This is a genomic window from Pseudomonas sp. 3A(2025), assembly GCF_054589175.1.
In genome coordinates this window covers 200,862-256,705 of sequence record NZ_BAAILM010000034.1, presented here as the reverse complement: position 1 = coordinate 256,705, position 55,844 = coordinate 200,862, and the positions used below count along the sequence as shown (strand labels likewise).

The window sequence follows — 55,844 nt, the reverse complement described above, 5'->3', positions numbered from 1 at the left end:
GCATCGACGACAGCGGCGAGGGCGGCCTTGAAGAACGCATGCAGGCGCTGGGTGGCGACTGGAACGCTTTCACCAGTAACGCCGACACCACCTTTGTGATCGAAGCCCCGGCACACAACCAGCGCAAGGTGCTCGACCTGCTCATGGAGGTGCTGACCCGCACCGAGCTCAGCCAGGAACGCCTCGACACTGTCAGGCGTATCGTCGCCCGCGAAGACGGCGGACATACCTCGCCACTGCAACGCCTGCTGGACAAGCCCGAGGACAGCCACAACGCCAGCAACCAGCTGGCCGCCGAACTGGGCCTGAAATGCGCCGCACGCTCTGAGGTCAACGACATTCCCCTGGAGGCGCTGCAAGATGCGCTGGCGACCTTCTATGCCGCCAACAACATGACCCTGATCGTGGTCGGCGACCTCGACAAACTGCTGCCCGGCTATGTGCAGCGGGTCTATGGCAAGCTGGCCGCCACCGAGCCGGTCGAACGGCAAGCGCTGGCCAGTGCCGGGCATAAAGCCGAACAGCGCCGCACCCTGGCGCGCGGCATGCTGGGCGAGAACGCGCGCTTGTACCTGATGTTTCGCGAGCCCGTACTGGAAAATCAGCACGACGAAACCTGGGAGCTGGTCAAGGCCAACCTGGAGTGGGCGCTGTACAGCGAACTGCGCTTGAAGCTGGGTTTGTCTTACGGGCCATCGGTGGACCGCGAGGTGTTCGGCGACAGCGGCCTGATGAGCCTGGTCGTCGATGTCGACCGCAGCGACCTGGCGCAAGCCGAACAGGCAATGCAGGCGCTGCTGGAGCGTCTGAAGCGTGACGGCTTTCAGGCCGACAGCTTCAACCGCCTGAAACAGGTGGCCATCGACCGTCAGGCCTGGGCCGTACAGGGCAACAGCGCGCTGGCCGACTATTACTGGGGCGCGCTCAACGACTATGAAGACGGCCGCTTCAACGACCCGGTCAAGCGCATCAGGGCCGTCAGCCTGGAAAGCACCAACCAGGCGCTGCGCCAGTTGCTGGAGCAACCGGGCTACGTGCGCATTCAGCAGGCGCGCTTCAGTTATGACGGCTTGTACTGGCTGGCGGTCGCCGCACTGTGGGTGGTGGTGCTGTTGATGGCCGGATGGTGGTGGTATCAACGCCGCAAGCATACGCATGAGGTTACGCCGCCGCAGCGCCGGAATTGATTTATCCTTGCGCGTTTTTCTGCCCCTTGTGAAGTGAAGCCAAATGCCCAACTGGAATGCCGCCGTCACCCGCATCATTGACCTGATGCGCCGCTATCCAGGCATCATCGCGCTGGGCGGCTTTATCTCGGGGATCGCCAGCTTCATTCTGGTCGACCGCCAGGCGGGGCTGGCCAACTGGATCGCGGTGGTCATGCTGCTCAGCTGGCTGTGGCTGATGGTCGAAAACAGCGTGGTCGGCCTGTTTCGAGCGAAGTTCGGCAAGGAAATCCCCAAAGGGGTGCTGCGCTACGGCACGCAGATGATCCATCAGGAAAGCCTGTTTTTCGTATTGCCGTTTTTCTTCATCACCACCACCTGGAACAGCGGCCAAGCGGTCTTCACCGCATTATTGGGCGCCGCCGGGCTGGTCTCGATCATCGACCCGTTGTACTACCGCTGGCTGGCGCCACGGCGCTGGCTGTTCATGGCCCTGCACACCCTGACCCTGTTTGCCGCGCTGCTCACCGCGCTGCCGATCATCCTGCACCTGACCACCACCGAGAGCTACAAACTGGCGCTGGGCATCGCCATGCTGCTGTCGCTGCCCAGCCTGGCCTCGAGCTTTCCGATGACCACCTGGCGGCATGCGCTTGGTCTGGTGGTGGTGACCCTGGCGGTGGGCAGTGCCGGCTGGATGCTGCGCTCGTGGGTGCCGCCGGCCACCTTGTGGCTGACCGAAGTGGCGGTGAGCACCACCTTCGACAACAAGACCCGCACCCCCGGCGACAGCATCCGCCAGATCAGCGCCAGCCAGTTGCGCCGTGAAGGCCTTTACGCCTACACCTCGATCAACGCCCCGCGCGGGCTTGAAGAGCGCATTTACCATGTGTGGCGACGTGACGGTGAAGAAGTGGACCGCATCGCCCTGGACATTCATGGCGGGCGCAAGGAGGGCTATCGCGCCTGGACCCACAAGCGCAATTTCCCGCCACAGGTGGCCGGCCGCTGGCAGGTGCGGGTACTGACCGAAGACGGACAGATGATCGGCGTGCTGCGCTTCGAGGTCACCGACAGCGATCAGCCGGCAGTTACCCAGCCGGACGGACGCATTCTGGGGCTCAAGCCGGGTGGCGATACCTCTTCAGGCGATGAACCGGAGCCGGAGAAGCAACCTGAGGCAGAGCAAGAACCCGAACCTGCGCCGGAAGCTGAAACACCGGCGCCGGCAGAACCGGCGGCGCCCACTCAGGCGCCCTGAGGCTTAGCTGGCGGTGGCGCCGAAGAACCAGTAGCAGACATAAATGGCGGCGATCACGCCAGAGAACTCGGCCAGTAGTGCACAGCCCACCGCATGCCGGGCGCGCTGGATGCCCACCGCGCCGAAGTACACCGCCAGCACATAGAAGGTGGTTTCGGTGCTGCCCTGAATGGTCGCCGCCGCCAGCGCGGCAAAGCTGTCGACGCCCTGGGTCTGCATGGTCTCGATCAACAGCGCCCGTGCGGCGCTGCCGGAGAACGGCTTGACCATCGCGGTGGGCAGCGCATCGACGAAGCGGGTGTCCCAGCCCAGCCACTCGACCACATGACGAATGCCTTCAAGGCCAAAGTCCAGCGCCCCCGAGGCGCGCAGCACGCCGACCGCACAGAGCATCGCCACCAGATACGGCAGCAGGTTCCTGGCGACATCGAAGCCCTCTTTGGCGCCTTCGACGAACGACTCGTAGACCTTGACCTTGCGCAGCGCGCCGACCAGCAGAAACAGCATGATCAGGCCAAACAGCGTGAGGTTGCCCAGGATCGACGACAGGCCGGCCAGCGCCGCCGCCGACAAGGTACCGAGAAACGCCATGAAGCCGCCCAATAGCAGCGCACCGGGAATCAGATAAGCCAGCACCACCGGGTCCCACAGGCGCAGGCGCTGCATGATCGCCACCGACAGCAGGCCCACCACCGTCGACACGCTGGTGGCCAGCAGGATGGGCAGGAACACCAGGGTCGGGTCGGCGGCGCCTTGCTGGGCGCGGTACATGAAGATGGTGACGGGCAGCAGGGTCAGCGAGGAGGCGTTGAGCACCAGAAACAGGATCTGCGCGTTGCTGGCGGTGGTCTTGCTCGGGTTGAGCTCTTGCAGGGCCTTCATGGCCTTGAGGCCGATGGGCGTGGCGGCGTTGTCCAGCCCCAGGCCGTTGGCGGCGAAGTTGAGGGTGATCAGCCCCAGGGCGGGGTGCCCCGGTGGGACTTCCGGCATCAGGCGCTTGAACAGCGGCCCCAGCGCCTTGCCCAGCCAGTCGACGATACCGGCCTGCTCGGCAATGCGCAGAAAGCCCAGCCACAGGGTCAGGGTGCCGAACAGCAGCACCATGACCTCGACCGACAGCTTGGCCATGGCAAAGATGCTCTCGACCATGGCGGCAAAAATGCCCGCGTTACCGCCGACCAGCCACTGCGCCATGGCCGCGATCATCGCGACAACGAAAAAACCAAGCCACAGGCCATTGAGCATCGCACACCCCCGCAAAGTAGGCGGGGATGATAACGGTCAGCGGTTGCAGAAGGAAATTACCGGGTCGCCATTGGGCGTGTAGGAATGTTCCAAAAGCCTGGTCTAGTTGGCCGGAGCGATCTCCAATTGTTTGAGCCTGATCCCCAGCAATCGACCGTCAACGCTCAAACCCAGCGCTTGGGGTGAAGTCGGGGCCGAGATCAGCAGCGACAGCTTACGGGCTTGTCCGGAGGTGGCAATGCGCAAGGTTTGCAGCGTTCCGTCGGCCATCAGCGGGTAGTGCTTGCCCTCCACTTCGACATTGAACGGCTTGTTTTCGTTGGGACCAAAGCCTGTCGCCGACAAGCTCAACTGAAAGACTGCCGGCAACGGCTCAGCGAATTTGATTTCTACGCGATCACCCAACGACCAGGTGCCGACCGGCTCGGGATGCGAAAGGCCAGTGATTCTCGTGGAAGGACCAAGACTGAGCGCCTTGCTAAAATCCAGTTGCAACAGGTAGAGCCCGGATATTTTTCGGGCCAGCGAAAAACCATTCAAATACATCACGTCGAATTCGCCTTCGGCAAAATCGATATCACCGATGCCCAGAATCCACGTGATGTTTTCAGGAGTCTGTGAGGCTTGGTAACGCAAGCCTGGCACATAGGATCGGTCGCGGGTCGCTTGCAGGTTATCCAGATAGAGCAGCGGCCGCCAGGTATCACCTTCGCTCTCACCCACCACAGCCAGCCTCGACAGGTCGGCGTCGGACAGGTAGCTCTTGGCGAACAAGCCTGCCCTGTCAAACGCGTCAGGGACAAGGCGTTCGCGCACCAGAGCATTGTTGTAGACAGCACTGACGCCCACCGACAACGGCAGGTAAAAACAGATAAATAACAGGCTGCCAATACGCGCCGACGTGTACCAGAGCAAGACAACCAGTGCCGACAGACCAGCCAGCCCCATGAATACGATGCGGTTCATCATGTAGCCGCGCAGTTCAGGACTGTCGATATGACTGGGGGTGTATGGCTGCATGCGGGTCAGCGCCGCATAGCAAAGAACGCCCAGCACCAGGACGGTTATCACCAGGCGCCAGTTCTTGAGATGAACCCCATGCTCGCGATTGATTTGGGCGCCGGCGGCGATAAACAGCAACGGCAGCATGAAGTCGTAATAACGCATGTGTAGCCGCGAAGCGGTTTCGTACACTCCGACGCCAACGACCGAGGCAGAGAACAGACTGACAACCGCAATCAGGTTCAGCAGCAGTGCCAGCGTAAAAAACGCAATGCGTTCTTCATCCTGCAGGCGCGTTCCGACCACGGCCTTGATAGAGCCGAACAGAATGACGGCCAGCGCTACGCCAAACATCAGGGTATTGGCCAGTACATGACCTTCGACAATGCCCGGCAAGACCTTGAAGATATCCAGCAAGCGTTGCAACGTACCGGTGCTCGATTGCAAGGTCTCGTTGTAAAAGCCGCCAAAGAGGGTCAGGCCGGCCTTGCCCGCCAGCACAAAGCTGACGAAAAACTTGGTCGCCAACATCGCGAAAACGAATAAGGCAGCACTTTTCAGCCCGCTGGCCAGCCATCGCCCGGTGTCTTTGTACGCGAAGAACAGGATGCACAGGCAGAACCCCGGAATCACCAGCAGCGCATGCGGCTTGACCAGCGCCGAGCAGCCCATCAGTACACCGAATACCAGCCACTGGCTGGCTAGTGCGCTGGCTTTCAGACGCAGAAAGTACCAGACACTGATCCAGAACGTCAGGAAGAACAGCGGCTCGGGCATGTAGTACGTGGTATAGCTGTTGATCGGCCCCAGCAAGCTGATGGTTACGATCAGCAGAGCGATGCCAGGACCGCAGAAGCGCCTTGCCACGGCATGAATGAACGGCGCCGCCGCGACAAAAAACAGAACATTGAAAAACTTCGAGCAGAACAGACTGGCACTGCCGCACAAGCTGGTTGCCTGATAAATGGCGATGTACAGGTAGCCCGGAATGGAGGCGTCCTGAAATGTCATCAGCCTGGTCATCATGCTATAGGTGTATTCATCGCGCATGACCAAGGGGTACAAGCCTGCGGCGCGTAGCATCAGCAAAATCAGGGCGAGCAACATGATGCCCATGAGCACGATCGGCGCACTGAGCTGGAGTCTGTCAGGGAGGGGTGTATCTGTGCGAGTGGAGCCTGGAGGGTTGGACGACATACTGGTGTTTCCCATGAAGCCTGGGTTTCAGGCTATGAATGGGCGTTTCGACAACACTAGAGATACCCCTTGGCAAGGGGTAAAAAATCGACCACCTGGTAACTTCAGTCATTCGACCAGTTCATGCACATCCATACTGTTGCGTCTGCGCGTTTGATGACAACGGGCCTTTCGGCCCGCTGTGCAGGGTAGATCATATTAAAGCGACTGCACTCACTCAGCCGCTGGCACCTTTGCCGCCGCAGGCTCTTTGCTGCGCCAGTGTGGCAACGAATTCCAGTAACGCTCGCCCTTGGCGTCGTCGTACATGCCTTCCCAACGCGCAATCACCAGCACGGCCAGGGCGTTGCCGATCACGTTCAGCGCGGTACGGGCCATGTCCATGATGCGGTCGACACCGGCGATGAACGCCAGGCCTTCCAGCGGAATACCGACGCTGCCCAAGGTCGCCAGCAGCACCACGAACGACACACCCGGCACACCGGCGATGCCTTTGGAGGTGACCATCAGGGTCAGGACCAGCATCAGTTGCTGACCGACCGACAGGTCGATGCCGTACAACTGCGCAATGAAGATCGCTGCGATGCTCTGGTACAGGGTCGAGCCGTCGAGGTTGAACGAATAACCGGTCGGCACCACGAAGCTGCAAATCGCCTTAGGCGCGCCGTAGGCTTCCATCTTGCTGATGATGCGCGGCAGGGCGGTTTCGGAACTGGCGGTGGAGTAGGCCAGGATCAGTTCATCCTTGAAGATGCGCATGATCTTCAGGATCGAGAAGCCGAACAGGCGGGCGATCAGGCCCAGCACCGCAAAGGCAAAGAAGGCGATGGCGACATAAACCAGGATCACCAGCTTGGCCAGCGGCAGCAACGAGGCGAAGCCGAAGTTGGCGACGGTCACGGCGATCAGGGCAAACACGCCGATCGGCGCGTAGGCCATGATCATGTGGGTGACCTTGAACATGGTTTCCGAGACGCCCTGGAACATCTTCACCAGCGGGTCGCGCACTTCGGCCTGCAAGCTGGCCAGGCCCATGCCGAACATCACCGAGAAGAAGATGATCGGCAGCATGTCGCCACGGGCGATGGACGCAAAGATATTGGACGGAATCAGGTTCAGGATCGTGGCAATGAAGGCATGATCATGCTGCACCTCAGCGGCGGTCGCCTTGTACTTGGAGATGTCGACAGTGCCCAGTGTGCTCATGTCGATGCCGGCGCCGGGCTGGAAGAAATTGGCCAGCAACAGGCCGACGACAATCGCGACGGTGGTAACGATCTCGAAGTAAAGGATGGTCTTGAGGCCAATGCTGCCCAGCTTCTTGGCGTCGCCCACCCCGGCAATACCGACGATCAACGAGGCCACCACGATCGGCACCACGATCATCTTGATCAGACGAATGAAAATGTCGCCGGCCGGTTGCAGGACGTTACCGATCCACCAGGCCTTCTCGGCACTGAAGTGGTTAAGCAGGGCGCCCAAAGCGATACCCAGGACCAGACCGATCAGAATCTGCCAGGCCAGACTCAGTTTTGCCTTCTTCATGTCGTTACCTTTATGCGAAGTGCCTGGGCAGCCTGGGAACCATGGCCTCGCCCTGCCGTATTCCGCAGCAGGTTCAAGTCATGGAAATAAAGCCCCGGACAGCCCACAGGAAGTCACCGCGAACGAGCATCCAAGCTCTATGGCAGGCGAAAAAAGGCGCAACTATTCCGCTGGCAGAAAGACACGTCTAATGCCATATCGGCCTAAGTCATGCCGAATCGGCATACAAAAACCGACGAACAGCGCTATTCAGGGGTAGAAAATGATGCCGTGATTTGTCGCAAACGTGGCTAAAACGTCGTTTTCAGGCTGGCAATAGGGAGGATGGCACAGCGATATGATTTGAGAGGGTTTAGCGAAGGGTTCTGTAACATTTACTGGATATACGGTCGTTGTTGCTGGAGTTTGCTGGCCTTGAAAATTAAAAAGCGCCACACAAGTCGCGGATTTCAGAGAATCGTCGTCGACTGGAATGGCGCTTCACCTGACCCGGCCCTCAGCGGAGGTACTCCCTGTACCCCTAGGTCACACCGATCATGCTGCAATCAGTACGTCCCGGCCCCCTGGTCATGCGCGTACCCTCCTCGGGCCGCGCAGCGTTGATAAAGAAACGATTCAACAGGTACCGTTCTTTACCTGTGCGTATCAAAACCAGTTCGGATCCTTGCGCAGCTGCTCTTTGAGCAGTGCCTGCATGCCCTCATCGGGCTTGCCGAGGAATCGATACGTGGCGTGCGCAGCGGGCGATTTATCGGCAGGCAAACCGGCCGGGACCTCGACCAACAGCGCGTAGACATCGTCTTTGTCCTGCATGCCTGCCGCCACGATCAGGCGTTTGCTGCGGCAGGTATCAGCGGTTTCACACAACGGCCCGACCAGATAATTGTCGCCATCTTCAACGACAGCATTCATCTGCTCGGACGTGCCCGAGAGGTTCATCACCCACTCTGGCAAACGCTCCTCCTTTTTCACCACCTGTTTCCAGGCATCGCGATATTCGGGGGAGCTGTTCAGCAATTCATTAGCCCGTGTCTGTCCATCATTGGCGGCCAGGGCCGCGGCACTGCCGCCCAGTAGCAGGGCGGCTGCCAATGCGTGGATGGCGGTGCGCACCTTAGCCTCGACCGCGACGACCGAAGAAGAACGACACAACGAACATCACCAGGAATACGACGAACAGAATCTTCGCGATACCGGTTGCTGTGCCTGCGATACCACCGAAGCCCAGTACAGCCGCAACGATGGCGATGATCAGAAACGTGATAGCCCAACTCAACATGGTGATACTCCTTACTGCTGCGTTAAATTCGATCAGGTCAGAATACCCAGCGCTGCTGTGTGGGCTGTGCTGGAACGTCCTGTGAAACCAGTCGGTCGACCGGCATCGGTTTATTTGCTGTGGCAGGTGCGGAAACCGGCGTCCGGAACTGATTCGAAGGCATGGAAGAATGCGAAATGAACGACTGTTGAATCGCCGCTGCTTCTCTGGCCTGATCCCAACGGTGCAACTGTTGGGTTGCAAGCAGGGTAAGCAGCACGATCAGGCTGACGAAAAGACCTTGCTGAACCCGCAGGGGCGAGAGTTGCAATTGGGCAATACGCAGACTGTTCATTGACACATTCCCTCCAACTTTCTTGTCGACCGGAGCCTTCCGACCTTTGTCGATAGAGGTATTGCAGGCTGCATGCCAATTTTTGAATGGAAATAAATCCAATAAAATCAGTTAGTTATAAAAATTTTTAGAAAACTGCTACAAGCAAGCTGCACGATCGGGCCTGTTGCATCGTGCGTTCTGCACGAACGAGAGAAAAGGCAACAACACGATTTCTGTAGGAGAACACCCGACGCCTTGGCGCCGCGCTGTCGCGCAGCAAACATGGGGCCTGTAGGAGGGAGCTCTGCCGGAATGCCGGACCATCGCGATCGGCTGCGTTAGCAGTCGTAAATGTTCAGCGTTTCGACGATTTCCGTGAGCGCTTTGCGCTCAATCGGCAGCAGAGACGGATCGCCGCCCGCTCCCTCCTACAAGTGGTGTTTTTTAATTCAATAAAATCAATGAGTTATTTTATGTTTGATGAGAGCTCGCGAAGAGGCCAGCAATCTCACCCTATTCGGTGACTGATAGTCAGCATTCGCGAGCTCAAGGGGGCGGCCATCCGCCTCACTCCGAGGTTTGCGCAAGGTCAGGTGGTGCGTGCTGTCACTTTCAGGGCATCGGCGTTCACGCCTTTGACGCCGCGGATATTGCGGGCGATCTCTACCGCCAGTTCCTTCTCGGCGAAGCTGGCGACCATGCCATTGAGGGTCACCACGCCCTCGCGGGTATCGACCTTGATATTCATCCCGTCGAGGTTGCGGCTATAGATAAGGCTGGACTTGACCTTGCTGGTTACCCACACGTCGCTCATCTGTTCGGTGGTGCTGAGCGTCTGCGGCTGGGTCTTGGCCGCAATCGAGTCGGCGGCGCTGAGGCTGAGCAGGTTGTTGACGCTGGCGACCCCATCGGTATTGCTGGCCAGATTCCCCGCCAGCTCCTTGGCTTCCGGGCTCTGGGCACGGCCTTTAAGGGTGACGACACCATCGGCGCTGGCCACATCGACTTCCAGCGCCTGGGAGGCATTGCTCCACAGCAGCTTGGACTTGATCGTCGCCACCAGGGTGGCGTCCTCGAAGCGTTGGGCCAGGCCTGAACGGCTGCCGGGCTCGCTGGTCACGTCAGGGTCTATCTGCAACTGATTGTCGACCTTGTCGATGCCCTGCACGTCCAGAGCAATACGCTCGGCCAGCTCGCGCTCTACTTCGTTTTCGACTTTGCCGGTCAACAGCGCCTTGCCTTGCTCGACCTTTACCTGGATATCGAACGGGCTGAGATGCTTGTTGAGGGCCATGGCGGTCCAGATCGAGCCTTCCTGCCGGGCTTCGAGCAATGGACCGGACGCTGGCGTGGTCGCTTGTGCCATCAGCGAATGCGATCCCAGCAACACCGTGGTGGCGGTGGCCAGAGCGAGTTTCTTGAGTAGATGCATTGACGTTCTCCTTGGCAGGTCTGTCAGAGCGGGTTTTGCGACAAACGGAGGTGCAAATCCGCCGGTTAGCCATTGCCTGAGCAGATAGCTACCATGCTTGCCGCAGAATCAATCAGAATTGACCATGCAACTTGCCCGATGTTTCCGAGACTAACCTCAGACTATTCACTTAGGAGCGTAGGAAAAATGGAAGCAGCCACTGAGAATCAGGGCCGTATTCTGCTTGTGGATGATGAGTCCGCGATCCTTCGCACCTTCCGGTATTGCCTGGAAGACGAAGGCTACAGTGTGGCCACGGCCAATAGTGCGGCCCAGGCCGATACGCTGATGCAGCGTCAGGTCTTCGATCTGTGCTTTCTGGATTTACGCCTGGGCGAAGACAACGGGCTTGATGTGCTGGCACAAATGCGCGTGCAGGCACCGTGGATGCGCGTGGTGATTGTCACCGCGCATTCGGCGATCGACACCGCCGTCGACGCGATTCAAGCGGGCGCCGCCGACTATCTGGTCAAACCGTGCAGCCCCGATCAGTTGCGCCTGGCCACCGCCAAGCAACTGGAAGTGCGGCATTTGTCGGCGCGCCTCGAAGCACTGGAAGGTGAGATTCGCAAACCCAAGGACGGCCTGGATTCCCACAGCCCGATGATGATGTCGATTCTGGAAACCGCGCGGCAAGTAGCGGTGACCGATGCCAACATCCTGATTCTGGGCGAGTCCGGTACCGGCAAGGGCGAACTGGCCCGCGCGATTCACGGCTGGAGCAAGCGCGCCAAGAAATCCTGCGTGACCATCAACTGCCCGTCGCTGACCGCCGAATTGATGGAAAGCGAACTGTTCGGCCACAGCCGTGGTGCGTTTACCGGGGCCAGCGAAAGCACCCTCGGGCGCGTCAACCAGGCCGATGGCGGCACGCTGTTTCTTGACGAGATCGGCGATTTTCCGCTGACTTTGCAACCAAAACTGCTGCGTTTCATTCAGGACAAGGAATACGAGCGGGTCGGTGACCCGGTCACCCGTCGCGCCGATGTACGAATTCTGGCAGCCACCAACCTCAATCTTGAGGACATGGTGCGCAGCGGCAAATTTCGTGAAGACCTGCTGTACCGTCTGAACGTCATCACCTTGCACCTGCCGGCCCTGCGCGAGCGTAGCGAAGACATCCTGACCCTGGCCGACCGTTTTCTGGCGCGCTTCGTCAAGGACTACTCGCGTCCTGCACGCGGCTTCAGCGAAGAAGCGCGCTCGGCACTGCTCAATTACCGCTGGCCGGGCAATATCCGTGAGCTGCGCAACGTAATCGAGCGCGCCAGCATTATCTGCCCGCAGGATCGGGTCGAGGTCGCGCACCTGGGCATGGCCGAACAGCCGGTCAGCAATGCGCCGCGCGTCGGGGCTTCGATGAGTCTGGACGAGCTGGAAAAAGCCCACATCGGCGCGGTGCTGGCGACCAGCGAGACGCTGGACCAGGCCGCCAAAACGCTGGGTATCGACGCATCGACCCTGTATCGCAAACGCAAGCAGTACAACCTGTAAGCCTGATATCGGTGCTGCATGAAATTGGCAATCAAGCTGCGTACACGTCTATTCCTGAGTATTTCAGCGCTGATCACAGTCGCGCTACTGGGACTGCTGTTGGGCCTGGTCAGCGTGGTGCAGATGGCCCGCACCCAGGAATCGATGATCCAGAGTAACTTCGTGACCCTGGACCTGGGCCTGAAGCTGCGTCAGAACCTGGGTGACCAACTGGTGCTGATGCTCGAATCAGAGCCGCGCCAGGAGGTGCTGGCAAAGGTCCAGGACCAGTTCGAGGCCTTATTGATCCAGGGGGTTGAACACGACCAGCTCAACCACACCAACAGCGGCTTTGAAGAGGCCCTGGGCAATTACCGCAAGTTTTTGCAGGCGTATCGGCTCAACAGCCCGGGCGAGCTGGGCATTCGCACCAACTCTGAATTGAGCAGCTCGTTCAATGACCTGCGCAATGACCTGCTTGAGGCTTACCGCACGGCACTGAACAACATCAATGCCGCCGAAAGCAATGCCCGCGAACGCGCCTACTGGATCGCAGGGTTGCTGGGGCTGGTAGGGCTGGCGGTGCTGTGCATCGGCTTTGTCACCGCCAACGGCATTGCCCGGCGCTTTGGCACGCCTATCGAGGCGCTGGCCAAAGCGGCGGACAAGATCGGCCAGGGTGACTTCGAGGTTACGCTACCGATCTCTGCGGCCGCCGAAATGAACCAGCTGACCCGGCGCTTCGGGCTCATGGCCGAGGCGCTGCGCAAGCACCAGGCGACCAATATCGATGAACTGGTCGCCGGCCAGCAGCGCCTGCAAGCGGTGCTCGACAGCATCGACGATGGCCTGCTGATGATCGACCGACAGGGGCAACTGGAGCACCTCAACCCGGTGGCCCAGCGCCAGCTTGGCTGGAACGAAAGCCGTCTGGGCCAGCGCCCCGGCGAAGCACTGGCACGCCCGGAGCTGGACGAGGAAATCCTGCTGAGCCTGCGTGGCGGCACGCTGGAGCGCGCCCCCGACGATCTGGTGATCGACATCGAGGGCGAATCGCGTCTGCTGACCTACAGCCTGACCCCGGTGAGTCATGCCAACGGTGATCTTCTCGGCGCGGTCATGATCCTCCACGATGTGACCGAGCAGCGTGCGTTCGAACGCGTACGCAGCGAATTTGTGCTGCGCGCGTCCCATGAATTGCGCACACCGGTCACCGGCATGCACATGGCTTTCGGCCTGCTTCAAGAGCGCGTGCATTTTGCCGAAGAGAGCCGCGAAGCCGACCTGTTCAATACCGTCAAAGAAGAAATGCAGCGCCTGATGCAGTTGATCAACGACCTGCTGAACTTCTCGCGTTACCAGAGCGGCCTGCAAAAACTCAAACTGGCACCGTGCTCGATCGAACAGATGATGGAAGAGGTGCGCCAACGCTTTGCCGATCGCGCCGACGAGCAGAACATCGTGCTGCAACTCGATATTCAGGAAAACATGCCGCGCCTGCATGCCGACCAGTCGCAACTGGAACGGGTACTCGACAACCTGCTGGACAACGCCCTGCGCCACACGCCTGAAAACGGCCTGATCCGTTTGCAGGCCAGGCGTCATGGCGAGCGGGCAATCCTGAGCATCGAGGACAATGGCGAAGGCATTGCCTACGGCAACCAGGCACGGATCTTCGAACCGTTCGTGCAGGTGGGCCGCAAAAAAGGCGGCGCGGGCCTGGGGCTGGCGCTGTGCAAGGAAATCGTCCAGTTGCACGGCGGACGGATGGGGGTTTATTCACGGCCAGGGCAGGGCACCCAGTTTTATATGGCCTTGCCGTTTTGACTGATCCCCTCTCGTAGGAGCTGCTTTAGCTGCGAAGAGGCATCATCGAAGATTGATGGCGCCTCTTTCCCGACTGAAGTCGGTCTTACGCCTATCGCCACTGACCATCTCGGCCAGGGCGGCGGCACTCAAGGGGCGTGAGAACAACCAGCCCTGGCCGTGAATCACCCCTTCGGCGCTGAGCAGCAGTGCCTGCGATTCAAACTCGACGCCTTCGGCGATGACTTGAAGTTGCAGGGCATGAGCCATGCGAATGATATGCGGCGCCACGCCACTGCTGGCCGCGTCATGGCCCAGGGCATCGATAAACGCCTTGTCGATCTTCAGGCAGTCCACGGGCAAGGTTTGCAGGTATGCCAGACTGCAATAACCGGTGCCGAAGTCGTCGATCAGCACCTTATGCCCGCGGTCACGCAGGTTTTGCAGGTGATTACAGGCCTTCATGGCATCGACCAGGCTGCGTTCGGTCACCTCAAAGGCAATTTGCCGCGCCGCCACCCGGTGCTGCGCCAGCAAGCGTGCCGCCAGCCGGCCGATACGCGGGGTCATGACATCGCAGGCGGCCAGGTTCACCGAGACATATAAATGCGGATGGCTACGCAGCAATGAGCCCAGCTGTTCGAGCAAGCGTTGCAAAACGAAGTCGGTAATCTCACGAATCTGCCCGGTGTTCTCGGCCAGTGGAATAAAGAGATCGGGGCGGGTCACCGTGCCGTCGGCGCGGTGCCAGCGTACCAGCGCCTCGGCGCCGACACACTGGCGGGTCTCGATATTGAAAATCGGCTGGTACAGCACGCGTAATTCGCCGCGTCGCAAGGCCGCGCCCAGCTCACTGCGCAACGAGGTGCGCTGGCGCACCCACAGCGAGGCCAGCGCTGCGTTGCACAAGGCAATCAGCAGGCTGGCGGGCAGCACCAGCCAGCCGGCGACGCCGATGCGGGTCAGCAGGTCGCTGCGCGGCGTGACCAGCAACAGTTCCCAGGCCCGGTCGCGGGTCGCCAGGCGATAAAGCACATACGTGGCACTGGAGAGCAGGGCGTCCTTGCCCATCGCGACGGTATCTTCGGACGGTGCACCGGTGGCGGCGCCCAGTACCGGAATCACCCGGCCGCCCTCACCGGGCAACAGCATCAGGCTGCCACCCACAGGCAGATCGACGACATCGGTCAGGTGGCCGCGAGACGTCGCCACCCGAAAACGCTCCCGCCCCAGTACCAGCGCTGCCTGATCGTCATCGGGCTGCGCCTGGGTATTGAGCCAGTAATCGTAAGTGGCGCCGTGGATATCGGGGGTGGCGGGCACACTAAAGGTCTGTTGCAGCGAACCGCTGGAGCAGGTCTGCCGTTCGTCCACATAGGCGGCCTGATGAATGAAGCGATGGCGCATGCCCAGCTCGCGCAGGCGGGCGACCATTTGTACGCTGCACTCACGCAATGGCTGGCGTTGCAGCTCGTCAAGACCGCTGCGCATCTGGCTGAACAACTGCTCAAGGCGCACCCGGTAGCGTTCGGCTTGGGCCTCTATCTGCTGGCTTTCGTGGTAGCGGGCCTGATGCAGGATCAACAACAGGCCGGCGCCGCCGGACAGCAGCGCGCTGAATACAGCGACCAGCAGGGCCAGTCGCCAGGAGGGGTGAAGCACAGAGGCAAGACGCATGATAGTGATGCGCGTGAGGGAGGCACCCTCAGGTATAGCAACGCACTGGCAAATAGCTTGCTGTCAGCGCAACGATCAGCGGGTCTTGTTCAGCACCTGCAGGATCGCCGCACTTTGCGCATCTGGCTCACCGTCGTAACGCGCCGGCCGGAAGCGCATCTGGAATGCCGCCAGAACATTGCGTGTTTCGCCATCCAGCACCCCGGTTTGCGGCGTGGTGTAACCCAGGCGTTGCAGTTGCTGCTGAAACCACAGGATGTCGGGCAGGCCATTGACCAGCAACGCCAGCTGCTGCGCCACTTGCCGTTCGTCGGGCCAGATGCCCAGGCCTGCATCGGCCAGGCGTTTCCAGGGAAACAACGGGCCCGGATCAAGCTTGCGCATCGGTGCGATGTCGCTGTGGCCAATGATGTTTTTCACCGGCATGCCGTTGCGTTTGACGATGTCCTTGAGCAACACGATCAGCGACTGCACCTGTGCTTCGCTGTAGGGATACCAGAGCCTGCCGGTCGGTGTGTCGGTGAAACCAGGGTTGACGATCTCGATGCCGATCGAGCTGGAGTTGAGCCAGGTGCGGCCTTCCCATGCGCTGTCACCGGCATGCCAGGCGCGCGCGCTTTCATCGACCAGTTTGAAGATAGTGGCCGACTTGTCGTCGCCGATCAGGTAATGGCTGCTGACCTGGCCGTGGGTGAGCAACTTGAGCGATTGCTCCTGAGAGGCCGAGGTGTAGTGCAGGATGACGTACTGAATGCGGTTGTCATGGTTGACCGAAGGATGACTGGTATCGAGCTTCGGGCCACTGGAACAGGCAGACAGGACAAGCAAAGAGAGTGCTGCGAAAAACAGTTTCATAAAAACAACTACTGGTCGATGGCAGAAAGCGCTGGATGATAGCGCAGCGGGCGCCCGTCACCTCATATTGAAGCCTGAGACAATGTTTCAATCAGCCCTGTTCAACCCGATTGCGCCCGTTTTCCTTGGCCCGGTACAACGCCTGGTCGGCCCGCTTGAGCGCTACATCGCTGCGTTCACCGCTGCGCAGCACGGTCATGCCGGTCGACACGGTGATGGTCACCGGCTCGCCCTTGAAGTGGAACGGGCAGACCTCTACCCTGGCGCGCAGCTCTTCAAGCAATTGCAGGCCGGTTTCGACCGGGGTGGCGGGCATCAACAAGACAAATTCTTCGCCGCCAAAACGGGCCAGGAAGCCTCGGCCATGCAGGTGGTTGTGCAGCACTTTGGCCACGATCTTGAGGACTTTGTCACCGGCCAGGTGCCCATAGCCGTCGTTGATTCGCTTGAAGTGGTCCAGGTCCATGATGCACAGCAGCAGGCTGTTTCTGTTCTGCTGCCAGAGCGCGATTTCACGCTCCAGGCGCTCGCCCCAGGCGGCCCGGTTGGGCAGGCCGGTCAGCGGGTCGATCAGCGCCTTGCGCCGCTGCTCTTCGAGGTTGGCACGGAAACCCAGCGCTTCCTGCTCCATGCTCGCCACGCGGCTGGCCAGGCCTTGCAGGCGCTCGGCCACTTCCTGCTCGCGTTCGTCGCGCTGGCGCTGATGGGCGTCCATGGCGCCGATCAGGCCTTCAAGGCGGTTTTCCAGCACGCGCTTGAGGCTAGGCAGGTCGGAGGCGTCCTGCACATGGCTCTGCAGGTCATCGACGTGCTCACGCAACTGACTGTCGAAATCGCGGGCCGAGGTGTGACTGGCCGCATGCCCGTCGCTGACCACTCGCAGGCTGCTCTGGAAGTAATCCAGACGCTCGTTGAGTTGCTTGAGGTAGGCTTCGAATTCATGCTGACCGCTGTCAGTGATTGCCAGCATGAACACTGCCAGATCGTCGAGAATCGGTAGCAGTTCGTACCAGTTCAGCCCGTGCTCGAGGCGCTGGCGCAGTGCTTCGGCCTGCGGGCGGTGATGTTCGGGCAGGTTCAGATCGCCCAGCAGGCCAAGCAGTGTCTGTTCGATATGGGCTGCCACCGAGCTGTAGCTGGGCTCGGGCGAGGTGGGCAGGTCGTACTCGGCATCGGCGCTTTCGAGGGCTTGCACCGCTTCGGCTTCGGCTTCGGCTTCAATTTCAGCCTCAGCCTCGGGCTCGATCTCCTCGACCGATGCAGACGCTTCGACAACCTCGGGCTCGATCGCTGCGGGCTCAAGGGGCGGGCTTTCGACAGGTTCGGCTAAAGGTTCTTCGTGCAGTGCGTCAGGCGGCAACGATGCAGGCTCTGTAACACCGGGCTCATCGTCGACAACAACTGGCACCGCTTGCGGGGCCACAACCTGCGGCGGTTCATCGTCTGGAGCGCGATCCTCGTTTACCGGCGCTTCGTGTACTGGCTCTTCGTGTACTGGCGCTTCGTTTGCCGGCACTGGCGCTGGCGGCTCTGTCTGGGCCGCCGCCAGTGCACTGGCAAATGCCGGTGCCGGTTGCACGGGTGGCGGCTCGGCAGACTCTTCACGGCCGCCGAACAAACGCTGCAACAGGCCCGGGCGAGCCGGTTCGTCGGCATGTTCCAGCGAGCCCAGGGCCTTGCGCTGCAACTCTTTGAGTTCGCCGAGCAACAACGGCAGCTCACGAGCCTGGGCGGCGCGCTCTTCAAGCCCTTTGGCGAAGCGCTTGAGCGGCTTGCGCACATCACGCGGCAGCGGCAGCGCCTGGAGCTGGGCAACCAGTTCGGTCAACGCGCTGCTGATCTGCCCGATCCGCACCTCGCGGCGCTGCTCGGAGTCGAGTACAGCTTTTTCCAGACGCGGAATCAGGCCGGCCAGCGCGACGTCCATATCGTCCTTGCGGACGATCTCGCGCATTTCCTTCATGCAGACGTCTACCGAGCGGTCCGTACCTTCAGCCGCCAGGCTGCTGCGCACCAGACCGCGACGCAACAGGTCGAGCCGTTCCTGCCAGCGCTTTTCGAGGCGGTCCTGTTGCTCGATACCTTTTAGGTATTTTTCTTTCCAGCGCTCAGCGTCGTCGCTCATGCAAGGGGTCCACCGTCAGGTCCGTAAGGAACAGGCAAGCAATCCCCGCGCAGCGACGCTGGCAGACGGATCTCTACCGCCACGGGCAGATGATCGGAAATAGGTTGAGGCAGCACCTGCACCCGTTCAAGGGTCAGGGTCGGGCTGAGCAAAATGTGATCGAGGCAGCGCTGTGGCCGCCAGCTGGGGAAGGTCGCTTCGATCTGCGGGGCCAGCAGGCCCAGGTCGCGCAAGGGCGAATGCTCCAGCAGATCGGTAGCATGGGTGTTCATGTCGCCCATCAAGACCTGATGGCGGTAACCGCCGATCAGCTCGCGAATATAGGCCAGTTGCAACGTGCGGGTGCGCGCCCCCAGGGCCAGGTGCATCATCACCACCACCAGCGCATCTTCGCCTTCGCCGAAACGCATCAGGATGGCGCCGCGTCCGGGAGGGCCTGGCAACGGATGGTCTTCGATCGCCCAGGGTTTCAAACGGCTGAGCACGCCATTGCTGTGCTGGGCCAGACGCCCGAGGTTGCGATTGAGCTGCTGATACCAGTAGGGAAACGCGCCCAGTTGCGCCAGGTGCTCGACCTGATTGATATAACCGGAACGCATACTGCCGCCATCGGCCTCCTGCAAGGCCACAAGGTCGAAGTCGCCGATCAGCTGGCCAATCTTCTGCAGGTTGCCGGAGCGCCCGCCATGCGGCAGCACATGCTGCCAGCTGCGGGTCAGGTAGTGGTGATAGCGCTGGGTATTGATACCCACCTGAATGTTGAAGCTGAGCAGGCGCAGGCGGCCATCGTCGGGCAGGCCGCTGTCGGTCAGATGATCCTCGTTGACCCGCGCATCACGCGGGCCGGCGACACGTTCGGTACCTCTGCCCCAGCGGCGCATGGCAGCCGGCTTACTGGGCAGGCTTGGCAGTTGCGCGCTCTTTGGCGATCAACTGGTCGGCGACCTGCAATGTGGCTTCCGGGCCACCGGAGGTGCCGAGGTCAAAGCGGTATTTGCCGTTGACGATCATGGTCGGTACGCCAGTGACTTCGTACTTCTTGGCCAGCTCTTTGTACTGGACCATTTTGCCCTTGACGGCGAAAGAGTTGAACGTGCTGAGGAACTGGTCCTTGTCGATACCCTGAGTGGCAAGGAACTCGGCCATGTCTTCAGGCTTGGTCAAAGGCTTGCGCTCTTTCTGGATGGCCTCGAAGACAGCGGCATGAACCTTGTGCTCGACGCCCATGGTATCCAGGGTGATGAACAGTTGGCCATGAGCGTCCCACGGGCCGCCGAAAAGGGCGGGGATACGCACGAAATTGACGTCAGCCGGGAGTTTTTCGACCCATGGATTGATGGTCGGCTCGAAGGCGTAGCAGTGTGGGCAGCCATACCAGAACAGTTCAACGACTTCGATCTTGCCTGGCTGGGCGACCTGCACCGGGCTGCTCAGCTCGATGTACTGTTTGCCTGCCTCGATCGGCTGGGCAGCCTGGGCGGTCATACCAAATACGCTGGCGGCAACCAGAGCGGCGCTGAGAATCAGGTTACGCATGCTTTACTCCTGAGCTGGATAAGGATCGCTTGCGGCGACGGCTTTTCGACCGGCCGGCAGGGGGCGAGTTCGGTAGTGTAACGCTGGCGATCAGAAAAAAGGGTAGCGCAGACCAGGCTTTTTTGGCGTCGCGCCGGGCATCCATGCATAGATCAGTGCAGCCCCTGAATGTACTGTGCCAGCGCTTCTATGTCCTTGCTGCTCAATTTGCCGGCAATTGTGCGCATTACCTGTGTATCGCCGTCGTTGACGCGCTGGCCTTCGCGAAAGGCGGTCAATTGTTTCGTGATGTAATCGGCGTGCTGCCCCCCCAGGCGCGGAAAGCCGGCCGGCACATTGCCGCTGCCGTCGGGTGCGTGGCAGCCGGTGCAGGCCGGCAGACCTGTTTCAAGGTCACCACCGCGAAACAGCGCTTGGCCACGGGCGACCAGCGCAGGATCGGCGGCGCCGGTACTGGCGGTCTGGCTGGCGTACCAGGCGGCGATGTCGGCCAGGTCCTGATCGCTCAATGGATCGAGCTGGCCGGTCATTTCCGGCACCACGCGCTTGCCGGCCTTGATGTCATGCAGTTGCTTGAGCAGATAGCGCTCGCCCTGGCCTGCCAGTTTGGGGAAATTCGCCAATGGACTATTACCGTCCGGGCCATGGCAGGCACTGCAGACCAGCACTTTGTTTTTTCCTGCAGCGGCGTCCGCGCCTGCGGCGTGTGCCGGGGCATAGACAATCAGGGTCAGCAGCAGACTCAAAAGCTGTGTGTTCATCAGGTCACTCCAATCGGCCATGAGCAACGTTTGAATGCCTGCTGAAACAGCCCTTGAGCGGCTCACTCAGCAAAAACCTTTCAGGTTGAAAGCGGACTGCGTTCTAATGCGCATCGGATTTCATGAAAAACCTGTACCAGCGTTGTCTTGTGCAGGTCCTTTTACCGCTTTGAATCGACATCGCTTGCCGCATCCCTTGCAGCAGGGCCATTACCGGAAATCACATGCAGCTCAAGAACCCCATCCTCGGCCTCTGCCAGCAAGCCAAGTTCATGCTCAGCGCCGCCAAGGTCGACCAGTGCCCCGATGATGCGGGCTTCGAAGTGGCTTTCGCCGGCCGCTCCAACGCCGGCAAGTCCAGCGCACTGAACACCCTGACCCACGCCAGCCTGGCACGCACCTCGAAAACTCCGGGGCGTACCCAGTTGCTGAACTTCTTCCGCCTGGACGACGAGCGGCGCCTGGTCGACTTGCCCGGATACGGCTACGCCAAGGTGCCGATCCCGCTCAAGCAACACTGGCAGCGCCACCTTGAGGCGTATCTGGGCAGCCGCGAAAGCCTCAAAGGCGTGATTCTGTTGATGGATGTCCGTCACCCGATGACCGACTTCGACAACATGATGCTCGACTGGTCGGTGGCCAGTGGCATGCCGATGCACATCCTGCTGACCAAATCCGACAAGCTGACCCACGGCGCGGCGAAAAACACCCTGCTCAAGGTTCAGGCCCAGATCCGCAAGGGCTGGGGCGACACCGTGACAATCCAGCTGTTCTCGGCGCCAAAACGCGCAGGCCTGGAAGAAGCCTACACCAGGCTGGCCGGCTGGATGGAACTGCCGGACAAGGTGCAGGTTGTGCCGGGCGAGTAAATCGAAACGTAGCGAGCGAAGGTCAGGCAAGGCGAAAAGCGGCGAAAAAGCGGAGTTTACGGGTTGTAAATGAGCATTTTGAGCCGATTTTCAACGCAGCATGACCGAGCGCAGTAGTTTCGCAGGCAAAAAAAACCCCGGACTTCGTATGGGGAGGGGGAAGTTCGGGGTTCAAGGTCCAGACCCTCAGGGAGGGGTCCGGATATCTGCCAACACTTAACACAACATAGGAGCATGAAAGGCCTTGCGAGCCATTCGTGAACTCTGACCGGGGCCTTCGCCGTTAAGTTCCTGACATGAACAAATGTTCATGTCGGACCGCAAAGGCCATGGCGCGCTATCAATGCGCCTCGTCCCAGTTATCGCCCACGCCCACATCCACCACCAGCGGGACATCCAGCTGCGCAGCACCGCTCATGTGCGGGCGGATTTCTTCGCTGATGCGTTCGACCAGGTCTTCGCGCACTTCCAGTACCAGTTCGTCGTGAACCTGCAGGATGACGCGGGCGTCCAGGCCTGACTCGTTGAGCCAGTTGTTCACCGCCACCATGGCTTTCTTGATGATGTCGGCCGCTGTGCCTTGCATCGGCGCGTTGATCGCCGTGCGTTCGGCGCCGGCGCGCATCTGCGGCTTGTTGGAGTTGATGTCCGGCAGGTACAGGCGACGGCCGAACAGGGTTTCGACATAGCCTTTTTCGGCGGCCTGTTCGCGGGTGCGTTCCATGTACTCGCGCACACCGGGGTAACGGGCAAAATAGCGGTCGATGTAGGCCTTGGCCTGCTTGCCGTCGACGCCGATCTGCCGCGCCAGGCCTTGCGCGCCCATGCCGTAGATCAGGCCGAAGTTGATCGCCTTGGCGCTGCGCCGTTGATCGCTACTCACCTGGTCCAGCTCGACGCCGAATACCTCGGCAGCCGTGGCCCGGTGCACGTCCAGGCCGTTCTGGAAGGCGTGCAGCAGGCCTTCGTCCTTGGCCAGGTGGGCCATGATGCGCAGTTCGATCTGCGAATAGTCGGCAGCCAGCAGTTTGTAGCCAGGGGACGCCACAAACGCCTGGCGAATCCGCCGGCCTTCGGGGGTGCGCACCGGAATGTTCTGCAGGTTCGGCTCGCTGGACGAGAAACGTCCGGTGGCCGCACCGGCCTGGTTGTACGAGGTGTGCACGCGCCCGGTGCGCGGGTTGATCTGCCCCGGCAAGGTGTCGGTGTAGGTACTTTTCAGCTTGCTGATCGAGCGGTATTGCAGCAGCAGCGTGGGCAGCTCATGACCTTGTTCGGCCAGCTTGGTCAGCACGTCTTCGGCGGTCGACGGCTTGCCGGTCGGCGTCTTGCCGAGTACCGGCAGCTCCAGTTTCTCGTAGAGAATCCTGCCCAGCTGGGTCGGCGAACCGAGGTTGAACTCTTCACCGGCCAGCTCGAACGCCTGACGTTCCAGCTCGACCATCTTGTTGCCCAGCTCGACGCTCTGCACGCCCAGCAGGTTGGCATCGACCCGCGCGCCCTGACGCTCGATCTGCGCCAGCACCGGCACCAGCGGCATTTCGATCTCGCTCAACACCTTGATCAGCGCCTGATCGGGGCCTGCTTCTGCCTTGAGCTTTTCGCTCAGCGTCTGGTGCAAACGCAGGGTGATGTCGGCGTCTTCGGCAGCATAGGGACCTGCCTGCTCCAGCGCGATCTGGTCGAAGGTCAGCTGTTTTTTGCCCTTGCCGGCAATCTCGGTAAAGCTGATGGTCTTCTGGCCCAGGTACTTGAGCGCCAGGCTGTCCATGTCATGGGCGGTGGCCACCGAGTTGAGCACATAAGACTCAAGCATGGTGTCGAACGCCACGCCGCGCACGGTGATGCCGTTGGCGTGGTCACCGCCAATGGCGCAGTTGGCGAGGATATTGATGTCGTACTTGGCGTTCTGGCCGACCTTGGCCTTGTTTTCATCCTCGAGCAATGGCTTGAGGGCCAGCAGCACGGTGTCGCGGTCCAGCTGGTCAGGCACGCCCATGTACGAGTGGGTCAGCGGGATATAGGCCGCTTCTCCTGGCTTGACCGCGAACGACAGGCCGACCAGTTGCGCTTTTTGTGCGTCAAGACCGGTGGTTTCGGTGTCGAAGGCGATCAGTTCGGCTTTGTTCAGCTTGACCAGCCAGGCATCGAAGCGCGCCTGATCGAGAATGGTTTCGTAGCCGGTGTGGTCGCTGGGCGCGACTTCTACCTGGACGATTTCCTGGCCGGAACGCTTTGCATCGCGCTCGACGTCGCTGATCCAGCTCTTGAACTCCAGCTCGGTGTACAGCTCGATGAGTTTTTCGCGATCCGGCTCGCCGATCACCAGTTCATCGAGGGTCACGTCCAGCGGCACATCGCACTTGATGGTCGCCAGCTCATACGACAAGAACGCCATGTCGCGGTGCTCGGCCAGTTTGGCGCCCAGGGTCTTGGCGCCACGAATCGGCAGGGCCGCCACGGCGTCGAGGTCGGCGTACAGCTCGGCCAGCCCGCCGCCGATGCCGACCAGCAGGCCGGTGGCGGTCTTCTCGCCCACGCCCGGTACGCCGGGAATGTTGTCGACCTTGTCGCCCATCAGCGCGAGGAAATCGATGATGTGTTCGGGACCGACACCGAATTTCTCTTTCACGCCAGCCACATCCAGCACGCTACCGGTCATGGTATTGACCAGCGTAATGTGGCCGTCGACCAGTTGCGCCATGTCCTTGTCGCCGGTCGAGATGATCACCGGGCGCTGCGCCGCCGCGCTGCTGCGCGCCAGGGTGCCGATCACGTCATCGGCCTCGACGCCCTCGACGCATAACAACGGGTAGCTCAAGGCCTTTACGCAGGCATGCAGCAAATCGACCTGCACGCGCAGGTCATCGGGCATGCTCGGCCGGTTGGCCTTGTAGTCGGCAAACAGATCGTCGCGAAATGTCCCGCCCTTGGCATCGAACACCACCGCGAACGGGCTGCCCGGGTACTGCTTGCGCAGGCTCTTGAGCATGTTCAACACACCCTTGACCGCGCCGGTGGGCAGGCCTTTGGAGGTGGTCAGCGGCGGCAGGGCGTGAAAGGCGCGGTACAGGTAAGAAGAACCGTCCACCAGGACGAGGGGTGCTTGGCTCATGAGCAGAATCAACCTTTTCGGCGGGGTCGGCGCTAGAATGCGTGGACCGTAGACAACAAAAGGACAAGGTTATCATGCGCACGATAAATCGCTTGTTAGTGACCTGCGTGCTGTTGACCGGGCCATTGATGGCCGTAGCGGCTGAGGATTCACCGTCGGCGGACCCGGAGGTCACGATCCGCACCGATGGCGACAAGACCATTCAGGAGTATCGCCAGAATGGCTTTTTGTATGCCGTGAAGATCACGCCCAAGCACGGCAAGCCGTATTTTCTGGTTCGCGCCGATGGTACGAGCCCCAATTTCATTCGTTCGGACCAACCGGACATGCTGATCCCGCAGTGGGAAATATTCAGCTGGTAACCCTTACATCCATCATTTGAGCTGGCTGATATGTCTGTCTTTACCCCCCTGACCCGGCCCGAGCTGGAAACCTTTCTTTCGGCTTACGGGCTGGGTCGCTTGCTCGACTTTCAGGGCATCGCCGCCGGCAGTGAAAACACCAATTACTTCATCAGCCTGGAGCAGGGCGAGTTCGTCCTGACCCTGGTCGAGCGCGGCCCGGTGCAAGAGATGCCATTCTTCATCGAACTGCTCGATGTGCTGCACGACGCCGACCTGCCGGTGCCTTACGCCTTGCGCACCACCGAAGGCGAGGCGCTGCGTGAGCTCAAAGGCAAACCTGCGCTGCTGCAACCGCGCTTGCCGGGCAAGCACATCAAGCAGCCCAACACCCAGCACTGCATCGCCATCGGGCAATTGCAGGCCGGGCTGCACCTGGCGACCCGCGAACACGTGCTGGAGCGCAAGACCGACCGTGGCCTGGACTGGATGCTCAGCGAGGGGCGCAATTTTCTTTCGCACCTGAGCGAGGCTCAGGCGGACTTGCTGGACAAGACCCTGCAAGAAATCGAACAGCACTTCGCAGCGATCATGGCCCTGCCGCGCGCCAACCTGCATGCCGACCTGTTCCGCGACAACGCGCTGTTCGAAGGCACGCACCTGACCGGGTTGATCGACTTCTACAACGCCTGCTCGGGGCCAATGCTCTATGACCTGGCGATTGCCCTGAACGACTGGTGCTCGCACGACGACGGCCAGCTCGACCCGGTACGCGCCAAGGCATTTCTCGGTGCCTATGCGGCACGCCGCCCGTTCACTGCCGCCGAGGCGCAGCTGTGGCCGGTGATGCTGCGCATTGCCTGCGTGCGTTTCTGGCTGTCACGCCTGATCGCCGCCGAGACCTTTGCCGGGCAAGACGTGCTGATCCACGACCCGGCCGAGTTCGAACAACGCCTGCAACAGCGCCAGGACGTGAACCTGCCGCTGCCGTTTGCGTTGTAAGAGCCGCGCACAACCCCGTGGACCGACCGGGCGGCGAACCGTAGGACCGACTTTAGTCGGGAAGCAGGCGACATAGATTACAGTGCGTCCTTCGCTGCTAAAGCAGCTCCTACGAGAATCAAGTTGCTGCGGCTACAGGCTTTCCAGGCATCCGGCCAGGTCGTTGCCGATTTTTTCCAGCAACTGCTCGTAGCCATTGGCCGTCGCCTCGGTGAAGCCGCCCAGCGCATCCAGCTCGGCCAGCTTCACCGGCAGGCCGGCGGTCAGAGTGTCGGCCAGTTTCGGGCGCAGTGGCGGTTCGCTGAATACACAGGTCTTTCCCGATTCTTTCAACCGGTCACGCATCGCCGCCACATGTTTGGCGCCGGGCTGTACTTCGCTGGCCACGCTGAACACGCCGGTGTGCTTGAGGCCGTAGGCCTGTTCGAAGTAGTCGTAGGCTTCATGAAACACGAACCACGGCTTGTCGCCCACGCCGCTGACCCGCGCCTTGATGCGGGCATCCAGTGCATCGAGGCGCTGGTCGAAGGCTTTGACATTGCTGGCATAACGCGCGGCATTGGCAGGGTCGGCGGCGCTCAGGTCGCTGGCCATCTTCGCCGCGATCACCCGCGCGTTGACGGTCGACAGCCACAGGTGCGAATCCAGGCTGCCGGGGCGGTGATCGTGGTCATGCTCTTCGTAGCCCGGATCGTCGTGGCCATGCTCGTCATGGTCATGGTCATGATCGTCATGCGAGGTCTGATCCGCCGCAAAATGCCTGAGCTTCATGCCCGGCAGATCCTGCACGGCCACGGTGGGCAGGCTGCGATTGCCCAGCACGCGAGGCAGAAAACCTTCCATGTCCGGGCCGATCCAGTACAACAGATCGACATCGCCCACCCGCCGTACGTCGGATGGACGCAGGGCGTAGTGGTGCGGCGAGGCACCGGGCGGCAACAGCACATCGGGGCTGCCGACACCGTCCTGAACCGCCGCTGCAATCAACTGCAACGGCTTGATACTGGTCAGGACCTTGACGTCGGCCTGGGCGGTGGCGGCGGCCGACAAGCCGGCCGCCAGTACTAAAAGCGTAAAAAGTCGGCGCACGAGGAACACTCATATCAGGCAGGAACGGGTAACATAATAACGTCTCCAGCCAATATCGTCGCCGCCCATGCCTATTACTCCCCTGGCCAGTCGCCCTCACGATCACTCCCATTGCGTGCACAGCGCCCTCAGCGAGGCCGACACGCTGTGTGCCGGCAAAGGCCTGCGCCTGACCGCCCTGCGTCGCCGGGTGCTGGAGCTGGTCTGGCAAAGCCACAAGCCGTTGGGCGCCTATGACATTCTTGGCGTACTCAGCGAAGAAGACGGCCGCCGCGCTGCGCCGCCAACCGTCTACCGCGCCCTGGATTTTCTGCTTGAGCATGGTCTGGTGCACCGCATCGCCTCGCTCAACGCCTTCACCGGTTGCAACCACCCGGCCCACGCCCACCAGGGTCAGTTCCTGATCTGCCGCGAATGCCATGCCGCCATCGAGCTGCAACACCCGGCCATCAGTGACGCCGTGGTCAACGCTGCGACCGAAGTCGGTTTTGCGGTCGAGGGCCAGACCATCGAGATCGTCGGCGTGTGCGCCGGTTGCAAGGCGGCCTGATGAGCAACCCCCTGATCCGCCTGGAACAGGTGGCGGTTACCCTGTCCGGGCAAAGCGTGCTGGACAACATTGCGCTGAGCGTCAGCCCCGGCGAGATCGTCACCCTGATCGGCCCCAACGGCGCCGGCAAGACCACCCTGGTGCGCGCCGTGCTCGGTTTGCTGACGCCCACCTCCGGCAGCGTCTGGCGCAAGCCGAAACTGCGCGTGGGCTACATGCCGCAAAAGCTGCATGTCGACCAGACCCTGCCGCTGTCGGTGCTGCGCTTCTTGCGCCTGGTGCCGGGCGTGGACCGCGCCAAGGCCATGGCCGCGCTGGAAGAGGTCGGTGCCGGCAAGGTCATCGACAGCCCGTTGCAGGGTATTTCCGGTGGCGAGATGCAGCGCGTGCTGCTCGCCCGTGCGCTGCTGCGCGAGCCCGAGCTGCTGGTGCTCGACGAGCCGGTACAAGGCGTCGATGTCGCCGGCCAGGCCGAGCTGTACAGCCTGATCACCCGCCTGCGCGACCGCCACGGTTGCGGTGTATTGATGGTCTCGCATGACCTGCACCTGGTGATGAGCACCACCGACCAGGTGGTCTGCCTGAACCGTCATGTGTGCTGCTCCGGCCACCCGGAACAGGTCAGTCACGACCCGGCCTTCGTCGAGCTGTTCGGCCAGAACGCGCCGAGTCTTGCGATCTATCACCACCATCACGACCACGCCCATGACCTGCATGGTGAAGTGGTCAACGAAACCGATACGCCCCCAGGCGCCCAGGAAGCCCCGCGCTTCAAACCCCACGTTCCCCACGTTCACGGAGACGGCTGCAAGCATGGCTGATTTTCTTCTTTACGCCTTGCTCGCCGGCATCGCTCTGGCCCTGGTCGCAGGCCCTTTGGGTTCTTTCGTGGTCTGGCGGCGCATGGCTTATTTCGGCGACACCTTGTCGCACGCCGCTTTACTCGGCGTGGCGCTGGGCTTTTTGCTCGACATCAGCCCGACCCTGGCGGTGACCGTCGGCTGCCTGCTGCTGGCGATCTTGCTGGTGACCCTGCAACAGCGCCAGCCGCTGGCCAGCGATACCCTGCTGGGCATCCTGGCGCCCAGCACCCTGTCGCTGGGCCTGGTGGTGCTGAGCTTCATGCACGAGGTGCGCATCGACCTGATGGCCTATCTGTTCGGCGACCTGCTGGCGATCAGCCCGACCGATCTTGCCTGGATTCTGGGCGGCAGTGCGCTGGTGCTGGTGCTGATCGTGGCGCTGTGGCGGCCGCTGCTGGCGGTGACCGTGCACGAAGAACTGGCGCGGGTCGAAGGCTTGCCGGTGATGACCCTGCGCATGACCATGATGCTGCTGATCGCGGTAGTCATCGCGGTGGCGATGAAGATCGTCGGCGTGCTGCTGATCACCTCGCTGCTGATCATTCCGGCGGCAGCGGCGCAACGGCATGCCCGCTCGCCGGAACAAATGGCACTGGGCGCCAGTGTGCTGGGCGTGGTGGCGGTGTGCGGCGGGCTGGCGCTATCATGGCTGAAGGACACTCCGGCGGGACCGTCGATTGTGGTGTGCGCAGCGACGCTGTTCTTGCTCAGTTTTGTCCTCCCCCGGCGGGCGGTGTAGACTTGCTCGTTTTTTGCGCAACTTAGAGAATGCAGGAATGAAGCTGCCCATCTCCCGTTATCTGCTGCCAGTCGCCTTGTCCCTGCTGTTGGGTGCTTGCCAAAGCACGCCGCCGGCAGACGTTGCCGCGCCCGAGCAGGCGCCGCAGCTGGACGGGTTCGCGCAACTGGAGCAGAGCATTGCCGGCAACGAACTGGCGACCGCCGAAGACCAGTTGGCCGCGTTGCAAGCCGCTACGCCGGACGATCCGCGCCTTGAGCAGTCGCAACGGCAACTGGCCGAGGCGTATTTGAGCCGCAGCCAGATCGGTTTGCAGAAAGGTGATGTGAATGCCGCGACCACCGCGCTAAGCCGCGCCCGTGCCTTGATGCCCAAGGCGCCAGCGCTGACCAGCGGTGTCAACGGTGCGATTGCCCAGGCGCGCAAAGCCGAGCTGGAGCAGGCTGAAGCCGAGCTGCGTGCCGCTGAAGCACGGCGCATTGCCAGGCTGGTCAACCCGGATGTGCCGAGCACGATCATTGAGCTGAACACCGGCGATATCGCACAAATGCGCAGACAACTGGACGCGATTGCCAGCGATATCGTCAATTTCAACTGCGATGTGCTGATCGAAGTGCCGCGCACGGCAGATTATCCATGGCTGGCCAATCTGCTGGGTAAACGGGTCAACAGGATCAACCCGAATTTCGAGCTGGACCTGCGCCGGCAGATTGACCGCCATCAACCGGCGCAGATCGTGCTTACCCCCGCGAAATCCTGACTTACGCAGGCACCGCCTTGGCTTTCGGCTCACGCGCCCAGACACGGTGCTGGCCGATGGCATCGAGGAACGCCTGGGTCGAGGCGTCATCGGACACCACCAGCAAGCCGGCGTCCTTGTCCAGGCGCAGCAGTTTCAGCAACTCTTCGGCTTCACCGGCGACGGCAATGGCCTTGAGGTGCTTATAGGCCTCAAGCAGGTAATGCAGGGCCACGCCATCGCCGCTCAATGCCTTCACCGACTCCGCGCCACCCGGCACGAATACCGCATCGAACGCCACCGACGGCAAGCCTTCGGCTGATGCATCGACCGGCAAGGTTTTACCGTCAGCCGTGGTCACCGGTGCCGACGTCGGGCCAAGCACCTTGGCCTGCGCGCCCTTGGCCGCCAGCGCCGCCTTGATGGCGTCTACGGCCTTGCCGTCGACACCGTTGGCCACCAATACCGCGACCTTGCGCGAAACGATATCGCCCGGCAGCAGGTTGGCCTGGCTCAGGGCAGGCGACTCCTTGAGGCTGGTTTTAACCGGCTTCACCGTGCCGGCTTTCGGCGCTGGCAGGCCCAGGTTGGCGGCCACGCGCGCCGCAAGGGTCAGGTCGATATTGGCCAGAATCTCGTTCACCTGACGTGCACGAATGTGCTCGCGCTCGACCTTGCCCAGCTCGAAGCTGTAGGCCGCGATGATGTGCTCTTTCTCGTGCTCGCTCATGCTGTTGAAGAACAGCGTGGCCTGGGAGAAGTGATCACCGAACGACTCGCTGCGCTCACGCACCTTGTGCGCCTCGATGCGTTCCTGATAGCTCTCGAAGCCGCCATCCTGCGGGCCTGCCGGGGTTTCTTTCGGCCAGCCGCCATCGATGGAATTCGGCTCGTAAGACGCACGTCCCTTGTGAATGGTGCTGCGGTGCTGCGCATCACGCTGGTTGTTGTGGTTCGGCGATACCGGGCGATTGATCGGAATCTCGTGAAAGTTCGGACCTCCCAGGCGGCTGATCTGCGTGTCGGTGTACGAAAACAGCCGGCCTTGCAGCAGCGGGTCGTTGGAGAAGTCGATGCCCGGCACGATGTGGCCCGGGCAGAACGCGACCTGCTCGGTTTCGGCAAAGTAGTTGTCCGGGTTGCGATCCAGCACCATTTTGCCCAGCGGCGTCACCGGCACCAGCTCTTCAGGGATGATCTTGGTCGGGTCGAGCAGGTCGAAGTCGAATTTGTGTTCGTCTTCCTCGGCGACGATTTGCACACCCAGTTCCCATTCCGGATAGTCGCCGGTTTCAATCGACTCCCACAGGTCGCGGCGGTGGTAATCGGTGTCCTTGCCCGCCAGCTTTTGCGCTTCGTCCCAGACCAGCGAACACACGCCGAATTTGGGCCTCCAGTGGAATTTGACGAAACTGGCCTTGCCCTCGGTGTTGATCAGGCGAAAGGTGTGTACGCCAAAGCCTTCCATGCTGCGCAGGTTTTTCGGGATCGCCCGGTCGGACATGGTCCACAGCACCATGTGCGCCGACTCCGGCACCAGCGACACGAAGTCCCAGAAGGTGTCGTGGGCCGAGCCGCCGGTCGGGATCTCGTTATGCGGCTCAGGCTTGACCGCATGCACGAAGTCCGGAAACTTGATCGCATCCTGAATGAAGAATACTGGCATGTTGTTGCCCACCAGGTCGAAGTTGCCTTCGTCGGTGTAGAACTTCACTGCAAAACCGCGCACATCGCGCACGGTATCGCCCGAGCCGCGCGGGCCTTGTACGGTAGAGAAACGCACGAACACCGGGGTCTTTTTGCCTGGATCACGCAGGAAGCCGGCCTTGCTCAGTGCGCTGTGGTTTTCATAGGTCTGAAAGTAGCCGTGCGCGCCGGTGCCGCGAGCATGGACGATGCGCTCCGGAATACGCTCATGGTCAAAATGCGTGATTTTCTCGCGCATGATGAAGTCTTCCAGCAGCGACGGCCCACGGCTGCCGGCCTTGAGGGTGTTCTGGTTGTCGGCAATCTTCACACCCTGGTTGGTGCGCAGCGCCTGGCCGGTGGCATCGGAGCGTACGACGTCCAGGCTGTCGAGTTTGGCGTTGGTATTGCCCCGGTCGAGGGTGTCGGTGCCGGCCAGTTCGCTGGCCGACGCCTGGGTGACCGGGGTTTCGGTTTTCTTGCCCATCAGATGCAACTCCTCAAAGTGGCAGGCCCGTCATATAGCGAACCTGTTGACTGTGAATCACGGTGTTCAAGGAGTGACCGGGGCAAGCGGATGCCGTTCAGTGAATTTGAAATCGGGTATTCCCACCGGTCGCGTTATAGCCATTGAGCAGCTTTTGCTCGAAATAAATGCTAAGACGAGCGGCACGGAAAGGCTAAAATGCGCGCCCGGCTTATCCAGCCGGCATGTACTGGCGAGCTATCGCTCGCTCCACGCGCTCCCACAAGGTTCGCCCTAAAAGGTTTGGTTAGTGATCGAGTTTCTTGACGTCCAGAAAACCTATCGGGTCGCCGGTAAGGACATCCCGGCCCTTCATCCCACCCGCCTGCGTATCGAGGCCGGACAGGTCTATGGCCTGATCGGTCATTCCGGTGCCGGTAAAAGCACACTGCTGCGCCTGATCAACCGCCTGGAAAACCCCACCGGCGGACGCATCATCGTCGACGGCGAAGACGTCACGGCACTGGACGCCAACGGCCTGCGGCGCTTTCGCCAACAGGTCGGGATGATCTTCCAGCACTTCAACCTGCTGTCGTCCAAAACCGTGGCCGACAATGTCGCCATGCCGCTGACCCTGGCCGGCGACCTGCCGCGCGAGCAGATCGACCGCCGCGTCGCCGAGTTGCTTGAGCGGGTCGGCCTGAGCGACCACGCGAAAAAGTACCCGGCGCAATTGTCCGGCGGCCAGAAGCAGCGCGTCGGCATCGCCCGCGCCCTGGCCACCCGGCCAAAGATTCTGCTGTGCGACGAAGCCACCAGCGCGCTGGACCCGCAAACCACCGCCCAGGTGCTGCAACTGCTGGCCGAGATCAATCGCGAACTGAAACTGACCATCGTGTTGATCACCCATGAAATGGACGTGATCCGCCGGGTTTGCGATCAGGTCGCCGTGATGGACGCCGGCGTCATCGTCGAGCAGGGCAAGGTGGCCGATGTGTTCCTGCACCCGCAGCACCCGACCACCAAGCGTTTCGTCCAGGAAGACGAACAGCTCGACGAAAACGACCAGCGCGAAGACTTCGCCCATGTGCAGGGCCGCATCGTGCGCCTGACCTTCCAGGGCGAGGCCACCTATGCGCCGTTGCTGGGCACCGTCGCCCGCGAAACCGGCGTCGACTACAGCATCCTGGCCGGGCGTATCGACCGCATCAAGGATGTACCTTACGGCCAGTTGACCCTGGCCATTACCGGTGGCGACACAGACGCCGCCTTCGCACGCTTCAGCGCCGCTGATGTCCATATGGAGGTCCTGCGCTGATGGACGCTTTCGTGAATCTGTTTTCCAACGTCGACTGGTATGAAATCTGGCTCGCCACCGGCGACACCCTGATCATGCTCGGTGTGTCGCTGGGCTTTACCGTGCTGCTGGGCCTGCCGCTGGGCGTGCTGATGTTCCTCACCTCGCCGCGCCAGTTGCTGGAAAACAAGGCGCTGTACAACACGGTCGGGCTGATCGTGAACATGCTGCGGGCGCTGCCGTTCATCATCCTGCTGATCGTGATGATGCCGCTGACGCAAATCATCACCGGCACCTCGCTGGGCATTCTCGGTACCTTGCCGCCGCTGATCGCCGGCGCCACGCCGTTCTTCGCCCGCCTTGTAGAAACCGCATTGCGTGAAGTCGACAAGGGCATCATCGAGGCAACCCAGGCCATGGGCGCCACCACCTCGCAGATCGTCGTCAAGGCACTGCTGCCCGAAGCGCGGCCCGGCATTCTGGCGGCCATCACCGTCACCGCCATTGCGCTGGTGTCGTTCACCGCCATGGCCGGTGCCGTGGGTGCCGGCGGGCTGGGCGATCTGGCGATTCGCTACGGTTACCAGCGCTTCCAGAACGATGTCATGTTCGTCACGGTCGTATTGCTGCTGGTGCTGGTGCAGATCCTGCAAACCGTCGGCGACCGGCTGGTGGCGTACTTTTCACACCGTTAATTGCATTCCATTGAGCAGTAGCCCGCCGGATGCGGGCCTTTAAGGAGCTGTTGCATGAAAAAGCTAGTCGCTGTATTGGCTGCGTTTACCGCGCTGTCCGCCCAAGCCAACGAAACCCTGAGTGTCGCCGCCAGCGCCGTGCCGCACGCCGAAATCCTGGAGTTCGTCAAACCGACTCTGGCCAAGCAAGGCGTGGACCTGAAGATCAAGGTCTTCACCGACTACGTGCAGCCTAACGTGCAAGTGGCCGAGAAACGCCTGGACGCCAACTTCTTCCAGCATCAGCCGTACCTGGATGAGTTCAACAAGGGCAAGGGCACCAACCTGGTGACCGTGGCCAAGGTGCACGTTGAACCGTTCGGTGCCTACTCCGAGAAATTCAAGAAGCTCGAAGACCTGCCAAACGGCGCCACCGTGGCCCTGCCCAACGACGCCACCAACGAAGGCCGCGCCTTCCTGCTGCTGGCCAAGGCCGGCCTGATCACCCTGAAGGACCCGACCAGCATCCTGGCCACCCCGAAGGACGTCGCCAGCAACCCTAAAGACCTGAAATTCCGCGAACTGGAAGCCGCCACCCTGCCGCGCGTGCTGACCCAGGTCGACCTGGCGCTGATCAACACCAACTACGCGCTGGGCGCCAAACTGGACCCGACCAAGGACGCACTGGCCATCGAAGGCGCTGAATCGCCGTACGCCAACATCCTGGTAGCCCGCCCGGACAACAAGGACTCGGACGCGATCAAGAAACTGGTCGGCGCGCTGAACAGCCCTGAAGTCAAAGCATTCATCACCGAGAAATACAAAGGCGCCGTGGTTCCGGCGTTCTGATTGCCGAACACAAATCCCGTAGGAGCGAGCTTGCTCGCGATTGAGTGCGAAGCACTCACAAAAAGTTGCGAACCGCTGAAAATCTACGGCGGCTAACGCAGCTGATCGGCCCAGACCAAGGTCGCTCCTACAGGTGGTGTCGGACGATAAATTGTTTACAGTTTCAACAACCCCGGCAACCGCTCGCTGAGCTTCTTGACGTTCAGCGGCGCGCGCACAAAGCCGTGCTGTTTGCCGTCCGGCCCCAGCAGCGCCAGGTTGCCGCTGTGGTCCACGGTGTAGCCCGGTTTGCGGGTGTCGGCGGGGATGAACGGGATGCTCAGCGCATTGGAGAGCGTCTTCAGTTCATTCACCGGCGCGGTCAGGCCGATGAAGTCCTTGTCGAAATACTCCAGGTATTTTTTCAACTGCTCGGGTGTGTCGCGGTCGGGGTCGACGCTGACCAGCACCACGCGCAGCCGGCCGGCGAGGTCCTTGGGCAGCTCGCCCTTGATCTGGCGTAACTGCGCCAGCGTCGCGGGGCAGATGTCCGGGCAATAGGTATAGCCCAGAAACACCAGCGTCCATTTGTCCTTGAGCTGATCGACCGACACCGGCTCGCCGTTCTGGTCGGTCATTTTCAGGTCTGGCACGGTGCGGCTTTGCGGCAACAGGATGATGCCGGCATCGACCAATGCCGCCTGATCGGCGCCGCCCCGGCCGGACAGCACGCGCTGTACGGTAAGGCCAAGGATCACGGCCACGATGGCCACAAGAATGAAGACGGTTTTCTGGGTTCGGGTCATCGTCGAAGGTCCATACGGTGAAGGGCAAGCCTAACAGCTAGCGCCACAAACGGTCATGCACCAGCGTCAGGCTCAGCAGCAGCAATGCCCCGCCTGCGCTGTGCGCCAGGGCCAGCCACGCCGGTACCTGCGTCAGCACATTGGCCATGCCCAGCCCCACTTGCAGCAACAAGGCGGTGCCCGTCAGTACGGCCAGCGCGCCCAGGCCTGCGCGTCTCAATTGCCAACTCAGTGCCAGCACCACACTGCCGACCAACAGGGCGCCCAACCGATGGGCCAGGTGAATCGCGGTGCGTGCCTCGCTGTCGTGCAGGCCGCCCTGATAATTGGGGCCAATCGACGGACTCAGGTCAAAGCCGCTGGCAAAGTCGGTCGCCGGCCACCACTGGCCCTGACAGGTCGGCACATCCGGACAGGCCATGGCGGCGTAATGCGCGCTGACCCAACCGCCGAGCGCGATCTGCCCGACCACCACGATTAGCGCCAGCGTAGCCAGGCCGCGCAATCGGCCTGTCGAATGGATGGCGGGCGGTGACGCATTACTCAACCGTAAAGTCAGCAACAACAACAGACTGAGCGTCGCCAGCCCGCCCAGCAAATGCACGGTAACCACGGGCGGCCAAAGCCGGAGGGTGACGGTCCACATGCCGAACAGCGCTTGAGCGATCACCAGTGCCACCAGCAGCAACGGCAATGTCAGTGCTTGCCCGGCGCGCCAGGCCTGCAACGCCAGCCCACCGATGCTCAGGCCCAGCAGGGCAGCACCATAGCGATGGATCATCTCGTTCCAGCCCTTGCCGGCGTGCAACGGCGCCTGTGGAAATTGCACTGCGGCCAAGGCCTCTTGCGCCGCTCCCGACGGCACCGTGAGCAAGCCATAGCAACCCGGCCAGTCCGGGCAACCGAGCCCGGCATGGGTCAGCCGGGTCCAGGCGCCGAGCAGCACCACCAGCAGGGACAAGACAGTAGCGAACCGGGCCAGGCGATAGCCACTGCGGGGCATGGCAGCCTCCTTTCAACCGATAGTCGAGAGCTTCAGCAGATGCTTGAGATCGCGCAGCACATCCTGACCGCGTATGCCGGCGCCGTAGCGCAGCACCAGATTGCCGTGCGGATCGACGATCCACAGCCAGGTCGGCCCGGCAGACGGCGCTATCTGTCGGTAACGCTGCAGATCGAGCGGATAACGCTGCAAATGCGGGTACTCGCCCAGCCAGGCGCTGTCGTCTTGCGGCTCGCCGGCAGTGGCCAGCGCATGGCTGGCCCGCGCCGCCTCGCGGCCCAGGCCGACATTGATCTGCCGGGCCAGATACACCAGTTGCCGACACTCGGCCGCGCACGCCCCGGTGTCGGTGACCAACAGTTGCCAGCGGGTCTCTGTCGCCGCCACGCCCAGCTCGCGGCGGCCCTGGCCATTGCCGATCAGTTCGCCGTGCCAGGTGCGGCTGTCCGGCACCCAGAACTGCCAGCGGTACATGCAGGTGGCGAGGATCATCGGCGCAATGCACCCGGCCACCAGCAGCAACAGTTGCAGGCGCCCCGGCCGGCGCGAGCGTGGCGGCAGGGCGGTATTCATGCCGACCGGCCCTTGGTGACGTTGAACCCCAGATATAGATAAAGCCCCAGCAACGCAGCCGCCAGGCTGAACCACTGCACGGCATAGCCACTGTGAGTGTCGGGCGCCATATTGACCACCGGCCAGTCGACCCGATACGCCGCCGGCCCCGGCAGCAGGCGTAATTGATGGGCATAGCCGACGCGGCCCAGTTCACGCCAGAGCCGGGTCGGCTCCACCACCGTGATCAGGTGTGGCCAGCGTTCAGGCACGGCATCGGCCTGCAAACGAAAGCCCGGGCCGGGCGGCACATAGACCCAGGCCTGAATGTCCAGCAGCGTGTCGGGGGTGCTGAACAGCGGCGCCACCCGGCGATCCGGCCACGGCAGCCAGCCGCGATTGAGCAACACCCACATGCCGCTGAGCTGATCCTGCAACGGCTGCAGCAACTCGACACCGACCTGGCCCTGGCGGCTGCTGTTGTCCAGCAGCAGGCTGTGTTCGGCATCGACAACGCCTTGCACGTGGACGCGCCGCCAGGCCGGGTCGGCGACCTGCAACAGCTCGTCCAGCGTGCCGGGTACCATGATTTGGTGTTGGGCCTGCAAGGCAAGCAAATCACGCTTTTCCTGCGCCCGGTGCAGTTGCCACAGGCCCAGCAGGACCAGCGTCGGCAGCATGAAGACCAATAGAAGGGTCGGCAGCCAATGCACCGTGAAGCGCCTCACAGCACATACACAAAGACAAACAGCCCGATCCACACGACATCGACGAAATGCCAGTACCAGCTCGCGGCCTCAAAGCCGAACTGATGCCCGGCATCGAAATGCCCGCGCAGGATGCGCACCAGCATCACCAGCAGAATCAGCGCGCCGATGCTCACGTGCAAGCCATGAAAACCGGTGAGCATGAAGAACGTCGCGCCGTAGATCCCGGAGCCGAGGGTCAAGCCCAGCTCGTGGTAGGCGTGCCGGTACTCCATCACCTGCAAGGTCAGAAAACCCATGCCCAGCAGCACAGTGGTCGCCAGCCATAGTTTCAGCGCCAGGCGCTGGCCATGCTTGAGGGCACGATGTGCCAGGGCCAGGGTGATGCTGGAGCTGACCAGGAGCACGGTATTGATCAGCGGCAGTGTCCACGGGTCGATGATGCCCGTGGGTGCCGGGTAGCGTTTCGGGTCCGGGGTGTCGAGCATCGGCCACTGGTAGCGAAACTCCGGCCAGAGCATGTTGGAAATGCCGTTGCTGCCTTCGCCGCCCAGCCACGGGCCGGCCCAGTAGCGCAGATAAAACAGCATGCCGAAAAACGCTGCAAAGAACATGACTTCGGAAAAGATGAACCAGCCCATGCCCCAGCGAAACGAGCGGCTCATCTGTGCGCTGTACAACCCGGCGCGGCTTTCGCGAATCACCGTGCCGAACCAGCCGGCCATCATCCACGCCACCAGCAACATGCCGGACAGCACAAGCCAGGGGCCGAAAGACGCGGGGTGTCCTGCCTTGAGGTCATTGAACCAGGTGCCCAGGCCAAACATCGTGATCAACAGTGCCAACGTGCCGACGATGGGCCATTTGCTTTGTTCGGGAACGTAGTAACGCTCAGTGCTCATGGCACCTCCCGCAGGCCGTTGCCGACGGCGATGGTCGCTACCCGCGCCGCTGGCGGCTGGCGCGCGGTGATATCGAACAGGGTGTAGGCCAGGGTCAGTTGCCTGACATCCGCCGGCAGGTCGCGGTCGACGATAAAACGCACGGCCATTTCGATGCGCTCACCCGGTTGCAGCACCTGCTGGGTAAAGCAAAAGCACTCGGTCTTGTGAAACCAGGCCGCCGCCGTGCCCGGTGCGACGCTGGGCACGGCCTGGGCGGTCATGGCGTGGGCGCTGGAGTTTTGCGCGACAAACAGCATCTCGTTGACCGCGCCGGGATGCACGCGCAGCTCGCTGCTTTTGGGGTAGAACGCCCAGCTCATGCTGGCCGCATTGCTGGCGACAAACTGCACGCGCACCTGCCGCGTGTCGTCGATCACCTGCTCGCCCCGGTACGCGCCGCCGGTCTTGCCGTTGATGCCGAACGCCTGACACATCACTTCATATAAAGGCACCAGGGCAAAACCGAAGCCGAACATCGCTACCACGACCACCAGCAGCCGGATGACTACGCGCCTGACCGGGCGCATCACTTGACCTCCGGCGGCGTGGCAAAGGTGTGATAGGGCGCCGGCGACGGCAAACTCCACTCCAGGCCTTCGGCGCCGTCCCAGGGCTTGGCCGGGGCCGGCGCGCCGCCGCGAATGGTCTTGATGACGATAAACAGAAACAGCAATTGCGTGACCCCGAAGGTAAAGGCGCCGATCGAGGAGATCATGTTGAAGTTGGCAAATTGCAGGTTGTAGTCCGGCACCCGCCTCGGCATGCCGGCAAGACCAATGAAGTGCATGGGGAAGAACGCCAGGTTCATGCCGACGAATGACATCCAGAAATGCAGTTTGCCCAGGGTTTCGTCGTACATATGCCCGGTCCACTTGGGCAGCCAGTAGTAGGCCGAGGCAAAAATGCCGAAGATCGCCCCCGGCACCAGCACATAGTGAAAATGCGCAACCACGAAATAGGTGTCCTGGTACTGAAAGTCCGCCGGGGCGATAGCCAGCATCAGCCCCGAAAAACCGCCGATGCTGAACAGAATCACAAAGGCCACGGCAAACAGCATGGGTGTCTCGAAGGTCAGCGAGCCCTGCCACATGGTGCTCACCCAGTTGAACACCTTCACCCCGGTCGGCACCGCGATGAGCATGGTGGCGTACATGAAGAACAACTCGCCCATCAGCGGAATGCCGACCACGAACATGTGGTGCGCCCAGACCAGAAACGACAGCAGCGCAATCGCCGCCGTGGCATAGACCATCGAAGCGTAGCCAAACAGCGGCTTGCGCGAGAACGCCGGGATGATCGCGCTGACCGCGCCAAAGGCCGGCAGGATCATGATGTACACCTCCGGGTGGCCGAAAAACCAGAACACGTGCTGGAACAATAGCGGGTCGCCGCCGCCCCCGGCATCGAAGAAGCTGGTGCCGAAGTGGATGTCCATCAGCATCATGGTCACGCAACCGGCCAGCACCGGCATCACCGCGATCAGCAGGAAGGCGGTGATCAGCCAGGTCCAGACGAACAGCGGCATCTTCATCAGGGTCATGCCCGGCGCGCGCAGGTTGAGAATGGTCGCAATCACATTGATCGCCCCCATGATCGAGCTGATGCCAAGCATGTGGATGGCGAAAATAAAGAAGGTCACACTGGGCGGCGCATAGGTGGTCGACAGCGGCGCATAGAACGTCCAGCCGAAATTGGGTCCGCCACCGGGCATGAACAGCGTCGAGACCAGCAGCAGAAAGGCCGCTGGCAATATCCAGAAACTAAAATTGTTCATGCGTGGCAACGCCATGTCGGGCGCGCCGATCATCAGCGGGATCATCCAGTTGGCCAGCCCGACAAAGGCCGGCATCACCGCGCCGAAGACCATGATCAGGCCGTGCATCGTGGTCATCTGGTTGAAAAACGCCGGCTGCACGATCTGCAGGCCGGGCTGGAACAGCTCGGCACGGATCACCATGGCAAAGGTGCCACCAAGCAGGAACATGCAGAAGCTGAACCACAGGTACAGCGTGCCGATGTCCTTGTGATTGGTGGTCAGCACCCAGCGCATCAGGCCTTGGGCAGGGCCGTGGGCGGCGTCGGCATGTCCATGAGCGGTGATGGTCATTTCTGCCCCTGCTTGTAGGTCAGCACATCCTTGGGCAGCAGCATGTCGCCCATGTCGTTGCCCCACGCATTGCGCTCGAAGGTCACCACGGCGGCGATATCGACTTCCGACAATTGCTTGCCGAACGCGGCCATGGCCGTGCCCGGTTTGCCGTTGAAGACAATAGCGAGGTGCGCGTCCAGCGGGCCTTTGGCGATTTTCGAGCCCTTGAGCGCCGGGAACACCGGCGGCATGCCCTGGCCTTCAGGCTGATGGCAGGCGGCGCAAATGGTGTGATAGACCTTGTCGCCCTGGGCAATCAGCTCTTCGCGGGTCCATTCCTTGCTGGTCAGCTCCTTGAGCCGAGCGCCTTCGGCCTTGCGCCCGGCCAGCCAGGCCTGGTACTCGGCCTGGGGGCGGGCATCGACCACCACCGGCATGAAGCCATGATCCTTGCCGCACAGCTCGGTGCACTGGCCACGGTAGATGCCGGGCTTTTCGATACGCGTCCAGGCTTCGTTGACGAAGCCCGGAATGGCATCGCGCTTGACCGCAAAGGCCGGCACCCACCAGGAATGGATCACGTCGGCGCCGGTCACCAGAAAGCGGATTTTCTGCCCGACCGGCAACACCAGCGGCTGGTCGACCTCCAGCAGGTAATGCTCGCCCTTGTCGTCGTGGTTATTGATCTGCGTGGCGGGGGTCGTCAGGTTGCTGAAAAACTCGACGTCCTGGCCTATGTAGCGGTAATGCCATTTCCACTGGTAGCCAGTGACCTGCACATCGACCTGCGATTCGCTGTTGTCGTACATATGGATGAGCGTGCGGGTCGCCGGAATCGCCATGATCACCAGAATCAGGAAGGGCGCCACGGTCCAGAGGATCTCGATACGGGTGTTTTCATGAAAGCTGGCCGCCACGGGCCGGCGCGAGCGGCGATGGGCGAACATGCTCCAGCCCATCGCACCGAACACCACCAGGCCGATCACCACGCAGATCCAGAAGATGGTCATGTGCAGGCCATACACCGCCTGGCTGACCTCGGTGACACCGGGCGCCATGTTGACGGTCCAGGCCGCCTGCACCTGACCGCCGGTCGTCCACAGCACCGCCACGGCCGCGACCCTGGGCTGACGCATCATTCGGGGTACCCCCAAGACTCGTGAGTCTGCACAGGACCGGATGACCTGTACGCATGGGAGCGGCTTGCGGACTGCTGACTCGGGCCGATAAAAGGCCATCAGCCTGCTTCCTGCTCAGCAGTATAGACAGGCAAGAAGCGCCGCCCGGCAGCATCGGCCCAGCGGCTGAATGACAGTTGCGTGACTATTCAGGTTTTTTTTGACCGGCCGGCCATATAAAAACGAACCTGTTATGCCAAATCGGTCTTAGCAAATGTGTCAAGCGAGCTAAGGTATGTCATCCCATACACGTAGGAAAATTTGTCACACTTCGTTCGACCCAGTATTTGCAGGCCAGGACTGCAAAGATGGTCTTAAGAGGGCAGACCATTTCTTGCAGTTCATCATTAGAAAATAGTCAGGCCTATGCCTCAGGAGTCGCCATGAACATCGCTGCCTTGCGTGAGCAGATCCAGCGTGCCCAGCAACATGAAGCCCAGACCGGTCAATTGCTGCACCAGCTGGAAAGCCAGTTGCAGCATCTGCACCGCGCCATTCACTTGCCAGAAGGCGATGCTCATAACGCCCTGAACCGGTTTGTCTCGACCTATATCGAACACGTGCCCGATTTGCTCGAAGCCGCGCACAATGCGTCGATCGAGGCCGGTATCGAAGCGCAGATCAAACCGGTATTGCGTATTGCATCCCAGTTTTTCACCAGCCCGCCTTCAATCATGGACGGCCACGAAGGCCTGGACAGCCTGCTGGATGAGGCCTACCTGGCCCATCGGCTGGTCGAGGAAGTCAACGATCTGTACATCCGCCACCTGGGCCAGCCGCTGATTCCGTCGGACTCGACGGTGGCCAACGTCATCGCCCACCAGTTGATCGGCGAAGACTTCGCCAACCAGCTCGATGAAGCGGTGCACCTGGCGGTGCACGAGATGCTCGACGAAGAAATCTTTGCGCTGGAGTCGGTCGAGGCCTACCGCGAAAAACTCGCCAGCCCCGGCACGGAAGCGGCCTGGAAGCGCTGGCCGTGCCTGTCGATGCAGCAGGGCGTCGGCCTGGAACTGGCCGGCCTGACGCCCTCCGATCACGCCTAGGATGAAGCCTGGGCAGCGCCCGTGCCGATCCCGGTGGTGGTGCGCACCCGTCCTTCAAGACGCCGCTTCAGGCCACGCGGCTCGATGATCAGGCGTGTGCCCTGAGCGGCATTGGCCCGGCCCCATTCCTCAAGCAACTCAAGGCAGGAGTGGTCGATGTAGCTCAGGTTGCCCAGCGGCACATGCACGGTGCTGCCCTGTGGAATGCTGGCCAGCACCTTGGTCAGCGCCGGGACCTTGAGAAAGGTTGCCGCGCCGACCAGACGCAGTTCCAGTTCCTGGCTGTCTTGCAGCTGCACCAGGCTGATTTTCAGGCGTGCTGCCTTGAACGCCAGCTTGATCAGGGTCAGGGCAAAACCGATCAGTACGCCGGTCAACAGGTCGGTGAAGATGATCGCCGCCGCCGTTGCCGCATAGGTGAACATCGGCATCCGTCCGTAACGGCCCAGCCCCCGGAACGCCTTGAGATCGACCAGTTTGAAGCCGGTGTACACCAGCACACCGGCCAGGCTGGCCACCGGAATGCTTTGCAGCACGCTCGACAGCAGCAGGACGAACGCCAGCAGCCACAGGCCGTGGAAAATCGTCGACATGCGCGTGGTGGCACCGGCCTGCACGTTGGCCGAGCTGCGCACGATCACGCCAGTCATCGGCAAGGCGCCTACCAGACCACACAGCATATTGCCCACGCCTTGCGCACTCAGTTCCTTGTCGAAGTCGGAGCGCACGCCGCTGTGCATACGGTCCACCGCCGCCGCCGACAGCAGGGTCTCGGCGCTGGCAATGAACGCCACCGCAAAAGCGGCGATCAGCACGGCAGGGTCGGCCAGATTGACCAGATCACCGGGGCGCAGCCAGTCGATGGCCTCGCTGAGGTCGGCCGGCACCTCGACGCGCTTGACCTGCAAGGCCATGAACAGGCTGACCACCGTGGCGATGCCCACGCCCAGCAAGGCACCGGGCACAAAGCGCAGCGATTGCGGGCGCAGTTTTTCCCAGGTCCACATGATCGCGATGGTGCCCAGCCCCAACAGGCCGGCCTGCATGCCGCTGCCCGGCCCGATGGCCTGCACCAGGGTGGCCGGGAAGCCGATCAGGTTATCCAGCCCCGAAGGCTTGGGTCCGCTGTCGAACATCACATGTAACTGCGACAGCACAATCAGCACGCCGATACCGGCCAGCATGCCGTAGACCACCGCCGGTGCCGTGACCCGGAACCAGCAACCGAGCTTGAAACGCCCGGCCAGCACTTGCAGCAGACCCGCCAGCAGCAGAATCGGCCCGAGCATGGCCATGCCATGCTCGCGCACCAGCTCGAAAACCAGCACGGCAAGGCCGGCAGCCGGACCGCTGACCTGCAACGGCGAACCGGCAATGAAGCCGACCACCAGACCGCCGATGATGCCGGTGATCAGTCCCTTGGCCGGCGGCATGCCCGAAGCGATGGCGATGCCCATGCACAAGGGCAGGGCGACCAGAAAAACGACCACGGAAGCCAATAGCTCCCGTGGCAAGACAGATTTGATCGAGGTGTTGCCCTTGATGGCGGATGCGTCCATGACTGCTCTCTCCGGGTTTCTTCAGACGTGACAAAGCCTGACGCTGCGCCCGGGGCGCAGCGGTCATGCCGTGTTGAGGGGGGAATCAGCGTGCGGTGTTAGAAAAAGCGTGCCTTTGGCGTTGCCATCGGCGCAGGACCGTCGCCGTCCAGTGGACGGAATTTGTCCTGCTCGGCGTCGTAGGCCAGGATTTCACTGGTCTCGATGCTGTAGACCCAGCCATGAATCGACAACTGACCGCTGGCCAGCTTCGATGCAACCGAAGGGTGAGTGCGCAAATGCTGCAACTGGGCGATGACGTTTTCCTGGGTCAGGACACGCATGTTCTCGTGTTCTTCACCGCACGAGCAGTTGTCTTCGACCACCGTGCGCGCCACTTCGGCATGGCGCAGCCAGACTTTTACCGTCGGCATCTTGTCCAGCGTGTGCGGGTTGAGCACCGCACGCATGGCGCCGCAGTCGGAGTGGCCGCAGATGATGATGTGCTGCACACCCAAGGCCAGTACGGCGTACTCGATGGCGGTGGAAACACCGCCGTTCATCTGCCCGTAAGGCGGTACGACGTTACCGACGTTACGCGTCACGAACAGGTCGCCCGGAGAACTTTGGGTGATGAGTTCAGGCACGATGCGCGAATCGGCACAGGTGATGAACATGGCGCGTGGCTTCTGTGCAGTCGCCAGCTTTTTGAACAGTTCTTTCTGCTGGGGAAACACTTCATGACGAAACTGTATGAAGCCGTCCACGATATGTTTGAAAGCCTCTTGGGCCGTCTCCACCTCGGGCTGGGGACTGTCCGAGGGCTGATTTTCCCTGTCACTCATGTCGAATCCTCTCTGGCGGATTGATGTGGATTTTCATGCTTGTTGGTTTTCTGGCAATGCCTCGAAACAACTCGAAAAAAACGTACAGATCCGTTGCACGTGTCTGCGAAGGACATTCCTGACTGCAGACTAGCTATCAAAGCTTAAGTGAAACTGAATGCGACAGCTCTAGGACGCGGCTTTGGCAATAGCCTTGTGCCACATCGAACAACTATAGCAATGACATCTGACCACCCGGCGGGCAGAAAGAGTCACAGTCGAGCACAAAACTTTCCCGATTTTTAAGCCCCAGCCGCCTGGCGGCCAGGGCATAACGCTGGGCCAGTAACTCGGCGAATTGACCCTCGCCACGCATCCTCGATCCAAAGCGGCTGTCGTTGGTGGCGCCGTCACGGCTCTGGCGGATCAGGCTCATCACATGGGCAGCGCGCTGCGGGTAATGGGTGGCCAGCCACTCCTCGAACAACGGCGCAACCTCCAGCGGCAGGCGCAACAGAATATAGCTGGCACTCAGCGCACCGGCGGCCTTGGCCTCGGTCATCAGGGCTTCCAGCTCGCTGTCGTTGATCATCGGAATCATCGGCGCACAGATCACCCCCACCGGTATGCCGGCCTGACGCAACACCTTGATCGCCCGTAAACGCGCCTTGGGCGACGCGGCCCGTGGCTCAAGAATGCATTTGAGGGTGTCATCCAGTGTGGTCAGGCTGATGAACACCGACAGCAGGCGTTGGCGGGCCAGCTCGGCGAGCAGGTCCAGGTCGCGCAGAATCAGCGAGCCCTTGGTGATGATGGTCACCGGATGACGGTAGCGCAGCAACACCTCCAGTGTGGCACGGGTCAATTTGTGCTCACGCTCGATGGGCTGGTACGGATCGGTGTTGGCTCCAAGCGTGATCGGCGCGCAGCGGTAGCCAGGTTTAGACAGTTGCTGTTCCAGCAGGGCGGCAGCATTGGTCTTGGCGATCAGCCTGGTTTCGAAATCCAGACCCGGCGACATATCCCAATAGGCATGGCTGGGCCGCGCGTAGCAATAAATGCAGCCGTGCTCACAGCCACGATACGGGTTGATCGAGCGATCGAAGGGAATGTCTGGCGAGCTGTTGCGGGTAATGATGCTCTTGGCGGTCTCGAAAATGACCTCGGTGCCTTGAGTCAGCGGCGCTTCCTGATACCAGCCATCGTCCTCGACCACCGAACGATGCGGGGCGAAGCGGTTATGCGGATTGCTGGCCGTGCCGCGTCCACGGATGGGAGGAGATGAGGTCATGGGAAATGCCTTTGTACTGTTTTTATATACAGTACACGACAATCGATCATGATGCCCACTCATCCGACAACTGTCATTTCTGTCAGTAGACCTGATGACAAGGCAGGCATAACGTCGGCGGGCAGTCGTGCTCGGCTACCGAGTTTTCGTAACCCCCATTCAGAAACGAGGTGCAAGATGGCCAGCTATGAAGTGCGTTTATCGACCGAAGACCTTGAAGGCGACGACAGTCTGGAAGTGCTTGTCGAGTTTTATGAAGACAAGGAGCTTTCGTACGTGGCCTACGTGTCGTCTTCGAAAAAAGATGGTGTTCTGGATAAAGTCTCGGGAGACACCGATATCGATGGAGTTCAAGGTCACTCCGAGAAGGATGATGAAATCCTGATCGAGCTGGCCACTGCCTTCAAGAAGATCCGGCCTTGATACAGCGTTGACCCGGAGCCGTGTCGGCAAGGCTCCGGGTCAAACCTTCACTCAGCTCGGATCGACCGGCTTTTTCAGCTTCGGGTTCGGGAAGAACTGTACGCCCTGAACCTTCGGATTGGCCGGCTTGACCACCGGCTGGTTGACCCGTGTGCCCAATTCCTTGGGCACCGACAGCCCTTGCTCGTTGAGCGTGTCGCTGTAACCGCAGTTCACGCACTCGCGGTGCGGCACGCCGTCTTCGTTCCACATCTTCAGCTTGTCCGCTTCGCTGCACGCCGGGCACACGGCGCCGGCGATGAAGCGTTTCGGGGTGATCACCGGAGTGTCGCTCATGCCGCTTCCTCACTCAGGCCGCTATGGCGCAAGAGTGCGTCAATCGACGGCTCGCGTCCGCGAAAATCGACGAACAGCACCAGCGGCGCCTGCGAGCCACCGCGCGCCAGAATGGCTTCGCGGAAGGCCCGGCCGGTCTCGGCATTGAGCACGCCGTCTTCTTCGAATTTCGAGAAGGCATCGGCCGACAGCACTTCAGCCCACTTGTAGCTGTAGTAACCGGCCGCGTAGCCGCCGGCGAAGATGTGCGCAAAGCCGTTGGCGAAGCGGTTGTAGGCGGGCGGACGCATGACCGAGACTTCGTCGCGGATGCCTTCGATCACTTGCTGCACGCTGCGGCCGTCGCCATGAGTGGCGTGCAGCTCGAAGTCGAACAGCGAGAATTCCAGCTGGCGAACCATCATCAGTCCGGACTGGAAGTTCTTCGCCGCCAGCATTTTTTCCAGCAGGTCCTGTGGCAGCGGCTCGCCGGTTTCGTAATGGCCAGAGATCAGCGCCAGGCCTTCGGGCTCCCAGCACCAGTTTTCCATGAACTGGCTCGGCAGCTCGACCGCATCCCAGGCCACGCCGTTGATGCCCGAGACACCGGCGTGCTCGATGCGGGTCAGCAGGTGGTGCAGGCCATGGCCGAACTCGTGGAACAGCGTGGTGACTTCATCGTGGGTCAGCAGCGCAGGCTTGCCGGGGGACGCCGGGGTGAAGTTGCACACCAGGTTGGCCACCGGGCTCTGCAGCTGGCCGTCCAGGGTACGGCGACGGTCGCGGGCACCGTCCATCCAGGCCCCGCCACGCTTGTTGGCGCGGGCGTACAGGTCGAAGTAGAAGCGCCCGACGTGCTGGCCGTTTTCCTTGATCTCGAACAGACGAACGTCCGGGTGCCAGGTGTCGAAGCCGGTCAGCTCGGCAATCTCGATGCCGTACAGGCGCTGAACGATGGCGAACAGGCCGCTGAGCACCTTGTCGATCGGGAAGTACACGCGCAGCACTTCCTGCGAAACGCTGTAGCGCTGCTCGCGCAGTTTCTCGCCGTAGTAGCCGCTGTCCCAGCTTTTCAGGTCCGGGCAGCCCTGTTCGGCGGCATAGGCCTTGAGCTGCTCCAGGTCTTGCGCGGCAAACGGCTTGCTGCGCTTGGCCAGGTCACGCAAAAAACTCAGCACCTGATCGCTGGACTCGGCCATCTTGGTCGCCAGACTCAACTCTGCAAAGTTGGCGAAACCCAACAGACCGGCCAGTTCCTGACGCAGGTCGAGCAACTGCTCCATCACCGGGCCGTTGTCGTTCTGCCCGGCATTCGGGCCTTGATCGGAGGCGCGGGTGCAGTAGGCGGTGTACAGCTCTTCGCGCAGGGCACGGTCGTTGGCGTAGGTCATCACCGCGTAGTAGCTGGGGAATTCCAGGGTGATCAGATAGCCGTCCAGGTCCTTGGCTTTCGCTGCGGCAGCCATCTGGGCGATGGCCGACTCAGGCAGGCCATCGAGCGCGGAGGCATCGCTGACCAGTTTGGTCCAGGCCTGGGTGGCGTCGAGCAACTGGTTGGAGAACTGACTGCCCAGCTCCGACAGCTTGCTTTGCACATCGGCGTAGCGCTTCTGTTGCTCGGGCGGCAGGTCGATGCCCGACAGGCGGAAATCGCGCAGCGAGTTTTCCAGAATGGTCTTCTGGCCGATATCGAAACCGGCCGCTTCGGGGCTTGCCGCCAGCGCCTCATAGGCCTGGAACAGCGCGCGGTTCTGGCCCATTTCGGTGGAGTAGGCGCTCAACGCCGGCAGGCACGATTCATAGGCTTCGCGCAGTTCTGCACTGTTGCACACCGAATTGAGGTGGCGCACCGGGCTCCAGGCAGCGCCCAGGCGGCTGTCGAGTTCATCGAGGGCCAGGATCAGGCCGGCCCAGTCGGGCGTGTTGCCTTGGCGGGCAAGGATATCGGCGATGGCAACGCGGTTCTCGGCGAGGATCTGCTCGATGGCCGGTTTCACATGTTCGGCACGGATCGCCGAGAAGGGCGGCAGGTCGTACGGTTGCACAAGAGGGTTGTTCGCGCTCACGTTTTGCACCTTGGCAGGAAGAAACACTGAGCCATCTTAATTACAATCACCGCCGTGCGCAGCACCCAAACCTTGATGACCGCTCTATTACCGGTAAAGAAGGAAGCTATCGTGGCCATTCGCAAGTTCCAGAACCATACGCCGATCCTTGGCGAACGTGCCTTTGTCGACCGCTCGGCGGTGGTGCTGGGTGATGTCGAGATCGGCGCCGACAGCTCGGTCTGGCCGCTGACCGTGATTCGCGGCGACATGCACCGCATCCGCATCGGCGCCCGCACCAGCGTGCAGGACGCCAGCGTGCTGCACATCACCCACGCAGGACCCTTCAACCCGGACGGTTTCCCGCTGCTGATCGGCGATGAAGTCACCATCGGCCACCAGTGCATGCTGCACGGCTGCGTGATCGGCAACCGGATTCTGGTCGGCATGGGCACCACGGTGATGGATGGCGCGGTGGTTGAAGACAACGTGATTATCGGCGCCGGCAGCCTGGTGCCGCCGGGCAAGGTGCTCGAAAGCGGCTTTCTGTATGTCGGGCGGCCGGTGAAGCAGGTGCGGGCATTGACCGAGAAAGAGATCGCCTTCTTTCCTTACAGCGCGGCCAATTACGTGAAGCTCAAGGACCAGCATCTGGCCGAGGGTTACGATCAGATCTGAAGCAGGTTCATCGACATCCCCGTAGGAGCGGCTTTAGCCGCGAAAGGCAGCACCGCGAAACTATGCGGTGCCTGGTTCCCGACTAAAGTCGGTCCTACGCAAACGTATTCACGGGCACTCATCAATGCATCAGCAAAATATTCTGTTCGACCTCGACGGCACCCTGACCGACCCGCGCCTGGGCATCACCCGTTCGATCCAGTTTGCCCTGGGCAAGCTGGGCATCGATGAGCCGGACATCACTAAACTTGAGCACTTCATCGGCCCGCCGCTGTTGCAGGCGTTCATGAAGTTCTACGACATGGACGAAGCGCGGGCCTGGGAAGCGGTGGGCTTTTATCGCGAACGCTTCAAGGTCACCGGGCTGTATGAAAATCAGGTGTTCGACGGCATTCCACAATTGCTCGACACCCTGAGCGGCCAGGGCCGCACCTTGTATGTCGCCACCTCCAAGCCCTGGGAATTCGCCCGTGAAATCGCCCGGCATTTCGACTTTGCCCGTTACTTCAAAGTGATTTACGGCAGCGAACTGGATGGCACGCGCAGCGACAAAGTCGAACTGATCGCGTATTTGCTGGCCGAAGAAAAGCTCGATCCGCAGCAGACCCTTATGATCGGCGACCGCAAGCACGACCTGATTGGCGGCCGGCGTAACGGGCTGCAAGTGGCGGCGGTGGAGTACGGGTTTGGCGGTTCGGCAGAGCTGGACGCCGAGGCCCCGGAATACCGGTTTGCCACGGTGGCCGATTTGCATAAGGCATTTGCCGCTGTGTAACCGTCAGGGCATCAATGCTTGCAACGCAGCCTGGCGTTGGGGCATGGGCAATTTGCCTAGCTGCTCGACACGCTGGTAAAACGTTGGCCAGTCGCCGCTCACCTGCGCGAACAAGGCCGCAAATGCCGGTACCCATTGGTCATACAGACCGAAGGGCAGCAGTTTGGCGTTGTTCATCGGTGCGTCGATCCAGGCGTCGAAGCGTTTGTCGCCCGGCCAGCGCTGGTCGCGCAGCGTGCGGTACTCGCGGCGCAGGCGCTCGAATTCGGCGGCTTTGCGTTGGCGCATCTCGGGCGCGGGCAGCGTTTGGGCATAGAGTGCGCGCAGGCGTTGGCGGGTTTCAAGAACCACAGCCGTCAGGGCATCGCGCTGCGCGCTGCGGGTGTCTTCCTGCGCCGGCAGACCACGGGCGGCGCGCCACTGGCGGGCGCCTTGCTGCTCGACGAAGCTGGCGTAAGACTCGTTGAACGCGGTGTCGTCCTGCACATAAAACCGTTGGTGCGCCAGTTCATGAAAGATCAGCGCTGCCAGACGCTCATCGCCCCAGCCGAGCATGGTGTTGAGGATCGGGTCGTCGAACCAGCCCAGCGTCGAATACGCTTCGATCCCGGCCACATACACATCCTGGCCGGCCTGGCGCTGCAAGGCCGCCGCACCGCGTGCACCGCCCACGCTGTAGTAACCGCGATAGGCCACGCAGCCGGCAATCGGAAAACAGTGGGTCACCGGCTCCAGCGAGAACTCCTGGGTGGCAAACACGTTCCATACCACGTAAGGCCGGCCGATATCGGCGTATTTGCGGTAGCTCTGGTTATCCGGCAGGTGCAATTGCTCGCTGGCAAAGCGCCGCGCCTGTTGCGCCTGGGCCAGATGCTGACGCAGCACCGGGTCGCGGGCCGGGTCGACGATAACATCGGCCACCGCTTCGCGGGCCTGCAACAGCTGTAATTGCCCGGCGGCCAATTGCTGGTAATAGGAAAGACTGGAACAACCGCCCAGCAGCAACAGCGCCAGGATGGGCAAACCGCGCCACAGACGTAAAACATCGGGTGCTGACATAAACGGCCTTGAGAAATGAAGACACCATGTCCGGCAGGACATCGACACACGAGGCCATTATGATCGCGTCATGTTCATCAGGAGCCTGCCATGCGCTCGATAATACCGATTCTCGCCCTCGGCCTGCTGGCTGGATGCGCCGGCCCCTTGCCCAGTCATGATGCGGGGCAGGCCTGGGTCGACCTTACTACCACGACCGGCAAGCTGGTGATGGCCGACAAGCTCGATGGCCAGCGCACCTATGACGGGCGTTATTTTCAGGTGACACCGGGCAAGCATAAGCTGCAGGTGCGCTTCGATTATGAGTATCGGTCAGGCTCGGCGCTGGGCATGTTCAGTGACGATCTGGCCGAGATCACCTGTTTCATCCAGGTTGACTACGACCACTTCAAGGCCGGTGAGCGTTATCGCCTGGAAGCTCGCACGTTTGCCAACGACATCGAGGTCCGGCTGTACGACGCGCAACGTCAGGTGGTTGCCCGCGAAGGGCATATTCAGTGCATCTGATCAGCGATGACTTTTTTCAACGATCACTTTTTTTCAACGATCGTTATTCTGATAAATGATTTTCTTGGTGCCGTACTCGCAACTGCCAACGACCATGTTCTGGTCGCGAACCTCGTCGTTGGTGACGATTTCAAGCGTGTAAGAGGCGACGTTGTTGGCCTGGATCCTGGCCTCGATTTCATCCTTGAGTTCATCGCAGGACTTCGGTGCCGCCAGGGCACCGCTGGCTAACAGAGAGCAGGTCAGCGCGACAGTCAGACGTTTCATCTTTCGATTCCTTCGCCAAAACGACAATTGACCAGCAGGCGGCCCGGATTCCAGCGCGGGCCGCTACCGGCACCCGTCAGAGCAGGGTGGCTTCCAGGGTGATATTGGCGTTGAGCACCTTGGACACCGGGCAGCCTTCTTTGGCATTGGTGGTCAGCTCTTCGAATCTGGCCGCGTCGATATTCGGCACCCTGGCCTTGAGGACCAGGTGAATATCGGTAATCGCGAAACCGCCATCGACCTGATTGAGGGTGACCTGCGCCTGGGTGTCGATGCTGTCGGCGGTGAAACCGGCGTCACCGAGGATCATCGACAGGGCCATGGAGAAGCAGCCGGCATGCGCAGCACCGATCAGCTCTTCAGGGTTGGTGCCCTTGCCGCCTTCAAAGCGGGCGGTGAAACCGTAAGGCGCTTCACGCAGCACGCCGGTTTCGGTAGAGATGTGACCGACGCCTTTTTTCAGATCACCTTCCCAGTGGGCGGATGCTTTCTTGACGATGCTCATGGTGTCTCCTTGTGAAAGGTCAGGATGTTTCGTGCAGTACAAGGTTTCTGAGGATAGCTCGCGCGCTAAAGTTCAACCGACAATAAATCCGACCAATTAAGTAGGAAATTTCAGCGCGCGGCATTGAAAAGGGCGTTGGCCACCCTCATTCCTGTATTCATTACGGGCGCATGCCCGCCCATTTCAAGGAGCTGCCCGGCCTATGAAACGCTTGTCCGATATCGAGATTTCCACCCTTGACCTGGTGCCGGTGCGCCAGGACAAAGGCCCCGCCGATGCCCTGCATCGCTCGCTGGACCTGGCCCGTCATGTCGAGAAACTTGGCTACAACCGCTTCTGGGTCGCCGAACACCACAACATGGACGGCATCGCCAGCTCGGCCACCTCGGTGCTGCTTGGCTATCTGGCAGGCGGTACCTCGACGATTCGCGTGGGTGCCGGCGGCATCATGCTGCCCAACCATGCGCCGCTGGTGATTGCCGAGCAGTTCGGCACCCTGGCCAGCCTGTACCCGGGCCGCATCGACCTGGGCCTGGGCCGCGCGCCGGGCTCGGACCAGATGACCGCCCGGGCGCTGCGCCGCGAGCGTTCCGGCAGCGCCGATGACTTTCCCGATGACGTTGAGGAACTGGTCGCCTACCTGGGACCGCGTACGCCAGAACAACGGGTGATTGCCGTGCCGGGTTATGGCACCGAAGTGCCGATCTGGCTGCTCGGTTCAAGCCTGTTCAGTGCGCAACTGGCCGGTATGCGCGGCCTGCCGTACGCCTTTGCCTCGCACTTTGCGCCGCGCTATATGCACGAGGCGATTCGCGTGTACCGCAACCACTTCAAGCCCTCTGCGGTACTCGACAAGCCGTATGTCATGCTGGGTGTGCCGCTGGTGGCGGCCGACACCGACGAGCAGGCCGACTACCTGGCGACCTCGGTGCAACAGCGCATTCTGGCGCTGATGCGCGGCCACAGCCTGGTGCAACGCCCGCCGGTGCCGTCGATGGAAGGTTTGTGGCTGCCGCACGAGAAAGAAGCAGTGGCGAGTTTCCTCGGCCTGGCCGTAGTGGGCGGCCCGGAGAAGGTCAAAGCCAGACTGGAGGTGTTGCTGGAGCAGACCGGCGCCGATGAATTGATCTTCACCTGCGACCTGTATGAACACGCCGACCGGCTACGTTCGTTCGAGATTCTGGCGCAAGTCGCCAAGGGCTAAGCTGTCGCAGGAGCGGCTTTAGCCGCTCCTGCGGAAATAATCAGCCACGCGAATAAACAATTTCCTTGGTGTCGCCTTCACAGCTGCCGACCACTTGATGGTCGGCGGCGCTGCCTTTTTCGACCACTTCCAGGGTATAGGACGTCACGCCCTTGGCCTGGAGCTTGGCGTCGATTTCGGCTTTCAGTTCTTCGCACGGCTTGCCTGCCGCCATGGCAGTGCCTGCAAGACTCAACAACCCTACAGCCAGTATGAATCGCTTCATCGGTACATCTCCCCATCCGGTTGTACTGCACGATACCCGCCTGCGGGCTTCACGGAATATGGCAGTGAGCCAGTCTGAAGGTTCAGTCGCCGACTCACCCGGCTGTCATTCAGCTAATCAGCTTTTGGCAATGCGAAAACCGACCTTGATGGTCACCTGAAAGTGCGCGACCTTGCCGTTTTCGATATGGCCGCGAGTCTCGGTGACTTCGAACCATTCCAGATGGGTCAGGGTCTTGCTGGCTTCGGCGAGGGCGTTGTTGATCGCGTCTTCGATGGAGGTGGTCGACGAGCCGATCAGCTCGACTTTCTTGTACGTGCGATGGTCACTCATGGGCAGTTCTCCTTAAAGGTCGTTAACGAGCGTAGCAGTGATAACGCTCCCTGCATCTGTGTGGAAAAGCCGCGCAAAAGTTCAGCGCAGTGCAAATGTCACTGCACTTTCCGAAAACCCTGTAGTCGGAACCAACACACATCATTCATCACTGCAGGAGAAACACCATGGCTAGTTCGTCACTCCGTAAGGCTTCGCTGCAAAGCGTGGAAGCAGAGATCGAGAGCCTGCTCAAGTCGCTCGAAGGCTTGAAAAACGACGCTTCCGATGAGTCGAGCAAGACCCTCAAGAGCCTCAAGGCCAGCGCCGAGCGCGCCCTGGGCCACTCGCGCGGTCTGATCAGCGACCTGGGCGAGGTGTATGAGGACGTCAAAGTCAAAACCAAAGAAAACGCCCTCGCTACCCGCGACTACGCCCAGGATCATCCATGGACCACCGCCGGTGTGGCGGTTGGCGCGCTGGGCCTGCTGGCCGCTTACCTGCTGTTCAAGCGCGGCGACTGATTCAGCCGGCTCCT

General features: G+C 61.4%; 54 protein-coding genes and 1 pseudogene (1 of these 55 only partly in view). 21 read left to right on the top strand and 34 right to left on the bottom strand.

Translation table 11 applies throughout. The features are described from left to right. A protein-coding gene (locus ACYP2A_RS15120; protein ID WP_459746132.1) for a M16 family metallopeptidase crosses the window boundary here: on the top strand, positions 1-1,187 show its 3' portion. 229 nt of this gene lie to the left of the window's left edge; 1,187 of the gene's 1,416 nt are visible here — the last part of the coding sequence; the start codon falls outside the window, past its left edge; the stop codon is at positions 1,185-1,187. Between the two features lie 43 nt (positions 1,188-1,230). Next, the gene (locus ACYP2A_RS15115; RefSeq protein ID WP_459746129.1) at positions 1,231-2,427 is read left to right on the top strand and encodes a DUF5924 family protein; all 1,197 of its coding nucleotides are present in this window, start codon (positions 1,231-1,233) and stop codon (positions 2,425-2,427) included. A gap of 3 nt (positions 2,428-2,430) precedes the next feature. On the opposite strand, the gene ACYP2A_RS15110 is transcribed toward ACYP2A_RS15115, so the two are convergent. The 7 genes from ACYP2A_RS15110 to ACYP2A_RS15080 all read right to left on the bottom strand — a co-directional run bounded on the left by ACYP2A_RS15110 (position 2,431) and on the right by ACYP2A_RS15080 (position 10,443). Continuing rightward, positions 2,431-3,672 carry a nucleoside recognition domain-containing protein gene (locus tag ACYP2A_RS15110; protein ID WP_459746127.1) on the bottom strand — a complete coding sequence of 414 codons (1,242 nt, stop codon included), beginning with the start codon at positions 3,670-3,672 and terminating at the stop codon, positions 2,431-2,433. 102 nt (positions 3,673-3,774) lie between these two features. Beyond that, on the bottom strand, positions 3,775-5,790 hold the full coding sequence (locus ACYP2A_RS15105) for an ArnT family glycosyltransferase (RefSeq protein WP_459746124.1): 2,016 nt from the start codon (positions 5,788-5,790) through the stop codon (positions 3,775-3,777). 294 nt (positions 5,791-6,084) lie between these two features. Next, positions 6,085-7,416 carry a glutamate/aspartate:proton symporter GltP gene (gene gltP / locus ACYP2A_RS15100; RefSeq protein ID WP_459746121.1) on the bottom strand — a complete coding sequence of 444 codons (1,332 nt, stop codon included), beginning with the start codon at positions 7,414-7,416 and terminating at the stop codon, positions 6,085-6,087. Positions 7,417-8,061: 645 nt separating this feature from the next. Next, positions 8,062-8,529, bottom strand: coding sequence for an inhibitor of vertebrate lysozyme family protein (locus ACYP2A_RS15095; RefSeq protein WP_459746119.1), 468 nt, complete (start codon positions 8,527-8,529; stop codon positions 8,062-8,064). Position 8,530: 1 nt separating this feature from the next. Then, entirely contained in the window at positions 8,531-8,695 is a 165-nt protein-coding gene (locus ACYP2A_RS15090) for a DUF1328 domain-containing protein (RefSeq protein ID WP_002555679.1), read from the bottom strand. Between the two features lie 37 nt (positions 8,696-8,732). Continuing rightward, positions 8,733-9,029, bottom strand: coding sequence for a hypothetical protein (locus ACYP2A_RS15085; protein ID WP_459746116.1), 297 nt, complete (start codon positions 9,027-9,029; stop codon positions 8,733-8,735). Between the two features lie 571 nt (positions 9,030-9,600). Beyond that, complete coding sequence (locus ACYP2A_RS15080) at positions 9,601-10,443, bottom strand: BON domain-containing protein (protein ID WP_459746114.1); 843 nt, start codon at positions 10,441-10,443, stop codon at positions 9,601-9,603. A gap of 186 nt (positions 10,444-10,629) precedes the next feature. Between ACYP2A_RS15080 and algB the strand changes: the two genes are divergently transcribed. Further along, the gene (gene algB, locus ACYP2A_RS15075; RefSeq protein ID WP_459746112.1) at positions 10,630-11,976 is read left to right on the top strand and encodes a sigma-54-dependent response regulator transcription factor AlgB; all 1,347 of its coding nucleotides are present in this window, start codon (positions 10,630-10,632) and stop codon (positions 11,974-11,976) included. A gap of 18 nt (positions 11,977-11,994) precedes the next feature. Continuing rightward, complete coding sequence (locus ACYP2A_RS15070; RefSeq protein WP_459746110.1) at positions 11,995-13,782, top strand: KinB sensor domain-containing domain; 1,788 nt, start codon at positions 11,995-11,997, stop codon at positions 13,780-13,782. 42 nt (positions 13,783-13,824) lie between these two features. Here the strand turns inward: ACYP2A_RS15070 and ACYP2A_RS15065 are convergent, their stop codons facing one another. The 6 genes from ACYP2A_RS15065 to ACYP2A_RS15040 all read right to left on the bottom strand — a co-directional run bounded on the left by ACYP2A_RS15065 (position 13,825) and on the right by ACYP2A_RS15040 (position 20,715). After that, positions 13,825-15,438: an EAL domain-containing protein gene (locus ACYP2A_RS15065; RefSeq protein WP_459746108.1), complete on the bottom strand. Its 1,614-nt coding sequence runs from the start codon at positions 15,436-15,438 to the stop codon at positions 13,825-13,827. Between the two features lie 75 nt (positions 15,439-15,513). Beyond that, on the bottom strand, positions 15,514-16,293 hold the full coding sequence (locus tag ACYP2A_RS15060) for an N-acetylmuramoyl-L-alanine amidase (RefSeq protein WP_459746106.1): 780 nt from the start codon (positions 16,291-16,293) through the stop codon (positions 15,514-15,516). A gap of 91 nt (positions 16,294-16,384) precedes the next feature. Further along, entirely contained in the window at positions 16,385-18,418 is a 2,034-nt protein-coding gene (locus ACYP2A_RS15055) for a GGDEF domain-containing protein (RefSeq protein ID WP_459746104.1), read from the bottom strand. Further along, positions 18,415-19,299, bottom strand: coding sequence for an endonuclease/exonuclease/phosphatase family protein (locus ACYP2A_RS15050; protein ID WP_459746101.1), 885 nt, complete (start codon positions 19,297-19,299; stop codon positions 18,415-18,417). The genes ACYP2A_RS15055 and ACYP2A_RS15050 overlap by 4 nt, the downstream gene beginning before the upstream one ends. 10 nt (positions 19,300-19,309) lie before the next feature. Further along, positions 19,310-19,954: a thiol:disulfide interchange protein DsbA/DsbL gene (locus ACYP2A_RS15045; protein ID WP_459746098.1), complete on the bottom strand. Its 645-nt coding sequence runs from the start codon at positions 19,952-19,954 to the stop codon at positions 19,310-19,312. 152 nt (positions 19,955-20,106) lie between these two features. After that, on the bottom strand, positions 20,107-20,715 hold the full coding sequence (locus tag ACYP2A_RS15040; protein WP_459746096.1) for a c-type cytochrome: 609 nt from the start codon (positions 20,713-20,715) through the stop codon (positions 20,107-20,109). A 224-nt stretch (positions 20,716-20,939) separates the two neighbouring features. On the opposite strand from ACYP2A_RS15040, the gene yihA reads away from it, so the two are divergent. Next, entirely contained in the window at positions 20,940-21,584 is a 645-nt protein-coding gene (gene yihA, locus ACYP2A_RS15035; RefSeq protein ID WP_459746093.1) for a ribosome biogenesis GTP-binding protein YihA/YsxC, read from the top strand. 340 nt (positions 21,585-21,924) lie between these two features. Here yihA and polA read toward each other — a convergent pair whose 3' ends face one another. Further along, complete coding sequence (gene polA, locus ACYP2A_RS15030) at positions 21,925-24,699, bottom strand: DNA polymerase I (protein WP_459746091.1); 2,775 nt, start codon at positions 24,697-24,699, stop codon at positions 21,925-21,927. A gap of 74 nt (positions 24,700-24,773) precedes the next feature. Here polA and ACYP2A_RS15025 point away from each other — a divergent pair, with 74 nt between their 5' ends. Continuing rightward, positions 24,774-25,061, top strand: coding sequence for a DUF2782 domain-containing protein (locus tag ACYP2A_RS15025; RefSeq protein ID WP_459746088.1), 288 nt, complete (start codon positions 24,774-24,776; stop codon positions 25,059-25,061). Positions 25,062-25,091: 30 nt separating this feature from the next. Beyond that, positions 25,092-26,042, top strand: a complete 951-nt coding sequence (locus tag ACYP2A_RS15020) for a homoserine kinase (protein ID WP_459746087.1) — start codon at positions 25,092-25,094, stop codon at positions 26,040-26,042. A 132-nt stretch (positions 26,043-26,174) separates the two neighbouring features. Here ACYP2A_RS15020 and znuA read toward each other — a convergent pair whose 3' ends face one another. Further along, the gene (znuA, locus tag ACYP2A_RS15015) at positions 26,175-27,131 is read right to left on the bottom strand and encodes a zinc ABC transporter substrate-binding protein ZnuA (protein ID WP_459746084.1); all 957 of its coding nucleotides are present in this window, start codon (positions 27,129-27,131) and stop codon (positions 26,175-26,177) included. 67 nt (positions 27,132-27,198) lie between these two features. Between znuA and ACYP2A_RS15010 the strand changes: the two genes are divergently transcribed. Genes ACYP2A_RS15010 through ACYP2A_RS14995 form a run of 4 tightly spaced genes read left to right on the top strand, consistent with a single transcriptional unit; the run spans position 27,199 to position 30,043 of the window. Further along, positions 27,199-27,681 (top strand): Fur family transcriptional regulator, encoded by a 483-nt coding sequence (locus ACYP2A_RS15010; RefSeq protein ID WP_459746082.1) that lies wholly within the window; start codon positions 27,199-27,201, stop codon positions 27,679-27,681. Further along, a complete protein-coding gene (znuC, locus tag ACYP2A_RS15005) occupies positions 27,681-28,502 on the top strand; it encodes a zinc ABC transporter ATP-binding protein ZnuC (RefSeq protein ID WP_459746080.1) in 822 nt (273 codons plus the stop codon). The genes ACYP2A_RS15010 and znuC overlap by 1 nt, the downstream gene beginning before the upstream one ends. Further along, positions 28,495-29,283 carry a zinc ABC transporter permease subunit ZnuB gene (znuB, locus tag ACYP2A_RS15000; RefSeq protein WP_459746079.1) on the top strand — a complete coding sequence of 263 codons (789 nt, stop codon included), beginning with the start codon at positions 28,495-28,497 and terminating at the stop codon, positions 29,281-29,283. The genes znuC and znuB overlap by 8 nt, the downstream gene beginning before the upstream one ends. 37 nt (positions 29,284-29,320) lie before the next feature. Next, the gene (locus tag ACYP2A_RS14995; protein WP_459746076.1) at positions 29,321-30,043 is read left to right on the top strand and encodes a PA5502 family lipoprotein; all 723 of its coding nucleotides are present in this window, start codon (positions 29,321-29,323) and stop codon (positions 30,041-30,043) included. A gap of 1 nt (position 30,044) precedes the next feature. On the opposite strand, the gene katE is transcribed toward ACYP2A_RS14995, so the two are convergent. Beyond that, positions 30,045-32,195 (bottom strand): catalase HPII, encoded by a 2,151-nt coding sequence (katE, locus tag ACYP2A_RS14990; RefSeq protein ID WP_459746074.1) that lies wholly within the window; start codon positions 32,193-32,195, stop codon positions 30,045-30,047. Positions 32,196-32,484: 289 nt separating this feature from the next. Here katE and ACYP2A_RS14985 point away from each other — a divergent pair, with 289 nt between their 5' ends. Genes ACYP2A_RS14985 through ACYP2A_RS14975 form a run of 3 tightly spaced genes read left to right on the top strand, consistent with a single transcriptional unit; the run spans position 32,485 to position 34,994 of the window. Further along, the gene (locus tag ACYP2A_RS14985; RefSeq protein ID WP_459746071.1) at positions 32,485-33,492 is read left to right on the top strand and encodes a methionine ABC transporter ATP-binding protein; all 1,008 of its coding nucleotides are present in this window, start codon (positions 32,485-32,487) and stop codon (positions 33,490-33,492) included. Next, the gene (locus ACYP2A_RS14980; RefSeq protein WP_459746070.1) at positions 33,492-34,166 is read left to right on the top strand and encodes a methionine ABC transporter permease; all 675 of its coding nucleotides are present in this window, start codon (positions 33,492-33,494) and stop codon (positions 34,164-34,166) included. The genes ACYP2A_RS14985 and ACYP2A_RS14980 overlap by 1 nt, the downstream gene beginning before the upstream one ends. 54 nt (positions 34,167-34,220) lie before the next feature. Beyond that, positions 34,221-34,994, top strand: coding sequence for a MetQ/NlpA family ABC transporter substrate-binding protein (locus ACYP2A_RS14975; RefSeq protein WP_459746068.1), 774 nt, complete (start codon positions 34,221-34,223; stop codon positions 34,992-34,994). Between the two features lie 155 nt (positions 34,995-35,149). On the opposite strand, the gene ACYP2A_RS14970 is transcribed toward ACYP2A_RS14975, so the two are convergent. From ACYP2A_RS14970 to coxB, 8 genes and pseudogenes are all read right to left on the bottom strand, one after another. Further along, the gene (locus tag ACYP2A_RS14970; protein WP_459746067.1) at positions 35,150-35,779 is read right to left on the bottom strand and encodes an SCO family protein; all 630 of its coding nucleotides are present in this window, start codon (positions 35,777-35,779) and stop codon (positions 35,150-35,152) included. A 46-nt stretch (positions 35,780-35,825) separates the two neighbouring features. Beyond that, positions 35,826-36,782: pseudogene (locus tag ACYP2A_RS14965) on the bottom strand (COX15/CtaA family protein); the annotation flags it as partial. Positions 36,783-36,794: 12 nt separating this feature from the next. Beyond that, a complete protein-coding gene (locus tag ACYP2A_RS14960; RefSeq protein WP_459746064.1) occupies positions 36,795-37,355 on the bottom strand; it encodes a hypothetical protein in 561 nt (186 codons plus the stop codon). Beyond that, on the bottom strand, positions 37,352-38,062 hold the full coding sequence (locus ACYP2A_RS14955; protein WP_459746061.1) for an SURF1 family protein: 711 nt from the start codon (positions 38,060-38,062) through the stop codon (positions 37,352-37,354). The genes ACYP2A_RS14960 and ACYP2A_RS14955 overlap by 4 nt, the downstream gene beginning before the upstream one ends. Beyond that, a complete protein-coding gene (locus ACYP2A_RS14950; RefSeq protein WP_459746059.1) occupies positions 38,059-38,943 on the bottom strand; it encodes a cytochrome c oxidase subunit 3 in 885 nt (294 codons plus the stop codon). Before ACYP2A_RS14950 ends, ACYP2A_RS14955 begins: the two co-directional genes overlap by 4 nt. Next, positions 38,940-39,512 carry a cytochrome c oxidase assembly protein gene (locus tag ACYP2A_RS14945; protein ID WP_459746058.1) on the bottom strand — a complete coding sequence of 191 codons (573 nt, stop codon included), beginning with the start codon at positions 39,510-39,512 and terminating at the stop codon, positions 38,940-38,942. The genes ACYP2A_RS14950 and ACYP2A_RS14945 overlap by 4 nt, the downstream gene beginning before the upstream one ends. Beyond that, complete coding sequence (gene ctaD / locus ACYP2A_RS14940; RefSeq protein WP_459746056.1) at positions 39,512-41,092, bottom strand: cytochrome c oxidase subunit I; 1,581 nt, start codon at positions 41,090-41,092, stop codon at positions 39,512-39,514. Before ctaD ends, ACYP2A_RS14945 begins: the two co-directional genes overlap by 1 nt. Further along, a complete protein-coding gene (gene coxB / locus ACYP2A_RS14935) occupies positions 41,089-42,213 on the bottom strand; it encodes a cytochrome c oxidase subunit II (protein WP_459746055.1) in 1,125 nt (374 codons plus the stop codon). The genes ctaD and coxB overlap by 4 nt, the downstream gene beginning before the upstream one ends. A gap of 422 nt (positions 42,214-42,635) precedes the next feature. On the opposite strand from coxB, the gene ACYP2A_RS14930 reads away from it, so the two are divergent. Next, positions 42,636-43,298 (top strand): hypothetical protein, encoded by a 663-nt coding sequence (locus ACYP2A_RS14930; RefSeq protein WP_459746053.1) that lies wholly within the window; start codon positions 42,636-42,638, stop codon positions 43,296-43,298. Here the strand turns inward: ACYP2A_RS14930 and ACYP2A_RS14925 are convergent. The 3 genes from ACYP2A_RS14925 to ACYP2A_RS14915 all read right to left on the bottom strand — a co-directional run bounded on the left by ACYP2A_RS14925 (position 43,295) and on the right by ACYP2A_RS14915 (position 46,951). Continuing rightward, positions 43,295-44,857: a SulP family inorganic anion transporter gene (locus tag ACYP2A_RS14925; protein WP_459746052.1), complete on the bottom strand. Its 1,563-nt coding sequence runs from the start codon at positions 44,855-44,857 to the stop codon at positions 43,295-43,297. The two genes, ACYP2A_RS14930 and ACYP2A_RS14925, sit on opposite strands and share 4 nt — an antisense overlap. A gap of 98 nt (positions 44,858-44,955) precedes the next feature. Then, positions 44,956-45,681: a carbonic anhydrase gene (locus ACYP2A_RS14920; protein WP_459746050.1), complete on the bottom strand. Its 726-nt coding sequence runs from the start codon at positions 45,679-45,681 to the stop codon at positions 44,956-44,958. Positions 45,682-45,892: 211 nt separating this feature from the next. After that, positions 45,893-46,951, bottom strand: coding sequence for a PA0069 family radical SAM protein (locus ACYP2A_RS14915; RefSeq protein WP_459746049.1), 1,059 nt, complete (start codon positions 46,949-46,951; stop codon positions 45,893-45,895). Between the two features lie 177 nt (positions 46,952-47,128). On the opposite strand from ACYP2A_RS14915, the gene ACYP2A_RS14910 reads away from it, so the two are divergent. Further along, complete coding sequence (locus ACYP2A_RS14910; RefSeq protein ID WP_459746047.1) at positions 47,129-47,374, top strand: hypothetical protein; 246 nt, start codon at positions 47,129-47,131, stop codon at positions 47,372-47,374. A 51-nt stretch (positions 47,375-47,425) separates the two neighbouring features. On the opposite strand, the gene ACYP2A_RS14905 is transcribed toward ACYP2A_RS14910, so the two are convergent. Both ACYP2A_RS14905 and prlC read right to left on the bottom strand, forming a co-directional pair. After that, on the bottom strand, positions 47,426-47,710 hold the full coding sequence (locus ACYP2A_RS14905; protein ID WP_459746044.1) for a YheV family putative zinc ribbon protein: 285 nt from the start codon (positions 47,708-47,710) through the stop codon (positions 47,426-47,428). Beyond that, positions 47,707-49,755 (bottom strand): oligopeptidase A, encoded by a 2,049-nt coding sequence (gene prlC, locus ACYP2A_RS14900; RefSeq protein WP_459746042.1) that lies wholly within the window; start codon positions 49,753-49,755, stop codon positions 47,707-47,709. The genes ACYP2A_RS14905 and prlC overlap by 4 nt, the downstream gene beginning before the upstream one ends. A gap of 111 nt (positions 49,756-49,866) precedes the next feature. Here prlC and ACYP2A_RS14895 point away from each other — a divergent pair, with 111 nt between their 5' ends. Beyond that, entirely contained in the window at positions 49,867-50,412 is a 546-nt protein-coding gene (locus ACYP2A_RS14895) for a gamma carbonic anhydrase family protein (RefSeq protein WP_459746041.1), read from the top strand. A gap of 124 nt (positions 50,413-50,536) precedes the next feature. Next, complete coding sequence (locus ACYP2A_RS14890; RefSeq protein ID WP_459746039.1) at positions 50,537-51,187, top strand: HAD family hydrolase; 651 nt, start codon at positions 50,537-50,539, stop codon at positions 51,185-51,187. A 3-nt stretch (positions 51,188-51,190) separates the two neighbouring features. Here ACYP2A_RS14890 and ACYP2A_RS14885 read toward each other — a convergent pair whose 3' ends face one another. Beyond that, on the bottom strand, positions 51,191-52,246 hold the full coding sequence (locus tag ACYP2A_RS14885; protein WP_459746038.1) for an aminopeptidase: 1,056 nt from the start codon (positions 52,244-52,246) through the stop codon (positions 51,191-51,193). A gap of 90 nt (positions 52,247-52,336) precedes the next feature. Here ACYP2A_RS14885 and ACYP2A_RS14880 point away from each other — a divergent pair, with 90 nt between their 5' ends. Next, on the top strand, positions 52,337-52,753 hold the full coding sequence (locus tag ACYP2A_RS14880; RefSeq protein ID WP_459746037.1) for a PA0061/PA0062 family lipoprotein: 417 nt from the start codon (positions 52,337-52,339) through the stop codon (positions 52,751-52,753). A gap of 33 nt (positions 52,754-52,786) precedes the next feature. Here the strand turns inward: ACYP2A_RS14880 and ACYP2A_RS14875 are convergent, their stop codons facing one another. Both ACYP2A_RS14875 and ACYP2A_RS14870 read right to left on the bottom strand, forming a co-directional pair. After that, positions 52,787-53,020, bottom strand: coding sequence for a DUF1161 domain-containing protein (locus tag ACYP2A_RS14875; RefSeq protein WP_459746036.1), 234 nt, complete (start codon positions 53,018-53,020; stop codon positions 52,787-52,789). A gap of 76 nt (positions 53,021-53,096) precedes the next feature. Beyond that, positions 53,097-53,525: an OsmC family protein gene (locus ACYP2A_RS14870; RefSeq protein ID WP_459746035.1), complete on the bottom strand. Its 429-nt coding sequence runs from the start codon at positions 53,523-53,525 to the stop codon at positions 53,097-53,099. 202 nt (positions 53,526-53,727) lie between these two features. Between ACYP2A_RS14870 and ACYP2A_RS14865 the strand changes: the two genes are divergently transcribed. Then, on the top strand, positions 53,728-54,729 hold the full coding sequence (locus tag ACYP2A_RS14865; RefSeq protein ID WP_459746034.1) for an LLM class flavin-dependent oxidoreductase: 1,002 nt from the start codon (positions 53,728-53,730) through the stop codon (positions 54,727-54,729). A 40-nt stretch (positions 54,730-54,769) separates the two neighbouring features. Here the strand turns inward: ACYP2A_RS14865 and ACYP2A_RS14860 are convergent, their stop codons facing one another. Both ACYP2A_RS14860 and ACYP2A_RS14855 read right to left on the bottom strand, forming a co-directional pair. Further along, positions 54,770-54,994, bottom strand: coding sequence for a DUF1161 domain-containing protein (locus ACYP2A_RS14860; RefSeq protein WP_459746032.1), 225 nt, complete (start codon positions 54,992-54,994; stop codon positions 54,770-54,772). Between the two features lie 117 nt (positions 54,995-55,111). Next, positions 55,112-55,327 carry a dodecin gene (locus ACYP2A_RS14855; protein ID WP_459746031.1) on the bottom strand — a complete coding sequence of 72 codons (216 nt, stop codon included), beginning with the start codon at positions 55,325-55,327 and terminating at the stop codon, positions 55,112-55,114. Between the two features lie 167 nt (positions 55,328-55,494). On the opposite strand from ACYP2A_RS14855, the gene ACYP2A_RS14850 reads away from it, so the two are divergent. Further along, positions 55,495-55,830, top strand: coding sequence for an ElaB/YgaM/YqjD family protein (locus tag ACYP2A_RS14850; RefSeq protein WP_459746030.1), 336 nt, complete (start codon positions 55,495-55,497; stop codon positions 55,828-55,830). Positions 55,831-55,844 lie beyond the last annotated feature (14 nt).

Excerpts from the sequence above, each read along its gene's own strand:
- ACYP2A_RS15115 (WP_459746129.1), top strand. The coding sequence starts at position 1,231 with ATGCCCAACTGGAATGCCGCCGTCACCCGCATCATTGACCTGATGCGC.
- ACYP2A_RS15110 (WP_459746127.1), bottom strand. The coding sequence starts at position 3,672 with ATGCTCAATGGCCTGTGGCTTGGTTTTTTCGTTGTCGCGATGATCGCG.
- ACYP2A_RS15105 (WP_459746124.1), bottom strand. The coding sequence starts at position 5,790 with ATGGGCATCATGTTGCTCGCCCTGATTTTGCTGATGCTACGCGCCGCA.
- gltP (WP_459746121.1), bottom strand. The coding sequence starts at position 7,416 with ATGAAGAAGGCAAAACTGAGTCTGGCCTGGCAGATTCTGATCGGTCTG.
- ACYP2A_RS15090 (WP_002555679.1), bottom strand. The coding sequence starts at position 8,695 with ATGTTGAGTTGGGCTATCACGTTTCTGATCATCGCCATCGTTGCGGCT.
- ACYP2A_RS15085 (WP_459746116.1), bottom strand. The coding sequence starts at position 9,029 with ATGAACAGTCTGCGTATTGCCCAATTGCAACTCTCGCCCCTGCGGGTT.
- ACYP2A_RS15080 (WP_459746114.1), bottom strand. The coding sequence starts at position 10,443 with ATGCATCTACTCAAGAAACTCGCTCTGGCCACCGCCACCACGGTGTTG.
- algB (WP_459746112.1), top strand. The coding sequence starts at position 10,630 with ATGGAAGCAGCCACTGAGAATCAGGGCCGTATTCTGCTTGTGGATGAT.
- ACYP2A_RS15070 (WP_459746110.1), top strand. The coding sequence starts at position 11,995 with ATGAAATTGGCAATCAAGCTGCGTACACGTCTATTCCTGAGTATTTCA.
- ACYP2A_RS15065 (WP_459746108.1), bottom strand. The coding sequence starts at position 15,438 with ATGCGTCTTGCCTCTGTGCTTCACCCCTCCTGGCGACTGGCCCTGCTG.
- ACYP2A_RS15060 (WP_459746106.1), bottom strand. The coding sequence starts at position 16,293 with ATGAAACTGTTTTTCGCAGCACTCTCTTTGCTTGTCCTGTCTGCCTGT.
- ACYP2A_RS15055 (WP_459746104.1), bottom strand. The coding sequence starts at position 18,418 with ATGAGCGACGACGCTGAGCGCTGGAAAGAAAAATACCTAAAAGGTATC.
- ACYP2A_RS15050 (WP_459746101.1), bottom strand. The coding sequence starts at position 19,299 with ATGCGCCGCTGGGGCAGAGGTACCGAACGTGTCGCCGGCCCGCGTGAT.
- ACYP2A_RS15045 (WP_459746098.1), bottom strand. The coding sequence starts at position 19,954 with ATGCGTAACCTGATTCTCAGCGCCGCTCTGGTTGCCGCCAGCGTATTT.
- ACYP2A_RS15040 (WP_459746096.1), bottom strand. The coding sequence starts at position 20,715 with ATGAACACACAGCTTTTGAGTCTGCTGCTGACCCTGATTGTCTATGCC.
- yihA (WP_459746093.1), top strand. The coding sequence starts at position 20,940 with ATGCAGCTCAAGAACCCCATCCTCGGCCTCTGCCAGCAAGCCAAGTTC.
- polA (WP_459746091.1), bottom strand. The coding sequence starts at position 24,699 with ATGAGCCAAGCACCCCTCGTCCTGGTGGACGGTTCTTCTTACCTGTAC.
- ACYP2A_RS15025 (WP_459746088.1), top strand. The coding sequence starts at position 24,774 with ATGCGCACGATAAATCGCTTGTTAGTGACCTGCGTGCTGTTGACCGGG.
- ACYP2A_RS15020 (WP_459746087.1), top strand. The coding sequence starts at position 25,092 with ATGTCTGTCTTTACCCCCCTGACCCGGCCCGAGCTGGAAACCTTTCTT.
- ACYP2A_RS15010 (WP_459746082.1), top strand. The coding sequence starts at position 27,199 with ATGCCTATTACTCCCCTGGCCAGTCGCCCTCACGATCACTCCCATTGC.
- znuC (WP_459746080.1), top strand. The coding sequence starts at position 27,681 with ATGAGCAACCCCCTGATCCGCCTGGAACAGGTGGCGGTTACCCTGTCC.
- znuB (WP_459746079.1), top strand. The coding sequence starts at position 28,495 with ATGGCTGATTTTCTTCTTTACGCCTTGCTCGCCGGCATCGCTCTGGCC.
- ACYP2A_RS14995 (WP_459746076.1), top strand. The coding sequence starts at position 29,321 with ATGAAGCTGCCCATCTCCCGTTATCTGCTGCCAGTCGCCTTGTCCCTG.
- katE (WP_459746074.1), bottom strand. The coding sequence starts at position 32,195 with ATGGGCAAGAAAACCGAAACCCCGGTCACCCAGGCGTCGGCCAGCGAA.
- ACYP2A_RS14980 (WP_459746070.1), top strand. The coding sequence starts at position 33,492 with ATGGACGCTTTCGTGAATCTGTTTTCCAACGTCGACTGGTATGAAATC.
- ACYP2A_RS14975 (WP_459746068.1), top strand. The coding sequence starts at position 34,221 with ATGAAAAAGCTAGTCGCTGTATTGGCTGCGTTTACCGCGCTGTCCGCC.
- ACYP2A_RS14970 (WP_459746067.1), bottom strand. The coding sequence starts at position 35,779 with ATGACCCGAACCCAGAAAACCGTCTTCATTCTTGTGGCCATCGTGGCC.
- ACYP2A_RS14960 (WP_459746064.1), bottom strand. The coding sequence starts at position 37,355 with ATGAATACCGCCCTGCCGCCACGCTCGCGCCGGCCGGGGCGCCTGCAA.
- ACYP2A_RS14950 (WP_459746059.1), bottom strand. The coding sequence starts at position 38,943 with ATGAGCACTGAGCGTTACTACGTTCCCGAACAAAGCAAATGGCCCATC.
- ACYP2A_RS14945 (WP_459746058.1), bottom strand. The coding sequence starts at position 39,512 with ATGCGCCCGGTCAGGCGCGTAGTCATCCGGCTGCTGGTGGTCGTGGTA.
- ctaD (WP_459746056.1), bottom strand. The coding sequence starts at position 41,092 with ATGACCATCACCGCTCATGGACATGCCGACGCCGCCCACGGCCCTGCC.
- coxB (WP_459746055.1), bottom strand. The coding sequence starts at position 42,213 with ATGATGCGTCAGCCCAGGGTCGCGGCCGTGGCGGTGCTGTGGACGACC.
- ACYP2A_RS14930 (WP_459746053.1), top strand. The coding sequence starts at position 42,636 with ATGAACATCGCTGCCTTGCGTGAGCAGATCCAGCGTGCCCAGCAACAT.
- ACYP2A_RS14925 (WP_459746052.1), bottom strand. The coding sequence starts at position 44,857 with ATGGACGCATCCGCCATCAAGGGCAACACCTCGATCAAATCTGTCTTG.
- ACYP2A_RS14920 (WP_459746050.1), bottom strand. The coding sequence starts at position 45,681 with ATGAGTGACAGGGAAAATCAGCCCTCGGACAGTCCCCAGCCCGAGGTG.
- ACYP2A_RS14915 (WP_459746049.1), bottom strand. The coding sequence starts at position 46,951 with ATGACCTCATCTCCTCCCATCCGTGGACGCGGCACGGCCAGCAATCCG.
- ACYP2A_RS14910 (WP_459746047.1), top strand. The coding sequence starts at position 47,129 with ATGGCCAGCTATGAAGTGCGTTTATCGACCGAAGACCTTGAAGGCGAC.
- ACYP2A_RS14905 (WP_459746044.1), bottom strand. The coding sequence starts at position 47,710 with ATGAGCGACACTCCGGTGATCACCCCGAAACGCTTCATCGCCGGCGCC.
- ACYP2A_RS14890 (WP_459746039.1), top strand. The coding sequence starts at position 50,537 with ATGCATCAGCAAAATATTCTGTTCGACCTCGACGGCACCCTGACCGAC.
- ACYP2A_RS14885 (WP_459746038.1), bottom strand. The coding sequence starts at position 52,246 with ATGTCAGCACCCGATGTTTTACGTCTGTGGCGCGGTTTGCCCATCCTG.
- ACYP2A_RS14880 (WP_459746037.1), top strand. The coding sequence starts at position 52,337 with ATGCGCTCGATAATACCGATTCTCGCCCTCGGCCTGCTGGCTGGATGC.
- ACYP2A_RS14875 (WP_459746036.1), bottom strand. The coding sequence starts at position 53,020 with ATGAAACGTCTGACTGTCGCGCTGACCTGCTCTCTGTTAGCCAGCGGT.
- ACYP2A_RS14870 (WP_459746035.1), bottom strand. The coding sequence starts at position 53,525 with ATGAGCATCGTCAAGAAAGCATCCGCCCACTGGGAAGGTGATCTGAAA.
- ACYP2A_RS14865 (WP_459746034.1), top strand. The coding sequence starts at position 53,728 with ATGAAACGCTTGTCCGATATCGAGATTTCCACCCTTGACCTGGTGCCG.
- ACYP2A_RS14860 (WP_459746032.1), bottom strand. The coding sequence starts at position 54,994 with ATGAAGCGATTCATACTGGCTGTAGGGTTGTTGAGTCTTGCAGGCACT.
- ACYP2A_RS14855 (WP_459746031.1), bottom strand. The coding sequence starts at position 55,327 with ATGAGTGACCATCGCACGTACAAGAAAGTCGAGCTGATCGGCTCGTCG.
- ACYP2A_RS14850 (WP_459746030.1), top strand. The coding sequence starts at position 55,495 with ATGGCTAGTTCGTCACTCCGTAAGGCTTCGCTGCAAAGCGTGGAAGCA.